The sequence below is a fragment of the Actinomyces bowdenii genome (assembly GCF_017592395.1).
Classification (GTDB): domain Bacteria; phylum Actinomycetota; class Actinomycetes; order Actinomycetales; family Actinomycetaceae; genus Actinomyces; species Actinomyces bowdenii.
The window spans coordinates 1-56,780 of sequence record NZ_JAGFOU010000019.1 but is presented as its reverse complement, the minus strand read 5'-3'; the positions used below and the strand labels follow the sequence as shown (position 1 = coordinate 56,780).

Here is a 56,780-nt window from a genome sequence, read left to right as displayed (position 1 = left end):
TGATCTTCGTGGTCATCGGCCTGGCACTCTTCATCCCGAGCCTCGCCCTGGCCGTGCGCCGCCTCCACGACACCGGCAAGTCCGGACTCTTCCTCCTGCTGTCCTTCATCCCCTTCGGCAGCATCGTCCTCCTGGTGTTCTGGTGCATGCCCTCGCGCCCGGATCTCTACCGGCCCGAGTGGAGCTGATCTGATCCGCGGACTCCGCTCATCCTGGGCCATGGGGGCGGGCAGCACGCGACCAGTGCGCGCTGCCCGCCCCGGTCCTTCTCCCACCCATGTCCCCGCCTCCCACCGGAACGGAGCCCCTCATGACCTCGCCCTACGCCGACTACGAGCCCAGTGCGCCCCCGGGGCACCCGCAGCTCTACCCCTCGCCGAGCCCCGCCGGGACCTACGGTGGGACCGGCCATGCCGCCGGCACCGGGCCGGGTCCTTTCGCCCACCCGGGTTATCCGGGCGGCTACCCGGCCATGGGGCCTTCCCCGTACCCGTACCCGGGCAGCTATTACCCCGTCGGCATGATCCCCCTTCCCCCGGATTCCGCCCCGATGCCGGGAGTCGGCCCGGTGGAGGCTGTCAAGCGCTTCTTCCGCCGCTACGCACAGTTCCGCGGCTACGCCTCACCCTCGGAGTTCTGGTGGGCCTACGGCTTCCTGATGCTCGCCACCTTGGCCATCTACATGCTGGGCGGTGTTCTCACCGGCATTCTGACGGTGCTCGCGAGTGATCCGCAGTCCGAGCAGTCCGCAGCGGAAGTGGGGTTGGCCATTTTCACCATTGCCCTCTGCGTCTTCATGCTGGTGATCTTCATCCCGTATCTAGCCGTGGCCGTGCGCCGCCTCCACGACACCGGCAAGTCCGGGCTCTTCCTCCTCCTGGCTTTCGTCCCCTTCGGCAGCATTGTCATTCTCGTGCTGCTGTGCATGCCCTCCCGTCCGGATCTCTACCGGCCCGAGTGGAGCTGAGCAGCGAGAGCAGGCTGACATGCCGGAGGGCCGGGCAGTTCCAAGAACTGCCCGGCCCTCCGGACTCATCCGCGGTGTCCGAGGGGGGACTTGAACCCCCACGCCCGTTTAATAAGGCACTAGCACCTCAAGCTAGCGCGTCTACCTATTCCGCCACTCGGACTCTCCTGCGCCCGACGCAGGGGGATCCCCGCTGGGCGACGCAGAGAAACTTAGCACGTCCGTGGCGGGGCCCACCAAGCCGCCCGCCGGTGCTTCCGCTCACACTTGGGCCCCGCCGGGGCCATCACATCGGCTCGACCTCGATGCGCGCCTGCATCGACCAGCTCTGCCCCGGCGCGATGCGCGGCGCGTGCTGACGCACCGCCGCGCTCTCGACGCACACCATGGCGGGGAACTCGTCATTGGCCATGTCCGCCAGCCCGGCGCTGAGCGTGGACCACGGGTTCCACACGATCGTGGAGGGCGCGTGGCGCTTGGAGACGATGATGCGCCGGCCATGCCCGGGGTCGGTGACCTCCACGGTGCCGGCGGAGTCGTAGATGCGGTCCACCGGACCGTTGATGCGCACCGGCCCGTCCTGGACCTGGACGGCAGCCGGGTCCTGGGCCAGGTTGTCGGTGTAGCCGGCGCCCTCCAGACCCGTGATCCGCGTGACCGTGACGTCGTGGAGGGACAGGTAGGTGTGCAGCGCCGCCTCCACGGTGCGCGCCTGGGAGCCGGTGACCCGAACCGACAGAGTCAGCTCCAGACGACGGCCCACCTCCACGCTGTAGAGCAGGCTCAGGCCGTCATGGCTCAGGCTCAGCAGGGCGCGCACCCCCTGGTCGGGGGTGGCCTCCACCGAGCGCAGCGCCCAGGCGGCCGTGCGGGCCCAGCCGTGCTTGACCACCGCCCGGCCGTCGATGCCCGCCCCGAAGTCCGGCAGGCACAGGGGGATGCCCCCGCGGATGGCCGTGGCGCCGTCGAAGACCGCCTGGCGGGAGGTGAACAGGACCTCCCTGCCGCCGCGGGGCGCCCAGGAGGTCACGGTGGCCCCGTGGAGGTGGATCTCCGCCGAGCCGGCGGGAGCATCGATGAGCAGGCGGGGCTGCCCGCCCCGCCCGGGGGTGAGCGCAGCGCAGGGCGGCAGCCTCAGCGCCGGGTCGCATGAAGGTCCACTGATCATGGCCTCACGCTAGTAGGCTGAGGGCCGTTTCGTCAGCGGCATCACGGCCAAGAGAAGAGCACACGTGTCCGAGCACCACGATCCGCCCACCGAGAAGGACGAGAAGAAGGACGAGGAGGAGCCTGCCACCCGGGATGAGCCCGGGGAGCAGGCGGAGGCACGCGCACAGGAGCGGGCGGAGGAGGACGGGGGCAGTCGGTCGGGCGAGCCGGCTCGTGGCGCCGCCCCATCCTCCCGCCCCCTGGCCTGGCCCAGGAGGGTGCATTCGGCCTGGCGCCGCACCCTGGAGCGGGCCGAGGAGCGCCGGCGCGCCACGATGCGCGGCGGCACCGGCCCCGTGACCGCCACCGCGCCAGCGCCCGGCAGGCCCGGGGCCCCGACAGCGCCACCGGGGCCCGCCGCGGGCGCGGAGCAGGACGCCCCCGGCATGCCCTCGGTGGTCACCACCCGCTCCACCGCCCTGGACTCCCTGCCCTCCTGGCTGGTGCGCGGGGGCCTGGGGGCATGGCTGGGCCTGGGCATCATCATCATGATCGCCCTGGTCGTCCTCGCCACCTCCATGATCATCCCCGTGTTCATCGGGGTGTTCATGGCCCTGGTCCTGACCTCCATCCTCCAGCCCCTGGTCAGCCTCTTCGCCCGGATCATGCCCCGCTACCCGGCGACCTTCCTGGCACTGCTGACGACGCTGGCCGGCATCGCCGGCCTGCTCACCTACGTCGTGGCCTCGGTGACCAGCCAGTGGAGCTCCCTGGCCACGCAGTTCAGCGACGGCCTGGACACGATCGTGGACTTCGTGGAGCACGGGCCCCTGCCGGTGCACCTGACCCAGCAGGAGCTGACCGCCCAGTTCCAGGCCCTGGTGCGCCAGGGCCAGGACTACGTCCAGTCCAACGCCCCGCACCTGGCCACCGAGATCCTGTCCAATGCCAGTGGCCTGGTGGATGTCTTCGCCGTCCTGGCGCTGGCGATCTTCTCCACGATCTTCTTCCTGGCCTCCGGGGGCAGGATGTGGCGCTGGTTCCTCGACGAGCTGCCCGCACACATGCGCGAATCCGTCCACCGCGCCGCGGGGGCCGGCTGGTACACCTTCGCCGGCTACGCCCGGGGCACGGTCATCGTGGCCCTGACCGACGGGATCATGGCGGGCATCTTCCTGCAGCTGGTGGGCATCCCCCTGGCCGCGCCCCTGGCGGTCCTGGTCTTCATCGGCGCCTTCATCCCGATCGTGGGGGCGCCCGCGGCCATGATCATCGCCATGGTGGTGGCGCTGGCCTCCGACGGCTTCGTCACCATGATCGTGGTGTGCCTGGGCGTGGCCGGGATCGGTCAGATCGAGGGCCATATCCTCCAGCCCCTCATCATGGGCCGCCAGGTCTCCCTGCACCCGGTGGTGGTCATCATCGGCGTGGCCGTGGGCACCTACGCGGCCGGCCTGCTGGGCGCGATCATCGCCGTGCCCATCATCGGCGTGGTGTGGTCGGTCTACTCCGAGCTGCACGTCAGGGACGCCCCCGTGGTCGGGGAGCTGCCCGCCTACTCCTCGCGGGGGTCCTGAGCGGCCGGGCCCCGAGCCGGTGGCCCGGCGCCGCGGCCCGGCCCTCACTGCCAGTCCCGGCTCCGGGTGGGGGCGGCGCCCTCGAGTGCCTCCAGGCGCTCGGCGCGCAGGGCCGTGACGCCGGGTGATGGCTGCTCCGACTGCTCCACGACCCCGCGCACGATGAGGGCGGCGGCACGCCGCCCCACGGCCCGGTACCGCTTCCACATGCCGGCCGAGCACACCACATTGAGCAGCCCCGTCTCATCCTCCAGGTTGAGGAAGATCAGCCCGCTGGCCGTGTGGGGGCGCTGGCGGTGGGTGACCGCGCCCGCCACCCGCACCCGTGCGCCGTCGTCCTGGGCGCGCACCTGCGCGGTGGTGAGGATGCCCGCCCGGCTCAGATCCTCGCGCAGCAGGCCGATGGGGCAGCCCTGGGTGGACACGCCCGTCAGGCGCAGGTCGGCGACCATCCGGGACCAGTCGTCCATCCCGGGCAGCGGCGGCGCGGTCGTGCCGACGGCGGTTCCCGGCAGGGTCGGCTGGCGCCGTCCCCGGGGGCCTCGGTGCCCGCTGCCTCCGTGCCGCCCGCCGCCCCCGTGCTCCTGGGCGAGGGGGCCGGCCGCCCACAGGGCCTCGCGCCGGCCCACCCCCAGGCTCCGCAGCGCGCCGGCGGCCGCCAGGGATTCGAGCTGGGATCGGCTCAGCGGGAGCCTGCGGGCGAGGTCGGCCAGGTCCCGGTAGGGGCCCCGCCCGCGCTCGGCCACGATGGCCCGGGCGGTGTCCTGGCCGATGCCCCTGATGGGGGACAGGCCCAGGCGCACCGCCAGGTCCTCATGGACATCCAGGTGGGTGGGGGCGTGGGGCGAGGAGCGGACCGGCGCCCACTCCTTGTCGCTGCCCGGCCCGGCGTCGCCCGACTCCTGCCTGGCGGGGCGCTGCTCGACCACGGCCTGGGCCTGGGAGGACCCGACGTCGGCGGCCAGGACGCGCACGCCGTGGCGGCGGGCGTCGGCCACCAGGCTCTGGGGCGACCAGAAGCCCATGGGCTGGGCGGCCAGCACCCCGGCGTAGAAGTCCTCGGGCTTGCGGGCCTTGAGCCAGGCCGCGGCGTAGACGAGGTAGGCGAAGGAGAAGGCGTGGGACTCGGGGAAGCCGAAGTCGGCGAAGGCCCGCAGCTTGTCGAAGACCGTCTCGGCGATGTGACGCGGGGCGCCCTGGAGGCGCACCATCCCCTCCACGAAGCGCTCGTGGAGGGCCTCCATGCGCTCGGCGGAGCGCTTGGCCCCCATGGCCTGGCGCAGGGAGTCGGCCTCGGCGGGGCTGAAGCCGGCGGCGTCCACGGCGATCTGCATGAGCTGCTCCTGGAAGAGGGGCACTCCCAGGGTCTTGGCCAGGGCCGGTTCGAGCGAGTCGTGCAGGTAGGTGATCTCCTCCCGCCCCTGCCGGCGGCGGATGTAGGGGCTGACGGCCTCGCCCTGGATGGGGCCGGGGCGGATGAGGGCCACCTCGACGACGATGTCGTAGAACTCCTGGGGCCGCAGCCGCGGCAGGGTCGCCATCTGGGCGCGCGACTCCACCTGGAAGACCCCCACCGTGTCCGCGGCGCACAGCAGGCGGTAGACGGCCGGATCGTCCTCGGGCAGGGTGTGCAGCCCCCAGGACCTGCCGACCTGGGCGGGGCGCAGTGCGCCCGCGGCCGGCTGACCGGGCGGCCGCGCCCGGCCCCCGGCCGCAGGCGGCTGGTCGGGAACGGTCTGACCGCGACGGGCCAGGCCGTCGAAGGCCAGCCGGAGCGCGGTCAGGGCCCCCAGTCCCAGCAGGTCGAACTTGACCAGGCCGGCGGCGGCGCAGTCGTCCTTGTCCCATTGCAGGACCGAGCGCCCCGGCATGGCCGCCCAGCGCACGGGGCAGACCTCGGTGACGGGGCGGTCGCACAGGACCATCCCCCCGGAGTGGATGCTCAGGTGCCGGGGCAGGCGCAGCAGCCTCTCGGCGATATCGATGACCTGGGCGGGCACCTCCTCGCCCCGGCGCCCCGGCGCGGCCGCCGATCCCGGGCCCGCGGGGGCGCCGTCGTCGGGTCGCAGTGAGGACCAGCGGTCCATCTGCGAGGCCCAGGCGTCCTGGAGGCCGGCGGGGTGGCCCAGGGCTCGGGCGGCGTCGCGCACGGCGGAGCGGGGGCGGTAGGAGATGACATTGGCGACCTGGGCGGCGCAGCGGCGCCCGTAGCGGGAGTAGACGTGCTGGATGACCTCCTCGCGCCGGCAGGCCTCGATGTCCAGGTCGATGTCCGGGTAGCCGGCGCGCCCCGGGGACAGGAAGCGCTCGAAGAGCATGCGGTGGCGCACCGCGTCCACGGCGGTGATGCCCAGGGCGTAGCAGACGGCGGAGTTCGCGGCCGAGCCCCTTCCCTGGCACAGGATGGCGGCCCGCTCGCAGTACTCGACGATGGCGTGGACGATGAGGAAGTAGCCGGGGAAGCCGAGCTGCTCGATGACGTCGAGCTCATGTCCCAGGGCCTCCCAGGCGCGGGGGTCCTGCTCGGGGGTCCCGTAGCGCTGGAGGGCGCCGCGGTGGGTGAGCTCGCGCAGCCAGGTGGCGGGGGTGTGCCCGGGCGGGACCTCGATGGCGGGCAGGTCGGGGGCGATGAGGGACAGGTCGAAGGCGATCTCGGAGCCGATCCGGGCGGCGGTGAGCACGGCGTGCGGGGCGCGCCGGTGGAGGCGGAGCATGTCCTCGGGGCTGCGCAGCCAGCGGCCGATGGCGGGCAGATGGCCCCGTGCCCCGTCCAGGTCGGTGACCAGGCGGGTGGCGGTCAGGACATCGGCCAGGCGGGCGTCCCGGGGGCGGGCGCAGCGCACGGCGCCGGTGGCGACCAGGGGCAGGCGGTGGGCGGCGGCCAGGCGGCTGAGCGCCTCGGTGAGGGCGGCATCGGCGGGGCCTCCGGTGAGGGTGAGCTCGACGGCGAGCCCGGCGCCGGCGCCCTGCTCCCGCGGTTGCGGGGTCCCGAGCCCCTGTGCCCCGGCCGGGGCCACGGGCCGGGCGGCACCGCGGTCCGGTGCGCCGAAGAGCTCGGCCAGGCGCCCCAGGCAGGCGTCGGCTGCCTCCAGGTCCCAGGTCCCAGGGCGGCGGGGGTCGCCCAGGGCTCGGCGCAGGGGGCCGTTGGCGGTGCCGGTGAGGATGAGGCAGGTCCCCTCCAGGGCGGGGGCGAGGTCAGCCGGGTCATGAACGGGCTCCTGGCCGTGGCCCGCACGGAGGTTGTGCTCGGAGATGGCGGAGACCAGGCGGCGGTATCCGTGCGGGCTGCGCGCCAGGACGGGCAGATGGGAGCCGTCGGCCAGGGTCAGCTCGGTGCCGTGCGCGGTGGGCAGGCCGTGGGCTCGCCCGGCCTGGGCGTGCTTGACGATGCCGGGCATGCCGTTGTGGTCGGTCAGGGCCAGGGCCTCCAGGCCGAGCTCGACGGCGGCGGCGGCCAGGTCCTCGGGCTCGTTGGCGCCGTCGAGGAAGGAGTAGGCGGAGTGGGCGTGGAGCTCGGCGTAGCGGTGGGGACTGGGCATGCGGGGCCTGAGAGGGGTCGGGGCGCCCTCAGAAGGGCGGGGCGGCGTCGAGCAGGGGTGCCAGGCCCAGGAGATGGGCGGCGGGCGGGTAGTCGGCGGTCTCGAAGGCGCCGGCGCGCTGGCCGGGGCCCGGGCCACGGGTCTCCAGGATGGCGACGCGGTCGAGGCCGGCCGTTGCGGTGGGGGCCTGGGCGGGGTGGGTGCTGGCGAGTCCACGCTCGAGGCGCTCCAGGAGTGGGGCGGTGATCTCCTGGCTGAGCGGGGCGGGCACTGCTGCGCCCTGGTGCTGGTGGGAGTGGGGCCCGAGGCGCCGGGGCAGGAGGCGGATCGTTCCGTCGGCCTGCCGGCGGTAGCGGGCGCCGGTGGGGGTGCGCCAGGTCAGGGCGCCCTCGGGTGCGCGGCTCAGCGACCAGCCGGGGGTGTGCTTGAGGCGGTGGTGGGCCTCGCAGAGGGCGGTGAGGTTGTCCATGGAGGTCGTCCCGCCCGCGCTCCAGGGCGTGATGTGGTCGAGGTCGCAGCGCCGGGCGGGGACCTCGCAGCCGGGGTGGGTGCAGGACCGGTCGCGCAGACGGACGCGCTCGGCCAGGTCCTGGGCGGGGCGGTAGCGCCTGCGACCCGCATCCAGTACCGCACCGGTGAGAGGATCGGTGACCAGGCGCCTCCAGGTGCCCCCGGCGGCCAGGGCCCGGGCGACGCGGGCGGGGATCGGTGAGCGGCGCGAGCCGATGACGACCTCGGCGACAGGCGCAGCCACGGGTGCGGCAGCACTGCTCGGGACGCCACTGGTGGCAGTGGGGTCAGCAGTGGGATCAGCATCGGTGCCGGCGCCGGAATGGGCACCGGGATCGGCACCGGCGTCGGGCAGGAGGTGATCGAGGGGGACGGTGACGTCCACGCGGACCTGCAATCCCGGTGGGAGGTGGAGGGCCTGCTCCCCTGAGGGCATCCACCATGGGCTCGTGGAGCTCATGAGGCCGCTCAGTGAGACCAGCAGCCCCTCCAGCGGGACACCGTCGGGCATGGGGAAGCGTCCGGGGGCGGGATGGGCGTCGGGGACCGGGCAGAGGGCATCGGCGAGCGGCATGCCGGCAGCCGCGCCGAGGTGCTCCGGCGCTCCGGCCCGATCCTGCTCCCCTCCCCTGAGGCGCCCCTGCACCCTTGCCTCCTCCCCGGGCGGCGCTGGTCTTTCAGGATGCTTCGCCGTCCCCGGCGGCTCCGGCCTTCCGGGCCGCGCTGGTCCGGCCTGCGGCTCTAGGCCTCCGGGCGCGCAGGCCGCGTTCTGACTGGTGCGCAGCGTGGTGAGCGTCATGGCGGTCAGCGCGTCGGCGCGCAGCTGGGCGGGGGTCCTGCCATCGCCCGCGGCTCGGGCGGAGGCGGCGATGGCATCGAGGGTGGCGTCCAGCAGGAAGGCGTCCAGGGTGGGCATGAGGAGGGTCATCCGGCACACGCCCTCGCCTGCGGGGCGCGGGCGGCTCACGTGCCTGGCGCGCACGTTGCACCGGCGTCGCCGGCTCGCGCCTTCGGGGTCGTGGGCCACCAGGGCACGGTCAAGATCCCGGGCGAGCTGGGCGTGGGTGCGGCGCGGGGCCCGGGGCAGGACCTCATCCTGGATGGCCAGCGCCGTGTGGGCCGCAGCGCCGTCGAGCCGTCCGACGACGAGGGCGGCCTTGGCCCCGTCCAGCAGCCCGGACCGGTGCAGGGCCTCGGTGGGCCCCAGCAGCGGGTTCATCAGCGCCTCCCCGCGCTCAAGGATGCGGGCCGCGCACGTGCGGGAGATGCCCAGGCGGCAGGCGATCTCGCTGGAGGTGGTGAAGCGGCTCTCCTCCGGGGTCACGAAGCGCGGCACCGCCCCCTCCGGCCCCCAGGGCGCCGGGCCGGTGCGGAACTCGGGAGTCTGGGCCAGGCAGGCGGCCGCCATCGACTCGGCCCACGCGGCCCACGATCCCAGGCGGTGGCATGCGGCGACCAGCTCGCTGAGCCCCTCAGCCCCCAGTGCCAGCAGCCCGGTGCCCTGGATCATCTCCGGCGGCAGGACCGCGAGATCCGCGGCCTGCTCCGCGATCCCCGCCTCGGGCTCCAGGCTCACGGCGGCAGGGCCCACAGGAAGGCCCGCAGCAAGGTCGACGACGCCGTCGCAGGAGTCCACGGGACCAGCAGGACTCGCAGCGGGGACGAGCAGTGGCGAGAGGAGCTCCTCGATCAGTGCCGCCAGGGCGGCGCCGGGGGCCATAGCGGCGATCCGCTCGCAGGCCTCCTCCGGCTCATCCCAGCGCTCCAGGAGGCGCACAGTGCGCTCCTCCACCGTATGAAGCGCGGTGGAGGGCCGGGTCAGCACGCCGCTTTCGAACATGTGTACAGTCTACCTCAAGCCCTGCGACACGGAAACCGCTCATCACAAGGCTCGCAAGGCCCTAAGGCACTGCGCCCGGGAGCCCCGACGCCGCGATCCGGCACGGCTGACCAGCGGAGAGGACCCCTGGGATCAAGGGGCGCAGGACCCAGGGGCCCGGGCCCGCGCGCGGCAGGCGCGCGGCCTCAGGGCACGTCAGGGCACGAGGGAGCGGATGAGCATGATCCCGAGCGCCGCCAGGGTCCAGGAGGCCAGCGACCCGACCAGGAACTCCTCGGCCTTCCGCCCGCCCTCGTCCTTGCTGATCTCGGGGAAGCGGATGACCCCCTTGGCCGCGACGATGGCGGCCACCGCCTCATTGGCGCCGGCACCCGCCAGCAGCAGGATGAGGATGCGCTCCAGCGGGCCGATCCACCTGCCCCCGCGCATGGCACCGGCCGCCGACCCGCCCTGCCCCGCAGGGCCCGGAGCGGGAACGGCCCCAGGACCGGGCGCGGGCCCGGGCACCAGGCCTCCCCCGCCGCCCCGCGCGCCCCGGGCCAGGACCAGGAGCGCCGAGACGGCCTCATTGGCGGGGCCCGCCAGGAGCAGCACGACCCCCACCGCGCCCGCCGCAGCAACGAGGCGCCCCGGGGCCGGTTGAGCCAGGATCGCGCAGGCCCCCAGCGCGGCGATCGCCGTCGCCCACCGCGCCAGCGCATGCCAGGGCCCCGAGGCGGGGGGCGCGGCCGCCCACAGGCCCCAGGCGGCCGCGCCCCCCATGAGCGGGGGCCAGGCCCACCAGGGGCCCGCGCCCAGGCCGAGGCCCAGGGCCGCCCCCGCCAGGGGAGCCAGCGCCAGAAGGGCGGCGCGCGCCCAGGCCGAGGCCCGGGGCCGCCCCCGCTCCGCCACCAGGGCGCTCACGGGCGCGGCGCAGGCGGCGATCCCCAGGGCCAGCACGAGCGCCGCCGTCATCGCCGCCCCCCGCCCCGCGCGCCACCGGCACTGCGCGCACTGCCGCCAAGCGCCGCCCCGGGGGCGGCGAGCCCCTCCAGGAGCCGGTGGGATTCCAGGAGGGCGGCGCCGGCGCCCCGGGCCAGATCGGAGACGGCCTGCTGGCTGACCCTCTCCGCACGGGCGATCTCGACCTGCTTCTCACCGAGGACGAGCCCGGCCATCATGCGGCGCTGGCGGGGCTGGAGGCGGGCGATGCCGTGGTCGCGCAGGAGCAGGAGGGAGTTGACGACCGCCTCCCGCTCGCGCAGCCCCCGGTCCTCTCGCCCCTCGGCCCTCTCACTGCCGCGCCTGCCACCGGGAACCCGCGGTGAGCAGCGCAGCCAGGTGCGCGCGTAGCGATCCCCCCGATCCTGGAGGGCGTGCGCGTGCTCGATGGCGTCCCGGGCGGCCCACCACGCCGGCCCGTCCTCAATGGGGGCGCCGGCCGCTCCCCGAGCGCCGTCGACCTCGATGGCATCCCCCTGGCCGATGCCGAAGCGCAGCTCCAGGCCCGGGGGCAGGAGGAGGTGGGCGCGCAGCGTCAGGGCCAGGGCGTCGCCGAGCGCGGAGGCCACCGCCTGGAACTCATCCCCGACACTGGCATAGGGCGGCCGGGGCAGGTCCAGGCCCCGGGCCGCCCGGTCCAGGGCCGCCAGGAAGGCCCGCTGGGCCTCGGCGCGGTCGGGCAGGTGCCGAGAGCCGATGATGTCCGCGATGACCGCATAGGAGGCATCCACCTCTCCACGGTACTGCTTGTACAGCGGCAGTGACAAGCGATACCCCGGAGCCCGCAATCCTCACCCGCCCGCCAGCACTCCCCCGGCGGCGAGGTAGCACTTGCCGCACAGGGACTCGTAGGTGATCTCACCGGCATCGATGGCCACCTGGTCGCCGTCGAAGACATAACCGCCCTCCCCCGCCGACCCCGGGGCCACCACCCTGCGCGCGTTGAAGATGGCCTTGCGCCCGCACCGGCAGATCGTCTTGAGCTCCTCCAGGGAGTGGGCGATCTCCAGCAGGCGCCGCGAGCCGGGGAAGCTCAGGGTGCGGAAGTCGGAGCGGATCCCGTAGGCCAGGACTGGGACGTCGTCGAGGAGCACCAGCTCCATGAGCTGATCCACCTGGGCGGCGGAGAGGAACTGCGCCTCGTCGACCAGCACGCAGTCCAGGACCCGGCGCACAGCCGCCCCCTCCTCAGCGCCCCGCTCCCCCAGGGCGCAGCGGCGCACCAGCCCGCGCAGGTCGTCGCCCTCGGCCACCAGCAGGTCCACCCTGCGGCGCACCCCCAGCCGGGAGACCACCATGTCATCGCCCTTGGTGTCGACCACGGCCTTGATGATGAGCACGCGCTGGTCGCGCTCCTCGTAGTTGTAGGCGGTCTGGAGCAGTCCCGTGGACTTGCCCGAGTTCATGGCGCCGTAGCGGAAGTAGAGCTTGGCCATCAGTCCCTCCCCGGCGCAGGGGCGCCGGCATGTCAGTGCAGCTGGACGATGCGGATGCTACCCGCCAGCGCTGCGCTCGATCCGGCGAGGGCGCTACTGTCCCACCCATGGTCTCCACCCATCACCTGCCCGCCACCTGGCGGACCGCGCGCGCCAGGGCACTGGCCGCACTCGCCATCATCCTCCTGGGGCTCTTCTCCTGGCTGACCCTGAGCGCCGCGCGCGGAGGCGGCCCGGCCCTCTACGACCAGAGCGTCACCGACTGGGCCGTCACCATCAGGACGCCCCCGGCGACGGCGATCATGGAGGGGTTCTCAGCCCTGGGCTCCACCCCGGGCCTGACGATCCTGACCCTGATATGCGTCCCGGCCCTGGCCCGGGCGGGGCGCCGCGCGCAGGCGGTGGGCCTGGCCGCGGCCATGATCGGCTCCTCCCTGCTGACCGTGGCGCTCAAGCTCCTCTTCGCCCGCGAGCGCCCGAGCACCCACACGCTCCTGGGCGACCCGGCGCTGACCCTGTCCTTCCCCTCGGGGCACTCCTTCAACACGGCGGTCTTCGCCGGGGCGCTGGCCGGCTGCGCGCTGCTGGGAGGGGCCGGGCGGCTGGGCGGAGCGCTGGCGGTGGTCGCGGCGGTGGGCACGACGGCGATGGTGGGGGCCTCCCGCGTGTACCTGGGGTACCACTGGCTGACCGATGTCCTGGCGGGCTGGTCCCTGGGTGCGGCCTGGCTGTGCCTGGTGGCCCTGGCGGTCCTGTGGCTCCAGGGGCGCCGTCGCCGGCCCGTGGAGGCGCCGGAGGCGGAGCGGTCGGCGGCTCAGTCGTAGACGGCCTCGATCCACCACCGGCCTGAGCGCACGAGCAGCAGCGGCGGCCCCGGGTCGGCGGTGACCTGGAGGTAGGCGCGGCGGTTGGCGCCGTCGGGGGTCCACCACCCCTCGTCCATGGGCCAGGGGCCCGCCCATGACAGGACCCTCAGCTCGGCGCCGTCCCGGTGGTGCCAGCCGTCCGCCTCGCCCGCCCGCCCGCGGCCGTCCTCGATGCGGATGGTGGAGGGGTCGCCGTCGAGCTGGCCGTGGAGGTCGACGCCCAGCTCGCGCCCGCGCTCGTCGAGCAGGAGAGCGGGGCGGGGGCGGGCCAGGACCACCGAGGGCGAGGGACTGGGCAGGGCGTCGGCCCAGGGGGCGGTCTCAGCGCTCCCGGCCTCTTGCGCGGCCCCGGGGCCGGAGCCGGGCTGCTCGCCCCAGGGGGTCAGGCGCACGCGCGAGCGGGGGTCGCGCCCCGCCACGAGCAGGGGGATCCGGACCGCCCCCGCTCCCAGGAGGGATTCCACGCGGTGGGCGGCGCGGGTGGCGCGGACGGCGGCCTGCTGGTCGGGGGCCTGCCACAGCCCGGCCTGGGAGGCGCCGGCCGCGCTGAGCTCCAGGGCGGTCAGGCTCAGGCGGGTCAGGGGCGCGGCCGGTGGTCGCCCGCTCCTGCCGGCGAGCCATCCGTCGAGCTGCCAGCGCACGCGGTCGGTCAGCTCGACGGCGCTCGGCGTGGTCTCCAGCAGCCACAGGCGGGTCAGCTCGCCGCCGTCCTGGCACCGGGCCTCCACGCGCAGGCGCCCGGCCGCCAGGCCTGCGGCCACGAGGCGGTCGGAGAGGCCCTCGGCCAGGCTGCGGGCGGCGAAGGCGGCGGTGTCGGCGCGCTCCGCGGGCGGGTCGAGGTCGATGCTGGCGCAGATGTCCTTGGCGGGGCGCGGGCTTCGCGGCACCTGGTGGTCGGTTCCCGAGGCCAGGCGGTGGAGGCGGGCTCCGGCGGGGCCGAAGCGGGCCGCGACCTCCTTGAGGGGCAGGGCGGCGAGGTCCCCCAGGGTGCGCAGGCCGAGCCTGGCCAGGATCTCCAGGAGGCCGATGGCCTCCTGGCGCAGGCGGCGCGTGGTCAGGCAGGCCAGGGCGGCGCTCAGGGGCCGGGGGGCCAGGAACCCGGGGGTGGCCCCGGGCGGGATGATCGTGCCCTGGCGGGCGGCCAGGACGGCTCCGGCCAGGGAGTCGGCGATGCCCACCTGGCACTCGACGTCGGCGTCCCGGGCCAGGGACTCGACCAGGCGGGCGGCCAGCTCCCCCTCGCCCCCCGCCCACCTGGCCGGGCCGCGAGCGCCCGAGACCGCCAGGCCGGGGCGGGCCACCAGGGGTGCGGGCAGGTGGGCGTCCAGGGCCTCCATGACGGCCTCGAAGCTGCGGGCCTCGCGCTGGGGCTGGGTGGGCATGACGGTGAGCCCGGGGCACAGGGACCGGGCGGTGCGCAGGGGCATCCCCGCTGCCAGGCCGGCGGCGCGGGCCGGGGCGGAGGCCGCCAGGACCTCATGCCCGCTGACGACGGCCACGGGCTCCAGGGCGGGGTCGGGCAGGAGGCGGTCCTGGCGGGATGCGGCGGTGCGGCGCTGGGCGCGGGCCTCCAGGGTCAGGGCGACGACGGGCCAGTCGGGCACCCAGATGGCCACGAGCCTGGGCGGTGGGGCGGGCCGGGGCCGCGGGGGCGGCGGTGCGCTGGTCATCCGGCCCCCTCCAGGCCCTGCGGCTCGGCGGGGGCCTCGGTCAACTCGGCCGGATCGGCGGGGGCCCGCGCGAGGGCGGCCCGGGTCAGGCCCTCGTCGTCGAGGACCAGGGTGCTGGAGCCCCGGCCGGGCCGGGGGTCGGCCAGCGACCAGGCCAGGCGGCGCAGGTGGCCGGCCGTCATCTCCCGGGCGGAGGGGGGCGGGCAGTGCGGGCGCAGGGGCACGACGCGGGCCGCGTCCGGGCGGTCCCCCTCCGGGTCGATGCGGGACGCCTCCAGGGTGAGGGCCTCCTCCCAGGGGGCGTCGGTGAGGATGGTGGCGCGGCGCTCGCGGGCGCGCGCGGCCAGGTGCCTGCGGTGGCGGGGGCGCAGGGCGGTGGCGGCCCGCCGGTCGATGAGCAGGCCGCCGACGCCGTCGAGCAGGGCGGTGGCGGCGGCCAGGATGGCAGCGGGCTCCAGGCCGGCGGTGGGGGCGATCAGGACCCGGGACAGGTCGATCCCCAGCTCGTGGGCCGCGCACCAGCCCAGGTCCTCCCCGCCGAGCACCGCGCACCAGCCGTGGGCCCCCTGGTGCATGGCGAGCGCGGCCAGCAGGAGGGTGGTGGATCCGCTGATGCTGACGGCGCCCGCGCCCCTGGCGCGCAGCCGGCTCCAGGGATCCCGGCAGGACTCGGGGTCGCGGGAGGGGGCGCGCAGGGCGCGCTGGACCTCCAGGGCGCCGCCTGAGGACAGCCCCACCCGCTCCTCGGCCAGGGCCAGGGCCCTCCTGGCCGCGCTCAGGCGCGCGCCCTGCGGCGCAGGCGCCTGTGCGGCGGCCTGCGGGCGCTGCGGCACCGCCAGCGCCTGCCCCGCGGCTCGCTCCACCGCCGGCACCTCCCCTCTCGGCTCAGCCCATCCCGCCATCGGACAGACGATCGAACGTGTGTTCGATCCAGGGTATGAGGATACCGCCTCCCTGCGACGCCCACGGCGCGCCTCGGAGCCCACCTCGGCCCGCCTCGGCCCGCCTCGGCCCGCCTCGCCCATGGTCCCGCACCTCACCGCCGCTCCCGGTGACGCGCGAGCATCAGGGCGTCTAGAGTGGAGAGCCACTCCGAAGCACCGCGACCCTCTGGAGGAACACCTCATGGCAACCGACCAGGCCGCTGATCTGTCACGCCCGCGCCCGCCCGCCCCCTACGACTTCCTGCCCGCCGCCCCCTCCTTCACCCTCACCTCCCCCGACATCGCCGAGGGCCGGCCCATCGCGGACGCCTTCACGGGCGTCCACGACAACATCTCCCCCGCGCTGGAGTGGTCGGGCTTCCCCGACCGGACGCGGTCCTTCGTCGTCTCCTGCTTCGACCCCGATGCGCCCACCCCCTCGGGGTGGTGGCACTGGATGATCGTGGACCTGGACGCCTCGGTCACCTCCCTGCCCCAGGGGGCGGGGGCCAGCGACCTCCAGCTCGACGGCGCCGCCTTCCACCTGGCCGGCGACAGCGGCGACCACGCCTGGTTCGGCCCCTACCCGCCGGCGGGCGACGGCGATCACCGCTACATCTTCGCCGTGCACGCCCTGGACGTGGACACCCTGGGCATCGATGATGAGACCAGCCCCGCGGCCGCCGCCTTCGCCCTGGTCTCCCACTGCATCGGCCGGGCCCTGCTCACCGCCACCTACTCCCTGCCCGGCGAGCCCGGCGCCCCCGCCTTCCTCAAGGAGGGCAAGTGACCCCACAGCCCGGCGAGGCCCCCGCGATCCGCTCGGGACGCCGCCGCCGCGGCAGCGAGGCCTTCACCCCGGCCTTCGGCTTCTCCGCGGCCAGCACCTTCGGGCGCCACCAGCGCCGCCCCGTCGCCCTGGTGACCGGGGCGACCTCGGGGATCGGGCTGGCCGTGGCCCGCGACCTGGCCCGCGACCACAACATCATCCTCATGGCCCGCACGGGCAAGGATCTTGAGGAGCTGGCGGCGGCCCTGGAGGAGGAGTCGCGGGCGGCGGTCCTGGTCTGCCCGGTGGACCTGACCAATGACACTGCCGTGACCAGGATGATGGGGCGCCTCCAGCTCGACAGCCTCGACGTCGTGGTGCACTGCGCGGGCGTGGAGGCCACGGGCGCCGTGGACAGGCTCACCCCGGCGCGCTGGCGCGCCGTGCTGGACCTGGACCTGGTGGCGGTGGCCCACCTGACCAGCCTGCTGCTGCCGGCGCTGCGCGAGGCCCGGGGGCTCGCGGTCTTCGTCAACTCCGGCGCGGGCCTGCGCTCCAGCCCCGGCAACGCCCTGTACAGCGCGGCCAAGGCGGGGCTCAAGGCCCTGGCCGACACCCTGCGCGAGGAGGAGCGGGGCAAGGTGCGGGTGACCTCCATCTACCCCGGGCGGGTGGACACCCCCATGCAGGAGCGCCTCCACGCCCTCAAGGCCGCACGGCTGCGCAGCGAGGGCCGCACGGCCCCCGCCTACCGCGCCGCGGACCACATGGCGCCGCAGTCGGTGGCCTCGGCGGTGCGCCTGGCGGTGAGCACCTCCATGGACGCCGTCGTGGAGGACCTGGCCATCCGCCCCTCCGGGATGCTCTGAGGCCGCCGGCGCCCTGCGGCGCCTGCCGGCACGGGGCCTGCCGGCGGCCGCTGCTACCGCCCGCCGGGGAAGCCCAGGGTCCGCCAGGCCTCGTACAGGCCGATGGCCGCGGAGTTGGCCAGGTTCAGGGAGCGGTTGCCCTCCACCATGGGGATGCGCACCCGCGCGCTGATGCGCGCATCGGCCAGGATCCCCTCGGGCAGTCCGGTGGGCTCGGGTCCGAAGAGGAGGGCGTCGTCGGCGCGCCAGTCCACCTGGGTGTAGAGGGTGGGGGTATGGGCGGTGAAGGCCAGGATCCGCCCGGGCACCGCCTCCAGGCACTCCTCCCAGGTGGCGTGCACCCGGGTGCGGGCCAGGTCGTGGTAGTCCAGGCCGGCGCGCCGCAGCTTGGCGTCCTCCATGTCGAACAGGGGGTCCACCAGGTGGAGCATGGCCCCGGTGTTGGCGCTCAGGCGGATCGCGGCCCCCGTGTTGCCGGGGATGCGCGGCTCGAAGAAGATCAGGTGCAGCACGGCGCCCATTGTGGCACCGCCGTGGTGCTGCCCCGCAGGCGGGGCGGGGCGCCGTGCTGCTGCGGGCTCAGCCCAGGGAGTCCAGGACGATGTTAAGTCCCTCGCTCATGGTGGGGTGGGTGATGACGGCGTCGCGAAGCTGGCGCCAGGTCAGGCCCCCCAGCATGGCCATCTGGACGCTGGTGACGACCTCGCTGGCCCCGGGCCCGATGATGGCGGCGCCCAGGATGAGGTCGGTGCGCGCATCGACGATGACCTTGTAGAAGCCGCCGGTCTCGCCCCGGGTCTTGGCGCGCGGGACGGCGGCGGTGGGGGTCTTGGCCACGCGCACCTCGTGGCCGGCGGCCCTGGCCTCCTCCTCGCCCAGGCCGACGCGGCCCAGCTCGGGGGTGGTGAAGACCGCCCAGGGGATGAGGCGCCCGGCGGTGGAGGCCTCCTTGCCGGCCAGGATGTCGCGCAGGACGCGGAAGTCGTTCCAGGAGGCGTGGGTGAACTGGGGGGTGCCCGCGACGTCGCCGGCGGCGTAGACGCCCTCGGCGGTGGTGCGCAGGTGGTCATCGACCACGACGAAGCCGCGCTCGTCGACCTCGACGCCGGTGGCCCCCAGGTCCAGGGACCCGGTCACGGGCCGGCGCCCCAGGGCCACGAGCAGGTGGGAGCCGCGGGCCTGGCGGCCGTCCTCGGCGGTCACCACGACGCCCCCCTCCCCGCCGTCCTGCGCGCTGACCCGCGAGGCCCGGGCACCGGTGAGGATCGTGGCCCCCAGGGCCTCCAGATCGGCGGCGACCCGGGCGGCGACGTCGGGGTCCTCTCGGTCCAGGATGTGCTCCCCGGCGTGGACGATGGTCACCGGCACGCCCAGCAGGCCCATGAGGGAGGCCATCTCCACCCCAATGACTCCCCCGCCCAGGACCACGAGGCTGGTGGGCAGCTCGGGCAGGGTGAGCAGGTCCTCACTGGTCCAGTAGGGCACATCGGCCAGCCCCTCGATCGGGGGCACGGCGGGGGTGGTGCCGGTGTTGATGAGCACGGTGGTCCCGCGCACCCGGCGGGTGGAGCCGTCGGCCAGGGCGATCTCCACGGTGCGCTCGGCGATGAAGCGGGCCGTGCCCAGGACGAAGTCCATGCCCGAGCCCGGGTAGAGGGTGTCGCGGTGGGCGGCGACCATGCCGCCCACGACGGCCTCCTTGCGCCCCCGCAGGGCGGCCAGGTCGATGCGGGCCCGCGCCAGGGCCCCGGCTGCGCCGTCGGCGGCGGGCAGCTCGACGCCGTGGGCGGCCGCGCCCTGGACCCCGTGCAGGACGCGGGCCGAGGAGATGAGGGTCTTGGTGGGGATGCAGGCCACGTTGATGCAGGTGCCGCCGATCTTGTCCCGCTCGACCATGACGACGCGGTCACCGGCCTTGGCCCGCAGCATGGCCAGGGACTTGCCGGCCTTGCCCCCTCCGACCACGAGGAGGTCGACCTCCTCGACGCCGTCCCCGCCCTCCCGCGGGGCCCGGTGGGGCGCGCCGGAGCCGGTGCTGGCCCCGCTCCGCCCCTGGTCCTGCGCCTCTCTCAGCCCGGTGGGGCCAATCCGGCTGGGCTGGCTGGCCTGCTCGACCTGATCCGCCATTGCTGTCCTTCCCTTGATGTCCTGAGCGCGCCTCATGAGCGGGCCCGGCCTGCGCCGGCCGGGCCACACAGGTGGGAACAGCGCGGGCGGGGCGCTTCCTTCCTGTGGGGCCGGATGGGAGCGGGCGATTCTGCTCACACTGGCATGCCCGGTGCCCGCTCCCCTGCCCCCGCGCCGGGCCCGGGAGGGGGCTCAGCCGCGGGCCAGGGAGCGCAGCACGTACTGCAGGATGCCGCCGTGGCGGAAGTAGTCCGCCTCACCGGGGGTGTCGATGCGCACCACGGCGTCGAAGGTCACCTCGCCGCCGTCCTGGCGGCGGGCCGTGACCGCCACCGTCCTGGGCGTCACCCCCTCGTTGAGCGCCGTCAGGCCGTGGATCGAGAAGGTCTCGGTGCCATCCAGGCCCAGGCTCGCCGCCGACTCCCCCTCGGGGAACTGCAGGGGCACCACGCCCATGCCGATGAGGTTGGAGCGGTGGATGCGCTCGAAGGACTCAGTGATGACCGCCTTGACCCCCAGCAGGGCCGTGCCCTTGGCCGCCCAGTCGCGCGAGGAGCCCGAGCCGTACTCCTTGCCGCCCAGGACCACCAGGGGCACGCCCGCGGCCTGGTAGGCCTGGGAGGCGTCGAAGATCGACTCCTGCTCGCCGGTGAGGAAGTTGCGGGTGTAGCCGCCCTCGACGCCGTCGAGCAGCTGGTTGCGCAGCCGGATGTTGGCGAAGGTGCCGCGGATCATCACCTCGTGGTTGCCGCGGCGCGAGCCGTAGGAGTTGAAGTCGGCCCGCGCCACCCCGTGCTCGGCCAGGTAGCGCCCCGCCGGGGAGTCGGGCTTGATGGCACCGGCCGGGGAAATGTGGTCGGTGGTCACCGAGTCGCCCAGGAGCGCGAGCACCCGGGCGCCCTCGATGTCGCTGACCGGGGTCAGCTCCATGGTCAGCCCCTCGAAGAAGGGGGCCTTGCGCACATAGGTGGAGGACTCGTCCCAGGCGAAGGTCTCGCCCTCAGGGGTCTCCAGGCTGCGCCAGCGCTCATCACCGGCGAAGACGTCGGCGTAGTCGCGCGTGTACATCTCCCGGTCGATGGTGGCGTCGATGGTGGCCTGCACCTCGGCGGGGTCGGGCCAGATATCGGTCAGGAAGACCTCGTTGCCCTCGGGGTCGCGCCCCAGCGGCTCGGTGGCGAAGTCGAAGTCCATGGTCCCGGCCAGGGCGTAGGCGATGACCAGGGGCGGGGAGGCCAGGTAGTTCATCTTGACATCGGGGTTGATGCGCCCCTCGAAGTTGCGGTTGCCCGAGAGCACCGAGACCACCGCCAGGTCGGCCTCGTTGACGGCCTCGGAGACCTCGGCGGGCAGCGGTCCGGAGTTGCCGATGCAGGTGGCGCAGCCGTAGCCCACCACATTGAAGCCCAGCTCGTTGAGGGCGGGCCACAGCCCCGCCTTCTCGTAGTAGTCGGTGACCACCTGGGAGCCGGGAGCCGTGGAGGTCTTGACCCAGGGCTTGGAGCGCAGGCCCCGGGCCACGGCGTTGCGGGCCAGGAGCCCGGCCGCCACCATGACGCTCGGGTTGGAGGTGTTGGTGCACGAGGTGATCGAGGCGATGGCCACATGCCCGTGGTCCAGCTCGGTGGCCGTGCCGTCGGCCAGGGTCACCGCGGTGGGCCTGGAGCGCTCCGAGGCGTAGGAGGGCAGCACCGAGGCGAAGGCCTCCTTGGAGGCACTGAGGTCGATGCGGTCCTGGGGCCGCTTGGGGCCGGCGATGGAGGGCACGACCGTGGACAGGTCCAGCTCCAGGTACTCGGAGTAGACGGCCTCGCGGGAGGGGTCGTGCCACAGGCCCTGGGCCTTGGTGTAGGCCTCCACCAGGGCCACGTCCTCCTCCCCGCGCCCTGTCAGGCGCAGGTAGTCCAGCGTGACCCCGTCGATGGGGAAGATGGCCGCCGTCGAGCCGAACTCGGGGCTCATATTGCCGATGGTGGCGCGGTTGGCCAGCGGCACCTGGGCCACCCCCTCGCCGTAGAACTCCACGAACTTGCCCACCACGCCATGGGCGCGCAGCATCTGGGTGATGGTCAGCACGACGTCGGTGGCGGTGGCGCCGGCGGGGATGGCCCCGGACAGGCGGAAGCCCACCACCTTGGGGATGAGCATGGACACCGGCTGGCCGAGCATGGCGGCCTCGGCCTCGATGCCGCCCACGCCCCAGCCGAGCACGCCCATGCCGTTGACCATGGTGGTGTGGGAGTCGGTGCCCACGCAGGTGTCGGGGTAGGCCTGAGTCACGGCATCGCCGTCGGGGCCGGTGGCCCGGCGGGTGAAGACGGTGCGGGCCAGGTACTCGATGTTGACCTGGTGGACGATGCCGGTGCCCGGGGGCACCACGCGGAAGTTGTCCAGCGCCCCCTGCCCCCAGCGCAGGAACTGGTAGCGCTCGGCGTTGCGCTCGTACTCCAGCTCCTTGTTGCGCTCCAGGGAGCCGGCAAGCCCGAAGGAGTCGATCTGCACCGAGTGGTCGATGACCATCTCGGCGGGGGCCAGCGGGTTGATGACCTCCGGATCACCGCCGAGCTCGGCCACGGCCTCCCTCATGGTGGCCAGGTCCACGATGCAGGGCACCCCGGTGAAGTCCTGCATGACCACGCGGGCCGGGGTGAACTGGATCTCCGTGTCGGGCTCGGCCTGGGGATCCCAGGCGGCCAGGGCGCGCACGTGCTCGGCGGTGACATTGGCGCCGTCCTCCGTGCGCAGGAGGTTCTCCGCCAGCACCTTGAGGCAGTAGGGCAGCCGCTCCAGGCCGGGGACCGCATCGAGGCGGAAGATCTCGTAGGCGCGCCCGCCCACATCGAGCAGGTCGCGCGAGGCGAAGGTGTTGATACTGGCCACCGGGTTGCTCCTGTTCAGTCACGCTGGTCCGCATCCTCCCCGTCCGCGCGGGGGGCTCCACGGCGGAGGCTACCCAAGGCCGCGTCATCCGCCGTCAATGATTGCCCGGGCCTGCCTGCCACCACGGAGCGGCCGCCCATTTACGTCACGGCCTCCGCGCGCAACCCGCCAGAGCCGCGCACCCGGGCCGCGCACCCGGCGCATCCGCCTGTGGCGCGGGTGACGATCCCGCCTCTCGCGGGGCCGGACGGGGAGGCCGGGGGGGCTGGAGAACTGCCGCGCGGCGGCCGCAGGGCCCCGCCAGCCCGGTATCGATCCGATGACAACCGCGGGCCCACGCCGGCGAAGCAATCCGGGGAATCGCGGTATCGCACCTGACCCGGCCCAGCGCGCCTGCTCCCACCGGATACAGCACGGTAACCATTAGCGTCATTGGTTATTTCCGGCGAGAGCGCTTCATAGAATTCCTTCAAACCACCCCTTGACCAGGGCAGTGCTTGCACATCTATCCCTGCCTATTCTCAGATGGAGGCGCTGATGCCGATTCAGCTTCCCCTACCTCGCCGCAAATACGCGGCTGCCGTCCTCGCCGCTGTGCTGCTCATGCTCGGAGGCCTCGTGGCCCTCCTGACCCCCGCCGCACACGCCGACCAGAACACCGGGGTCAAGGTGACCTTCGAGCCCCTGATCCTGGCCGACAAGGACGGTCAGGAGTTCCCGGGCGAGCCGGCGCACCAGGAGGACCCCGTGCGCATGAGGTTCGCCTGGGACGCCTCCGCGGCCAATCCTCAGCCCGGGGAGTCCTTCTCCATCACCCTGCCCGAGGAGTACCGCTACCGCGAGATCGGCCGCAAGGACGACCTCATCCTGGGCAACGGCACCAAGGTCGGCGACTGCGTGACGACCTCCGACACCCTCACCTGCACCTTCAACACCGCGATCAGCGCAGCCACGGAGCTCAAGGGCTCGGGCAACCAGATGATCGTCGCCCAGAAGGTGACCCAGACCAATAAGACGAGCTTCGACGCCAATGGCACCCAGACCGAGATCTTCCACCCCAACAATGAGCCGATCCTGCCCATCGCGTGGGTGGAGAAGGACCTGGGCAAGTACGCCAACTCCCTCAAGCGCGAGTCCACGTCCCTGACCTGGCACATCCAGTTCAGCGGCACGACCATCGCCAACCACCTCAAGGCCGCGGACGGCACGGTCAGCACCGTGACCTTCACCGACGTCGCCGGCGGGGGCCAGGCCCTCAACCCCGACCTGGGCAGCTGGTACGTGCGCGTCAACCCCGAGAAGTACGGCGGCGGCGCCGACGGCTACTTCGACGTGGCCAAGGCCGATGGCACCGTCATGACCGCCGATCACGGCGCGTTCACCCTCACGCCCACGATCGGCGACGACGGCATGACCGCCTCGGTGACCCTCACCCGCACTGACGGCGCCTTCGAGCCCAACGCCAACTACGAGATCGTCTACCAGTCCCTGGCCGAGGGCGGCAGGATCGTGCCGGGCAAGGTCTACACCAACAGCGCGACGCTCAAGGGCGGCGCCGGCACCACGGTCAACGCCCAGATGAGCTACAAGGACCCCATCTCCTACGACGTCCAGCTCACCCAGGGCTTCGGCTCCTTCGGGATCAAGAAGTACATCACCGGCGCCCACCAGGACCGCGTCACCGACTCCACGAAGGTCACGGTCACGGTCGCCTACGAGCTGCCCAAGGGCACCACCGAGAAGGACTACCCGTCCTGGACCGGCAAGCCGCCGGCCAACCCCTACACCATCGAGATCGCCGCGGGCCAGCAGCAGGCCGCGGACACCCTCTACCAGTTCCCCAAGGGCACCGTCATCACCCTGACCGAGCAGACCAGCCCCGGCGCCCTTCCCGCGCCCCTGGTCTGGGGGACGAGGACCTTCTCGATCAACGGCACCGAGACCCCCGACACCGCCACCCTCACCGTGGGTGAGAGCGTGACCCCCGTGGGCCTGTACAACGAGGTGGTCGAGGAGGTCCCGCCGGTGGTGCCCAGCCCCGAGCCCAGCGCCACGCCGGAGCCCAGCCCCTCGGGCAGTGCCGTGCCGGTCCCCACGCCGAGCGCCATGACGACGGCGCCGGTGCAGACCACCGGCTCGCTGGCCCGCACCGGCGCCAACGCCCTGGTGGCCCTGCTCATCAGCGGTGGTGTCCTGACCACGGGTGCGCTCGCACTGGCACTGGCGGCACGGCGTCGCGCTGAGTGAGCGGTGATCCCGCCGGTGCGGCTGCCCCCGGTCAGCCGCACCGAGCGAGCCGCGCTGATGGGCCGCCCTGAGCGGGCCAGCAGTCAGGGGCCCCAGTCCTCGAGGAGAGGACTGGGGCCCCTCGCGCACTTCCCGCGCCTGCGCCCTCAGCGGCGCCCCGTGCCGCCCGCGGCCCTCAGCCGCGCTCGAGCACGCTGATGGTCTCGAAGTGGTGGGTGTGGGGGAACATGTCCAAGGCGCTCATGGCGGCCAGGCGGTAGCCCGAGCCCAGCAGGACGGCCAGGTCGCGGGACAGGGCCGCCGGGTCGCAGGCGACCAGCACGATCCGCTCGGGGGCCAGGGCGGCGATGGCGCGGCAGACCTCGCGGCCCGCGCCCTGGCGCGGGGGATCGAGGACGACGACGTCGGGCCCCCGGCCCTCGAAGGCCGTCGCGGCCCGGCCCACCGATCGGGGCGTCACCCGGCCGGTGGCCAGGTGGGCGCGGCTCCAGCCGTGCAGGTTGCGGCGGGCATCGCCCACCGCCCGGCCACTGGCCTCCTGCGACAGGACCAGCCCCGAGGAGCCCACGAGCATCGCCAGGGGCAGGGTGAGAAGGCCGGAGCCGGAGTAGAGCTCCAGGACGCGCCGCCCCGAGCCGGCCTCCGCCAGGTCCGGGGCCGGCCCCGACGGATCAGGGCCGGGCCGCGCCCCCAGGGCCGCGCGCACCACGCGCTCGACCAGCACCTCGGGCGCCTGGTGGTGGACCTGCCAGAAGCCCTCGGCGTGCACCGAGTAGCGCAGCGGCCCCAGGCCCAGGGCGCCGGCCTCGACCACCTCCTCCACGCGGCGCCTGCCGGTGGATCGGGCCGAGGCGGTGAGCACCTGCCCGTCGATGAGCACCAGGGGCTCGCCGGCGCTGGGGGCGATGGCCTCGATGCGGGCACCGGGCCGGTAGTGCTTGCGCCAGCGCGAGCGCTCCAGCAGGCCGATCCCCTGGATGGCGGGGACGGCCAGGGGCAGCCGGTCCAGGGGCAGGACCGTTCCGGAGCGGAAGGCGTGCATGCCGGCGCGGCCATCGGGGCCCACGCTCAGCGACACCCTGGTGCGGGTGGCCGTCCCCGGGGCCCGACGGCGCTCCTGGGCGTGCGCCGCGCCGTCGGCCTCCGAGGGCATGGGCTCGACGGCGATGCTGCCCGAGCCCGCAGCCTCGGGCAGGCCGGCCACGGCCGCATGGACCTCCTGCCCGCCGATGCGGCGCAGGCAGTCGGCCAGCACCCAGCGCTTCCAGGTGCGCTGGGCGGGCAGGGCCACATGGGCCAGCTCCCCGCCGCCCACGCCCCCCGGCCCGGCCTGCGGCCACACCGAGGCCACCCGGTCGGGCGAGGCCTGGAGGACCTCGACGGCGTCGGCCCGCCAGATCTTGGCGCTCCTCTCCGTCATCCGGGCGCGCACCGTCTCCCCCGGCAGGGCGTGGCGCACGAAGACGACACGGCCGGCGGGGTCCTGGGCGGGGCGCGCCACGCAGTGGCCCCCGTGGGCGGGCGGGCCCACGCTCAGGGTCATCTCCTCAGCGCCCGAGGGCGCCCGGGTCTCCGGTGGGGGCTGGGATGTCATGCTCGCTCCTGGGGGGACGGCGGCTGGTGGGCGGGGGTGGGGCTCAGGCGCCGGTCCTCGGCGCGGCGGGCGGCCACATCGGCATCGGCGATGCCCTCGGGCACCGAGCCGCGCACCCCGTGGTGGATGTGGGTCTGGCCGGGGCTGCCCAGGAGCCAGGGCACGGAGGCCACGACGACGCCCGGGGTGAACAGCAGCGCGGCCTTGAGGCGCAGGGCCGTCTGGTTGTGCAGGATCTGCTCCCACCAGTGCCTGACGATGTACTCCGGCAGGAAGACGACGACGAGGTCGCGGGGGGACTCGCGGCGCACGCTGCGCACATAGCTGACCACCGGGCGGATGAGGTCGCGGAAGGGGGAGTCCAGGATGGTCAGGGGCACGGGCAGGTCGGCGTCCTCCCAGTCCCCCAGGAGACGCTCGGCGGCGCCGTCCCCCACATCGACGGTGACGGCCTCGATGGAGGTGGGGTGGGTGGACTGGGCGTAGGTCAGGGCCCGCAGGGTCGGCTGGTGGAGGCGGGAGGCCAGGACGATGGCGTGGACGCGGGCGGGCAGGAGGCGGGCGTCGCGCAGGTCGGCGATGGCCAGCTCCCGGCTCACGCGCCGGTAGTGGCGCCGGATGCGGTTCATCACCAGGTAGAGCAGGCCCATGATGAGCAGGGTGATCCAGGCCCCGTGGGTGAGCTTGGTGGCCAGGACGATGATGAGCACCAGCCCGGTGCCCGCCACCCCCAGGGTGTTGATGGCCCGCGAGCGCCGCATCCGCCTGCGGGCGGCGGGGTCGGTGGCGGTGGCCAGGCTCCGGTTCCAGTGGCGCACCATCCCGATCTGGGAGAGGGTGAAGGAGATGAAGACCCCCACGATGTAGAGCTGGATGAGCCGGTTGGTGCTGGCCTGGAAGCCGATGATGAAGGCCACGGCGCCCAGCCACAGCACGAGGATGCCGTTGGAGTAGGCCAGGCGGTCGCCCCGTTGGGAGAGCTGGCGGGGCAGGAGCTCGTCGCGGCCCAGCACGGAGGCCAGGACGGGGAAGCCGTTGAAGGCGGTGTTGGCCGCCAGGACGAGGATGAGTCCGGTCACGATGGTGACCAGGTAGAACATGGGGGCGAAGCCGGCGAAGACGGTGGCGGCGATCTGCCCGATGACGGGGTCCTGGTGGTAGTCGGGGCCCACGGGGGCGCCCTGGTGGAGGAGCTGGGTGGAGGGGTCCTCCACGACGCGCACGCCGGTGGCTCCGGCCAGGTGGATGATGCTCATGAGCATGGCGGCGGCGATGGCGCCCAGCAGGAGCAGGGTGGTGGCGGCGTTCTTGGACTTGGGCCGCTGGAAGCTGGGCACCCCGTTGGAGATGGCCTCCACGCCGGTCAGGGCGGCGCAGCCCGAGGAGAAGGCGCGCAGGATGAGGAAGGCCCCGGCCAGGCCGGTCAGCCCCTGGTCCCAGCCGGCGTGGGCCACGATCTCCAGGTCGGCGCTGGGGGCGCGGCCCAGGGTGCCGGTGAGCTCCTGGATGAACCCGGCCACGGCCATGGCGCCGATGGCGGCCATGTACAGGTAGGTGGGGATGGCGAAGGCGCCGCCGGACTCGCGGCTGCCGCGCAGGTTGAGCAGGGCCAGGAGGCTGACGACGCCGACGGCGATCTGGACCTTGTAGGGGGCCAGGGCGGGCAGGGCGGCGGCGAGGTAGCCGGTGCCCGAGGACACCGAGACGGCGACGGTCAGGACGTAGTCGCACAGGAGCGCGGAGGCCACGGCCAGCCCGGCGCGGGGGCCGAGGTTGGTTGAGACGACCTCGTAGTCGCCGCCGCCGGAGGGGTAGGCGTGGACGGTCTGGCGGTAGGAGGCCACGACCAGGGCCAGGACGGCCAGGACGGCCAGGGCGATCCATGGGGAGACGGCGGTGGCGGCCAGGCCCGCGATGGCCAGGGTGATGAGGACCTCGTCGGGGGCGTAGCCGGCGCTGGACAGGGCGTCGGAGGCGAAGACCGGCAGAGCGATCCGCTTGGGCAGGAGGGTCTGCCCGAGCGCCTGGCTGGGCACCGGACGACCGACCAGGAGCCGCTTGAGGCGATCAGCGAAGTCACGCACGGGAGCCGATGGTAGTCCACCTCGGTGGGCGGGCGGGGTCTGGAGTACCGTTGCGCCCGTGCACTTCGTCATCATGGGCTGCGGACGGGTGGGGGCCTCCATGGCCGCCCAGCTGGACCGGATGGGCCATTCGGTGTCCGTCATCGACAGGTCGTCGGACGCGTTCCGCCGGCTTCCCGCGGATTTCACGGGCAGGAAGGTCAAGGGGGTGGGCTTCGACCGCGATGCGCTGGAGCAGGCGGGCATCGATGAGGCCCAGGCCTTCGCGGCGGTGTCCAACGGGGACAACTCGAATATCGTCTCGGCGCGCGTGGCCCGCGAGCTCTACGGGGTGGAGCGGGTGGTGGCCCGCATCTACGATCCGCAGCGCGCCGATGTCTATGAGCGCCTGGGCATCCCCACGGTGGCCACGGTGCGCCACACCGCTGAGCAGATGATGCGCCGGATCCTGCCGCACAGCACCGGGCGGGAGATCTCGGACGCCTCTGGGGAGGTGGCGCTCATCCAGCCGGACTTCTGCCCGCAGTGGGCGGGGATGCCGGTGTCCGCCGTCGAGGAGCGCACGGGCGCGCGCGTGGCGTGGATCTCCCGGAGCGGGGGCGCCCTGGTGCCCCGCTCCACCACGGTCCTGCAGGACCAGGACCGCCTGCACATGGCGGCCCTGTCCACCCGCCTGGTGGCGGTGCAGCGCACCTTGTCCCGTCCGCCCGCCCAGGAGGTGTGAGTCATGAGGATCCTCATCGCCGGAGCCGGCTCCGTGGGCCGCTCGATCGCCCGTGAGCTCATCAGCCACGGCCATGAGGTGGGGCTGGTGGACCGCTCCCCCGAGGCCATGCGCATCGCCTCGGTGCCCGAGGCGGACTGGCAGCTGGCCGATGCCTGCGACCCCGGCGCCCTGGGGGCCGCCGAGGCCGGGCAGTGCGACGTCGTGGTCGCGGCCACGGGCGATGACAAGGCCAACCTGGTGATCTCGCTGCTGTCCAAGACCGAGTACGGGGTGCCGCGCACGGTGGCGCGGGTGAACAACCCGAAGAACGAGTGGCTCTTCGATGAGACCTGGGGGGTGGATGTGGCCGTGTCCACCCCGCGCATCATGACGGCCCTGGTGGAGGAGGCGGTGAGCATCGGCTCCCTGGTCTCGCTGTTCCACTTCCACCAGTCGGGCGCCTTCATGCACGAGCTGACCCTGCCCGACGACTCCCCGGCGATCGGGCGGCGCGTCGGCGAGGTCGAGCTGCCCCCGCACACCGTGCTCTCCGCGATCCTGCGCGACTACCGCCCCATCCGGCCCGACCTCGACGAGCGCTTCGAGCGGGGAGATGAGCTCATCTTCCTCACCGCCCGGGAGGGCGAGGTGACCCTGGGGCAGATCCCGGGCCTGTTCACCGCCCGGCCCGAGGCGGGCGCGGACGGGCGATGAGCCAGGCCAGCCATACGCAGACGGCGTACAGGGGCACCCCCAGGATGAGCCTGGCCGCGCCCAGGGCGCCCAGGGCGGAGGGGCCGGCGAGGTAGAGGGGCACCTCGACGCCCAGGCGCAGGGCGAACATGCCCGCCAGCACGGCGGTGGCCAGGGTGTGGCGGCGCTGCTCGCCGGCGGTGGGCCGCCGGCGCCGGGGGTCGGGGCCGCTGCGGGTGGAGTGCCACAGGCCGATGAGCAGACCCACCAGGGGGCGGCCCACCAGGATCGATCCGGCGGTCACCACCAGCCAGGCGGCGTTGATGAGCAGGCCGGTGGCGTAGAAGTTGGAGGCCTGCCCCGAGCGCCAGGCCCAGGCGGCGCTGATGAGGGCCAGGACCGCCCCGCTGAGGACCTGGGTCAGGGGCTGGCGGGCCAGGAGGCGGGCGGCCAGGGCGACGGCGCTCAGGGCCAGGGAGGCCAGGACCGCCGGCAGCAGGGCGGTGGGCCGCAGGGCCAGGATGGTCACGAAGACCAGGGTGGGGGCCACGGACTCGATGACACCGCGCCAGCCGCCCACGGCGGCGCCGATGTCGAAGCTCTCGGAGTCGATGGCGCCCAGGCCCTCGCGCTTGGTCGGCTCAGGCGTGCTCACTGTCCGGCTCCCAGGATGGTGTAGGTGGGGTTGTAGATGCTCGGGCGGCTGCGGCCCGCCAGGACCATGCCCTCGACGATGAGGTGGACGCCGGGGCGCAGGCCGGCGATGGAGCGCCGTCCCAGCCAGACCAGATCCACCGAGCCGGTGCCGTCGAAGAGCTGGGCGACCAGGACCGGCTTGTGGGACACGGGCCTGTAGGTGATCGCGCGCAGCACCCCCGAGACGCAGGCCCGGCTGCGGGGGGTGATGCTGCAGATGGGGACGGTGCCGCGCCGCTGGGCGGAGCGGGCCTCGTCCTGGGCCCCGATCTGCTCGCGGTCGGCCCTCAGCAGGTCGAGCAGTGCGCGCAGCGCCCCGGCCGGGGGCGCCATGCTCAGCGCACCTCGGCGATGGTGGGGCCCGGGGAGATCGGGTCGATGCCCGGCAGCTCCTCGGCCTCGGGGGCGGGGGCGCTCCCGGGGGCGTGCAGGGGCAGGATCTCGCGCGGCGGGCGGGCCTGCTTGTCGCGCACGACGACGACGCCGCGCAGGACCTCGCGCAGGGCGGAGTCCGCGCCCTGGCCGGCGGCGGGGCCCTGGAGGACTCCGCGGAGGAACCAGCGGGGGCCGTCGATGCCGATGAAGCGCACGGTGCCGGTGGAGGTCGTGCCGTCGGGGGCGCGCATGGGGATGTGGGCGAGGATCTCGGTCCCGTGCTCGCCCTCGACCTCCTCGTAGGCGGCCCGGGCGCCCGAGAGCTCCCGGGCGATGTCGGAGCGCAGCTCCTCCCAGATGCCGGTGCTCCTGGGGGCCGCGAAGGCCCGCAGCTCCAGGGCCGATCCGCCCAGGGCGAGCACCACGGCGGTCACGCTGCCGTCGCGGGCCTGCTCCAGGCGCAGCTGCATGCCATCGACCGCCGGGACCCTGAGCGAGCCCAGGTCCAGCATCCCGGCGTCCTCCTGGTCGCCGGGCAGGTCGTGGGAGTCCCAGGGGCCGTGGCCCCCCGCGCCGCCCCCGGAGCGGCCCGCGCGGGCGCCGCGGGCCGGCGAGGCGCCGTCCGCGGCCTCATCGCCGGTGCTGCCACTGCGTTTGTCGCGGCGCGAGAACAGTCCCATGAAGGTCTCCTGAGGTCGGCTGAAGCGGGGCGCACCGCCCCGGGGCGCCACTCTAGATGATGGCCGCGGCCGATGGCGCCCAGCCCGCGCGGCCGGGGCTCAGCCCGCGCAGTCGGCGCACACCGGCAGCCCGGTGGCGTCGTCGACGTAGGCCAGCTGGCTGCGGTGGTGGACCAGGAAGCACTCCGAGCAGGTGAACTCGTCCTCGAGCTGGGGCACGACGTGCACGCTCAGCTCCTCGCGGGACAGGTCGGCCCCGGGCAGCTCGAAGCCCTCGGCGGCCTCGTTCTCGTCCTCCTCAATGGCCGCGGAGGACTGGTCCTTCTGCCGGGATGTCAGCTCCTCGATGGAATCGGCCTCGGGCTCGTCATCGTTTTTGCGCGGGGCGTCGTAGTCGGTGGCCATGCCTCGTCACTCTCTTCTGTCGACGGCTCTCGGTTGGCTCCCGGAGCCCGGCGGCCGAGGGCCGCCGCGGATCGGTTCCGCCGCAGCGGAGCACCGGCCCGGCTCCGGGGAAGGGCACGCGCACAATAGCACCGGGGCGCGCCGCGTCAAGCAGTTTTGCTCACATGACGGGGGCCGCGCGCCGAGCCGGCCCCCAGGGCGGTCCCGCGGTCTTCACAGGAGGCACACCGGCCCGCCTCCCGCGCCGCGGCGCCCGGGGATGGCAGGCTGAAGCCCGTACCGTGCGGATGGCCGGATGCGGAAGGAGGCTCAACCCATGGTCGAGCTCGAACTACTGGGCGCCAACGGGGATACGGTCGTCATGACGGACGCCGAGGGCGAGCGCTACAGCATCGTCATCGACGATGCCCTGCGCGCGGCGGTGCGCCGTGATCGGGCCGCCGTCTCACCCCAGCTCGGCCCGATGGCCGCGGTCGGGGGCGCGGGGGCCACGGGCTCCGCCCCCTTGCGCCCCCGCCAGCTCCAGGCCCTCATGCGCGCCGGCGCCACGGCGGCCGAGGTCGCCGCGAGCACGGGGATGACGGTCGAGCACGTGCGCCGCTTCGAGGGGCCGGTGCTGGCCGAGCGCCAGTGGGCCGTCTCCCAGGCCCAGGCCTGCCGCATCGGCTGGGAGAAGGACTCCCCGCTGCTGGGCGAGCTGGTGGTCGACCGCCTGGCCACCCGCGGGGTGGACCCCTCCTGCCTGGAGTGGGATGCGCTGCGCGAGGGCCGTGAGCCCTGGCTGATCCTGGTGACCTTCATCCAGGCCGCCGAGGAGAAGCAGGCCCGCTGGACCCTGGACCTGACCTCCCGCGCCGTCCACGCCCTGGACGATGAGGCGCGCTGGCTCACCGAGGCGGCCTCGGCCGGGCGCCACCCCGCCGTCTTCGACCAGGACTCCACCGCCCAGGGGGCGCGCAGCGCCCAGGCCGCCGCGCCCCCGGCCCACTCGGCACCGGCCGTCCCGGCGGGGGGCCCCGCGCCCACGGCCTCGGCGGCCCCCGCCGCCTCGGCCGCCAGCGCCCCGGGCTCGGCCGGCACCCCCGCCCCCCCGCCGCCGGCCTTCCACGAGGCCCCCGCCCTGGAGATCCCGGCGCTGGCGGCTTCGGCCCAGGACAGCACCGATGCGCTCCTGGCCGATCTGGCCTCCAACCGGGGCCGGCGCATGGAGGTCGAGCTGCCCCTCGAGGACGATCAGGCTCCCCCGGCACCGGGCAGCGGTGCCGGCTCCCCCGCCGGGGCTGACGGCCCCGCGGCCCCCACCGGGGCGCAGGAGGCGGTGGGCCAGGAGCCCGACCCGACCACCCAGACCTCGGGCATCCGCGCGCAGGTGTACTCCATGTCCGAGCGCAGGCGCCGCTCCAGCGGCAACCACCCGGCGGGCTCCAGGCTCAGCGGCCAGGAGGGCGGGGCCCACGGCCCCGGGGGGCTGCCGCCCTCGGCGGTGCCCACGGCCTCGGCGGGCATCCCCCGCCAGGGCCCCCCGGCCCCCCAGCGCCCACTGGCGGGGCCCGGCGCCGGGTCGGCCACTGAGCCCGCCACCGAGCCGGTCCCCCAGGTGCCGGCCTCGCGCCGCGGCAGGACGGCGCCCGGCCAGGAGCCCCTGCCGCAGATGCCGGCGGCCCCCACGCCCAAGCCCAAGCGGCGCTCCGCCCGGCGCACGATGCCCTCCTGGGACGACATCGTCTTCGGGGCCAAGCCCGAGTAGCACCCCGAGCGGCGCTCGGGCGGGGCCCCTGACGCGGCCCCGCCCGTGGGACCGCGCCCTTTGGGCACCGCTCAGGTGCGGGTGATCAGAAGGGGCACCAGGGTCTCATCGCGGGTCAGGGAGCCGTGCACGCCGGGCATGGCCATGGCCGCCGCGGAGTGGGCGCGCGGGTCGAGCGCCACCCACCTGCCCGCCATGGCCACCACCACGTCGCCCACGACGCCCCGGGCACGCTCGCTCAGGGGCCCCAGGTGGGCGGCCGCCTCCCGGCGCGTGCCCACCCAGGCGGCCCGCTCCCCCAGCTCCTCGCGCCAGCGGTGGGCGACCTGCTGGGCCAGGGACTCATCGCCGTCGGCCACATGCAGGTGGGTGAAGCGGGGCTCGCCGGCCACCGCCACCACGTCGCGGGCCAGGGCGGGGACGGCGGGGATGGTGAGGCGGTGCCGGTCATCGGTATCCACCATGCCGTGGTCGGCGGTCAGGATGATGCGCGTGCCGGAGGGGACCCGGCGGCGCAGCTCGGCCATCGCCGCATCGAGCCGCTCGAGCTGGGCGAGCCACTCCTGGCTGCGCCAGCCGTGGGAGTGGCCGGTGTGGTCGAGCTCGCCGACGTAGAGGTAGACCAGGGGCGTCCCCCGGCGCAGGGCCCGCGCCGCCAGGCCCGGGCGGGCCTCAAGGCGGTCGGCCCCCAGGTGCTCGGCGCCGCGCAGGCCCGCCACGGTCAGGCCCGAGCCGGCGAAGCGGGCCGGGCCGATGCTCACCGCTGCGGGGGCCGGGGCCCCGCCCCGGGTGCGCAGGCGCTCGAAGACGGTGGGCACCGGCTGCCAGGCGCCCGGGTCGATGTCGCTGCCCTGCCAGGAGATGAGGCTGAGCAGCTGGTCGGGGTGCGGGCGGGAGCCCGCGGGCAGGACGGGCCCCACCTGGGGGCTCAGGACGCTGTAGCCCACCATGCCGGTGGCCCCGGGCAGGGCCGTGGTGCCCAGCATGGTCAGGGCCGCCGCGGTGGTCGAGGGGGCGCAGGTGCTCACAGCGGCGCCCTGCACCGCCCCATCGGCCCGGGTCTGGGCCAGCCAGGAGCGCAGGGTGGCGGCATGCCCCATGCGCTGGGCCAGCAGCTCCATGCCCAGGCCGTCGACCAGGACCAGGACGGTGCCGGCGCTCTCCCCCATCCCCCAGGCCCGGGCCAGGGCCCGCGCCTGGTCATCGCTGAGGGCCGCCGGGGTCCCGGCCTCGGACAGCGACAGGCCCGCGCCCACGGCCGCGGCCGCCAGGACGCCGCGCAGGCCCGGCCCGTCGGGGTCCGCTCCGCCCCGACGGCGCCGGGGCGGGGAGGCCGCCGGGGACGGGGCGCTCATCGGCGGCCGGCCGGCTGCGCGGTGGCCCGGGACAGGGCCCGGGCGAAGGCCTGGGCGCGCTCCAGGGCGGCGTCGCCCTCGACCCCGGCGGCCACGCGCAGGGCGACGTCGTCGGGCATGGAGACCCCGGACACGCCGTGGTCGGCCTGGCACTCGGGGTCGGGGCAGGAGGTGGGCTCCAGGTCGATGCGGCGCACCGCGCCCCAGGACACGGCGATGGTCATCTCGGTGAGGGTCCCCCCGCCGTCGGCGGGCTCGCGCACCCCGCGGGTCAGGGCCACCGACCCGATCCGGCTCAGGGGCACGGCCTCGGAGGTGGCCAGGGCCCCGGGGCGCCCGTCCTCGCGGGGGGCGTCGTCGACGTGGACGATGATGAGGCGGCTGGGGGTCAGCGCCAGGACGGTCAGGTGCCGGTGGACGGCCTCGGCGAAGGTCGTCTCGGCCTGGACCAGGCTGATCTCCACCTCCTCGCCCGCGGCACTGAGCGCCAGGGTGTCCAGGACGAGATCGGGGTAGTAGCCGGCGCGCTCAACATCCCGGGCCAGCTCGGCCCCGGCATGGGAGGCGCACAGGGCCTGCCTCTCCAGCCGTTCCATCGCAGTCATGCCCGCATTGTGCCACTGCCGGCGGCGGGCCCGTCACCGGGGGCCGCCGCCCGGCGGCCGATCGGGGTGTCGGTGGTTTGCTTCACGGGCGCAAGACCGGAGAATGCGCCCATGCCGAAGTCCGCCTCCACCCAGGCCCCTCCCGCCGACGGCGAGATCGTCGATCTCAGCCTCTCGGCGGAGATGCGCTCGAGCTTCCTGGAGTACGCCTACTCCGTCATCTACTCCCGGGCCCTGCCCGACGCCCGTGACGGGCTCAAGCCCGTCCAGCGCCGCATCCTGTTCCAGATGGACCGGATGGGCCTGCGCCCCGACCGCCCGCACGTGAAGTGCTCGCGCGTCGTGGGCGATGTCATGGGCCGCCTCCACCCGCACGGGGATGTGGCCATCTACGAGGCCCTGGTGCGCATGGCCCAGCCCTTCACCATGCGCCTGCCCCTGGTCGACGGCCACGGCAACTTCGGCTCCCTGGACGACGGCCCCGCGGCCGCCCGCTACACCGAGGCGCGCCTGGCGCCCCCGGCACTGGCGCTGACCGCCGACATCGATGAGGACACCGTCGACTTCTCACCCAACTACGACTACACCCTCACCGAGCCCGAGGTGCTGCCCGCGGCCCTGCCCAACCTCCTGGTCAACGGGGCCTCGGGCATCGCCGTGGGCATGGCCACCAACATGCCGCCCCACAACCTCCACGAGGTGGTGGCCGCCGCCCGCCACCTGCTGGCCCACCCCGAGGCGGGCCTGGAGGAGCTCATGGGCTTCATCCCCGGGCCGGACCTGCCCGCCGGCGGCATGATCGTGGGCCTGGAGGGCATCCGGGAGGCCTACCGCACGGGGCGGGGCAAGTTCCTCACCCGCGCCACCGCCCACATCGAGTCCATCGGGCCGCGCCGCAAGGGCATCGTCTTCACCGAGCTGCCCTACATGGTGGGGCCCGAGAAGGTCATCGCGCGGGTCAAGGAGGCGGTGACCTCCAAGAAGCTCCAGGGGATCACCGAGGTCAACGACCTCACCGACCGCAAGAACGGCACCCGCCTGGTGGTGGGCATCAAGAACGGCTACAACCCCGAGGCCGTCCTGGCGCAGCTCTACCGCTACACGCCCCTGGAGGACTCCTTCGGCATCAACAACGTGTGCCTGGTGGACGGCCAGCCGCGCACCCTGGGGCTGCGCGAGCTGCTGGAGGTCTTCGTGCGCCACCGCCTGGAGGTGGTCACGCGCCGCACCCGATTCCGCCTGGGCCGGCGCCGCGAGCGCGCCCACCTGGTGGAGGGCCTGCTCATCGCCATCCTGGACATCGATGAGGTCATCGCCCTCATCCGCTCCTCGCAGGACGCCGCCGACGCCCGCGCCCGCCTCCAGCAGGTCTTCGACCTGACCGAGCCCCAGGCCTCCTACATCCTGGAGCTCCAGCTGCGGCGCCTGACGAAGTTCTCGGTCATCGAGCTGGAGAAGGAGCGCGAGGAGCTGGCCCGCGAGATCGAGGCCCTGGAGGCGATCCTGGCCGATGAGGTGCTGCTGCGCCGGGTGGTCTCGCGCGAGCTGGAGGCGGTGGCCGAGCAGTTCGGCACGCCGCGGCGCACCGTGCTGCTGGAGGCCCCGGGCGCCGGGGGCCAGCAGGCCCAGGGGGCCGGGGCGGCCGGGCCCGGGGCCGCCGGCGGGTCGGCGGCCCGGGCCCTGGCGGCCAGCGCCTCGCAGGACGCCCCGCTGACGATCCCCGATGGCCCCTGCCGGGTGCTGCTGTCGGCCACGGGCCGGGTGGCGCGCGTCCAGGGGCGCGATCCCGTCCTGCGCACCGGCGGGCGCCAGAGCCATGACGCCCTGGCCGCCCAGGTGCCCGCGAGCGTGCGCGGCACGGTGGGGGCCCTGACCAGTGCCGGGCGCCTGGTGCTCCTCGAGGTGGTCTCCATCGCGGAGATCCCCCGCACCGAGGGGGCCCCGTCCCTGGCGGGGGGCGGGCCGGTGGATGAGCTGCTCGACCTGGCCCCCGGCGAGGCGGTGGTGGGGCTGGCCCCGGTGGGCCCGGCCCGGGGGGAGCCGATCCTGCTGGTCACGGCGGCGGGTGTGGTCAAGCGGGTCAAGCCCGGTGACGAGCCGCGCAACGCCGAGGCCTGGGAGGTGATCTCCCTGGCGCAGGGCGACCGGGTGGTCCACGGGGGCACCGCCGGGGATGGTGACGTGCTGGCGCTGGTCAGCTCCGATGCCCAGCTGCTGCGCTTCCAGGCGGCCAAGGTCCGCCCCCAGGGCCGGGGGGCGGGCGGCATGGCGGGCATCTCGCTGCGCGAGGGCGCCCGGGTCATCGCCGCCGCGGCGGTGCCCGAGGAGCTGGTGGCCGAGGCGGTGGTGGTCAGCGTGGCCGGGGCGCGCGGCGCCCTGCCGGGCACCGGTGGGGGCAGTGCCAAGGTCACGCCCCTGGACCGCTACCCGGTCAAGGGGCGGGCCACGGGGGGCGTGCGCACGCACCGCTTCCTGCGCGGCGAGGACGAGCTGGTGTCGGCCTGGGTGGGGGTGGCCCCGGCCCGGGCGGTGGGCCCCGACGGCGGGGCCGTGCCCCTGCCCGAGCCCGATGAGCGCCGCGACGGCTCGGGAGCCCCGCTGGCGGGCCCCCTGGGGGGGATCGGATGATGGCCGATCTGCTCATCCGGCAGGCGCGCATCGTCCCCTTCCGCTCCCGCGCCCGCCTGGCCGCCCTGCGCATGAGCGGCGCCGCCCCGCAGCGCGAGCCGCTGCCCGGGCCCATTCCCGAGCCGGTCGATGTGCTCGTGCGCGACGGCGTCGTGGCGCGGGTGGGGGCGGGCCCGGGCCCCGGTGGGACCGGGAGCGCCGGGCAGGCCGGTGAGCCCAGGGTCCTGGATGCCGGGGGCGCCTTCCTCATCCCCGGGCTGTGGGACGCCCACGCCCACCTGGATCTGGAGGCCGCCCGCCAGGCGCGCCTGGACACCGCGGCCACCTCCAGCGCCGAGCAGGCCCTGGAGATCGTGGCGCGCGCCGCCCGCGAGCTGCGCGAGGGCGGCCGGGGCGCGGCCGGGCCGGCGAGCATCCAGGGCTTCGGGCACCGCCTGGCCAACTGGCCGCGCACGCCCACCGTGGCCGAGCTCGACGCCGTCACCGGGGAGATCCCCACCGTGCTCATCTCCGGGGATGTGCACTCGGGCTGGCTGAACTCCGCGGCGCTGCGCGCCCTGGGGCTGGCGGGGGCCGGCCCTGACGGGCCCGGCGGCCCCATCACCGAGGACGCCTGGTTCGCCCTGCTGGACCGCCTCGATGAGATCCCCGGCAGCCGCGAGCTGCGCGAGTCGGGCTACCGGGCGGTCCTGGAGCGCATGGTGGCCCTGGGGGTGACCGGCGTGGTGGACATGAGCTGGGCCGAGGGCCCCCGGGACTGGCCGCGGCGCCTGGCGGCCATGAGCGCCGAGGGGCGCGCGCCGGCGGTCCTGCCCCGCATCCGCACCGCCGTCTACCGCGAGCGGCTCCAGCAGTGGATCGACGCCGGGCTGCGCACCGGCGCGCCGCTGCCGGGCTCGCCCCGGGCCGCCGATGGCACCGCCCTGGTGGTCCAGGGGCCGCTCAAGGTCATCGCCGACGGCTCCATGGGCACCGCCAGCGCCCACATGTGCGACCCCTACCCGGCCGCCCTGGGACTGGAGAGCCCCTGCGGGGTGGCCAATATCGGCCGCCAGGAACTGGCCCGCCTCATGGCGCGCGCCCACCGGGAGGGCTACGAGGTGGCCATCCACGCCATCGGGGATGCGGCGATGAACGATGTGGCGGCCGCCTTCGCCGCCTCGGGGGCCCGGGGGCGGGTCGAGCACGCCCAGCTGCTGCCCTGCGATGCGCTGGCCTGGCCCGACGGCGCGCTGCGGCGCCTGGTGTCCTGCGGCGTCGAGCTGTCCATCCAGCCCGCGCACCTCATCGACGACTGGGCGGCCGTGGGGCGGGTGTGGCCGGGGCTGGAGGGGCGCAGCTACGCCTTCGCCGACATGATGGCGGCCGGGGCCCTGCTCCACCTGGGCTCCGATGCCCCCGTGGCGCCCCTGGACCCCTGGCTGGCCATGTCGGCGGCCGTGGGCCGGCGCACCCCCGAGGGCGGCACCTGGTCCCCCGACCAGCGCCTGTCGGCCGAGGAGGCCCTGGCCGCCTCGGTCGGCGGCGCCCCCAGCGTGCGCCGCGGGTCCCGCGCCGACCTGGTGCTCCTGGAGCGCGACCCGCTGGGGCTGGAGGCCCGGGAGCTGGCCGGCCTGCGCCCGGCGGCCACCATCGTGGCCGGGGCTGTGGCGTGGGGGCAGTGAGGGCGACGGCATGAGGGTCGTCATCGCCCCCGACTCCTTCAAGGAGTCCATGTCCGCGCCCCGGGCGGCCGCCGCCATGGCCCGGGGCGTGCGCGCCGCCGTGCCCCGGGCCCGGGTCATCGAGGTGCCCATGTCCGACGGCGGGGAGGGCTTCACCCGGGCGGTCGCCGCCTCCCTGGGCGCGAGGCTCCGCCGGGTGGAGACCATCGACGCGCTGGGGCGGCCCACGGCCGGGCTGATGGCGGTGGCGGGCACCACGGCGGTCATGGAGATGGCCACCTGCTGCGGGCTGGAGCTCATCGAGCCCCGTGAGCGCGACATCCTGGGCTCCGACACCCGCGGGGTGGGCCGCCTCATCCGGGCGGCGCTGGATGCGGGGGCGCGCCGCATCCTGCTGGGCATCGGGGGCTCGGCAACCAATGACGGCGGGGCGGGCATGCTCGCCGAGCTGGGCGTGCGCCTCCTGGGCCCCGGCGGCCGGCGGATCGATCCGGCCCCGCGCGGCCTGGCGTCCCTGGAGCGCGTCGATGCCTCGGGGCTGGATGCCCGGCTGGCCTCGGTGAGCATCGAGGTGGCCTGCGATGTGGACAACCCCCTGCTGGGGCCCCGGGGCGCCAGCGCCGTCTTCGGGCCCCAGAAGGGGGCCGGCCCCGAGCAGGTGGCCCGCCTCGATGAGGTGCTGGCCGCCTGGGCGCGCCTGACCGGCCACGCGGATCTGGCCCAGCGCGCGGGGGCCGGCGCGGCCGGGGGCCTGGGCTTCGCCCTCATGGCGCTGCTCGGCGCGCGCCTGGTGCCCGGCGTGGAGCTCGTGGCCCGCGCCGTGGGCCTGGAGGGCCTCATCGCCGGGGCCGACCTGGTCCTCACCGGGGAGGGATCGGTCGATGCCCAGACCCTGGCGGGCAAGACCCCCGCGGGGGTGGCCCGGATCGCCTCGGCCCGGGGCGTGCCCACGGTCGTCCTGGCCGGGCGGGTGGGGGCCGATGCGGACGCCCTGCTGGAGGCCGGCTGCCTGGCCGTGGTCTCGATCAGCCAGGGAGATGCCACCAGCCCGGCCCATGCCCTGGAGATCGCCGAGCCCAGCGCCGAGCGCGCCGCGGCCAGCATCATGCGCCTGTGGGCCCACCGCGCGCCCTGCTGACAGGCTCCCAGGGCAGGAGGGCTTAGACGTCGAGCACGTAGAGGATGGTGCCGCGGGTGGGCTCATAGCCCAGGGACTCGTAGAGCTCCGAGGCCCCATCGGGGTTGTCGGTGTCCACGCCGGCGGCCGCATAGTCCATGCCCTCGGCGGCGTAGGCGCGCATGGCCGCGCACAGCAGCGCCGAGCCCACCTTGCGGCTGCGGTAGTCGCTGAGCACGCCCAGCATGTCGCTGTAGCCCTCGCGCCACCCCAGGGCCTCCCAGTCCTGCTCGTAGCGGCTCGAGCGCAGGTAGCCGGCCACGCGGGCGCGGTCGCTGGAGCGGTCCATGACCACGAAGCTCCAGTGCGGCACCACGAAGGCGCCCCCGGCCGCCCACTCCTCGGCACCGACCGCATGGGCCCCCCAGTCATCGCCGACCGCCTGGTTGTGGGCGCGGCGCACCAGCTCATCGACCTGCGGGGTCCAGGGCTCCACGGTCAAGAAGCGGTCCAGCTCGATGTCGGGGATCTCCTGGGCCAGGGAGCGGCGCACCTCCCGGTACCAGCGGCGGGGCTCGAAGCCCAGGCGGCGCAGGTGCTCCTGCATGCGCTCGTCGTCCTCCAGCACCGTGGTCACCACATGGGCCGCGGCGTGCTGCTCGCCGGCCACCCGGCGCCCGCCGGCGCGCTCGGCCCCCACCAGGTGGCGGGCCCGCTCGGTCTGCCAGTGCAGCAGGGCCCGCCCGATGCCCTGCTTGCGGCTGGCCGGATCGACCACCCCGGTCATGGAGGCGTAGATCTCCCCGGCGGGCCGCAGGCGCACCAGGCCGAAGGCGCGCATGACGCCCTCGGCATCGCGCCCGGCCACCCCCGAGTAGGTCGGGTCGATGAAGTACTCGGAGGTCTCCTGCTCGGTGGTGCGGTAGGGCGGGTTGTCCACGGCCTCGGCGCGGGCGATGAGCGCGGCCAGCTCGGCGTTGTCCTCCGGTCCCAGGGGCATCCAGGACAGGCTCCGGGGAAGGGCGGAGCGCGGGCCGGGCCGCAGCATGGCCCAGGGTGAGTGCCCCCCGCCGCGGGGGTATCCGTAGACCGGTGCCATGGGCGCCTCCTCCAGTACTCGGCGTCAGTACTTCGCGGGGCTGCCGGCCTCCGGGCGCCCTGAGCCCCGCCCCCGTGATCGCGCCCCGTGAGGAGACTACCCCAGGGCGCGGGCCGCCAGGCCCCTGCGGGGCTCAGGCGTCGATGCGCTCCCGGTCGATGTCGGAGGCGCCCTCGATGATGAAGTCGCGCCGGGGCTCGACGGCGGAGCCCATGAGCAGCTCGAAGACGGACTCGGCCTCCACCAGCTCGGCCTCATCGCCCAGGGTGATGCGCCGCAGGGTGCGGTGCTCGGGCTCCATGGTGGTCTCGGCCAGCTGGTGGGCGTCCATCTCCCCCAGGCCCTTGTAGCGCTGGGGCTCCTTGAAGCTGCGGCCCTGGCGCTCCAGGCGGCGCAGGGTGGAGACCAGCTCCTCATCGGAGTAGGTGTAGAGGACCTCCTTCTTGCGCCGGCCCTGGCCCGCCACCTCGATGCGGTGCAGGGGCGGGACGGCGGCGAAGACGCGCCCGGCCTCGATCATGGGCCGCATGTAGCGGAAGAAGAGGGTCAGCAGCAGGGTGCGGATGTGGGCGCCGTCGACGTCGGCGTCGGTCATGAGGATGACCTTGCCGTAGCGGGCCGAGGCCAGGTCGAAGGTGCGCCCCGAGCCCGCGCCCACCACCTGGATGATGGCCGAGCACTCGGCGTTGCGCAGCATGTCGGCCTGGGAGGCCTTCTGGACGTTGAGGATCTTGCCGCGGATGGGCAGCAGGGCCTGGAACTCGGAGTTGCGGGCGTTCTTGGCCGTGCCCAGGGCCGAGTCCCCCTCGACGATGAACAGCTCGGAGGCCGCGACGTCATCACTGCGGCAGTCGGCGAGCTTGGCCGGCAGGGTCGAGCTCTCCAGGGCGGTCTTGCGCCGGGTGATCTCCTTGTGCATGCGGGCGCTGATGCGCGCCCGCATCTCCCCCACGATCTTGTCCAGCAGGGCCCGGGACTGGGTCTTGAGGTCCCGCTTGGAGGAGGTCAGCAGGGCGGTCAGCTCCTTGTCCACCACCCTGGCCACGATCTGGCGCACGGGGGCGGTGCCCAGCACCTCCTTGGTCTGGCCCTCGAACTGGGGCTCGGGCACGCGCACGGTGATGACCGCGGTCAGGCCGGCCAGGATGTCGTCCTTCTCGATGCGCCCGTCACGGCTGGTGACCTTCAGGGCCCGGGAGTTGGACTCGATCTGCTTGCGCAGCACCCGGGTCAGGGCCTGCTCGAAGCCGAGCAGGTGGGTGCCCCCCATGGGGGTGGCGATGATGTTGACGAAGGAGCGCTCGGTGGTCTCATAGCCGATGCCCCAGCGCAGGGCGATGTCCACGGTGCAGGTGCGCTCGACCTCCACGGGGCGCAGGTGCCCGCTGGCGTCGAGCTGCTGGACGGTCTCGGTGTAGGTGCCCGAGCCGGTCAGGCGGAAGGTGTCGGTCACCGGGGCGTCGGTGGCCAGGAAGTCCGCGAAGTCGGCGGTGCCCCCGAGGGCCTGGAAGACCTCGACGCCCTGGCCGCCGGTGTCGAACAGGTCGCCGCTCTCGGTGGGGTTCTTGGCCGAGGCCCGCAGGGAGGGCTCGGCCACGGCGTCGTCGGTGGCGCCCGCGTCGGCGGCGGGCGTGGTCGAGGCGGCCAGGGCCTCGGCGTCGGGGCGCTGGTCATCGAGGCTGAGCCTGAGGCCGGGGACCAGGAAGCTGGTCTGGCGCAGGCGGGCGCGCAGGGCCCCGGCGTCGTACTCGGCGGGGCGCGGGAAGATCTGGGGGTCGGCCCAGTAGCGCACGCGGGTGCCGGTCACCCCGCGCTTGACCCTGCCGACCACGCGCAGCTCGGAGGCCCGGGTGAAGCCGGTGAAGGGCGAGTCGGGGCCCCGGCCCGCCGAGTCGTCGAAGGTGCCCGGCTCCCCGCGGTGGAAGCTCATGGCGTAGGTCTTGCCGCCCCGGTCGACCTCCACGTCCATGCGGGCGGCCAGGGCGTTGACCACCGAGGCGCCCACGCCGTGCAGGCCCCCGGCGGCCCCGTAGGAGCCGCCGCCGAACTTCCCGCCGGCGTGGAGCTTGGTGTAGACCAGCTCGACCCCGCTCAGGCCCGAGGAGGGCTCGATGTCCACCGGCACGCCGCGGCCGTTGTCGCGCACCTCGATGGAGCCGTCGGTGTGGACGGTCAGCGAGATCTCGTCGCCGTGGCCCTCCAGGGCCTCATCGACGGCGTTGTCGAGGATCTCCCACACGCAGTGCATGAGGCCCCGCTGGTCGGTGGAGCCGATGTACATGCCCGGGCGCTTGCGCACCGCCTCCAGCCCCTCCAGGACGGAGAGGTGGCGGGCGGAGTAGTCTCCTCGGCTGGTGGTCGTCTCGGAAGGGGGCACGGCCGGACTGTAGCCGATGCGCGCGCCGGCGGGCCGCCCCGCCGCGCCCGGGCGGGCAGGGCGGCCCCCTGCTGCGCCGTCGGCGAAACGGGATGCGCCGCAGGCGGAAACCCCGCCTTCCGGATCCTCACGGCGCGGGCCCCGTGATGGAATGCCGGGCATGAGCACCACCAGCACCTCCCAGGCTCGCCAGGGCGCTGAGACCGCCGTCGAGCAGACCGACGCCCCCGCCGCCGACCAGGCCCAGCAGCGCCCCCTGACCACGGCGGACCGCTGCGACGTGTGCCAGGCCCAGGCCTATGTGCGGGCGGTCATGCTCACCGGGGAGCTCTTCTTCTGCGCCCACCACGCCCGGCAGCACGGCGAGAGGCTGCGCGAGGTCGCCCTGCTCTTCCAGGACGAGTCCTCCCGATTGGCCAGCGGCGAGTGATGCCGAGCGCCTCGATCCCCTCAGCGCCCCGGCCCGCCCGCTCCCCGCGCCTGGGCGCCGCCATCGCCCTCGGCGCGGCGCTCGCCCTGGCCGTGGCGGGCTGCTCGGGGGCCTCGACCGGCGCCCCCTCGCCCTCCGGCGCCCCCGGCCCCGGGGCCGGGGCCTCCGCCCAGGCGGTGAGCCTCATCGATGTGCGCACCCCCGAGGAGTACGCCGAGGGCCACCTGGAGGGCGCGATCAACATCGATATCGCCGCCGAGGACTTCACCTCCCGGATCCAGGGGCTCGACCCCGGCGCCTCCTACCAGGTCTACTGCCGCTCGGGGAGCCGCTCCGCCCGGGCCGTCGCCGCGATGCGCGAGGCCGGCCTGACTCAGGTCACCGATCTGGGCGGCATCCAGGAGGCGGCGAGCACCACCGGGCTGGCCACCGTCACCGAGCAGTAGGCCCCGCAGGCCCGAGGGCACGACGAGGGTCCCGGCAGGCACCGGGACGGCGCCTGCCGGGACCCTGCGGCTCCGTGCCGGTCCCGTCAGTCCAGGTAGTCGCGCAGGACCTGGCTGCGCGAGGGGTGGCGCAGCTTGGACATGGTCTTGGACTCTATCTGCCTGATGCGCTCACGGGTGACCCCGTAGACCTTGCCGATCTCGTCCAGGGTCTTGGGCTGGCCGTCGGTCAGGCCGAAGCGCATGGAGACCACCCCGGCCTCGCGCTCGGAGAGGGTGTCGAGCACGGCGTGCAGCTGCTCCTGCAGGAGGGTGAAGCTCACCGCGTCGGCGGGCACCACGGCCTCGGAGTCCTCGATGAGGTCGCCGAACTCGCTGTCCCCGTCCTCGCCCAGGGGGGTGTGCAGGGAGATCGGCTCGCGCCCGTACTTCTGGACCTCGACGACCTTCTCCGGGGTCATGTCCAGCTCCACGGCCAGCTCCTCGGGGGTGGGCTCGCGGCCCAGGTCCTGGAGCATCTGGCGCTGGACGCGGGCGAGCTTGTTGATGACCTCCACCATGTGCACCGGGATGCGGATGGTGCGGGCCTGGTCGGCCATGGCCCGGGTGATGGCCTGGCGGATCCACCAGGTGGCGTAGGTGGAGAACTTGAAGCCCTTGGTGTAGTCGAACTTCTCCACGGCGCGGATGAGGCCCAGGTTGCCCTCCTGGATGAGGTCCAGGAAGAGCATGCCCCGGCCGGTGTAGCGCTTGGCCAGGGAGACCACCAGGCGCAGGTTGGCCTCCAGGAGGTGGTTCTTGGCGCGCTGGCCGTCCTGGGCCACCCAGTGCAGCTCGCGCCGCAGCTTGGCGGGCAGGTCGTTGCCCTCCTCGGCCAGGAGGTGCTCGGCGTAGAGCCCGGCCTCGATGCGCTTGGCCAGCTCCACCTCCTGCTCGGCGTTGAGCAGCGCCACCTTGCCGATCTGCTTGAGGTAGTCCTTGACCGGGTCGGCGGTGGCGCCCGCGGTGACCACGCGCTGGGCGGGCTCATCGCCCTCATCGGTGTCCGAGACGGTGAAGGAGCCGTCCTTGTCGCCGGACTTCGAGCGCTTGCCCGCCTTCTTGGCGGCCGCCCGCTCGGCCTCCTCGCGGCGCATGCGCTCCAGCTCGCCGGTGAGGGCCGCGATGGAGGGCTGCATCTTGATGCCCTTGATGACCCAGCCGCGGAAGATGTAGCCGTTCTGGGCCAGGTAGTCGCGCGCCACCATGGGCTCGGAGCCGGCCACGATGAAGCGGGGCACGGGCCCGTGCCCGTAGGGGGCCAGGGTGATGGGCTCCTCGATGGTCCCGTGCCCGGCGATCTCCAGGTCCTCCACGACGGTGCGCGAGCGGATGAACAGCGTGGCGCCCGGGGCCAGGCGCACCCCCTTGAGGGAGGCCACCGTGTTGAAGGGGCGGCGCTTGGTGCCGTCGCCGTCCTCCTCCAGGGTCACATCGAGGTAGTAGTCGCGCAGCTCGGGAGCGGGGCCCTCGTCCTGGGCGCCCGGGGCGGCATGCTCCTCGTCCTCCTCGTCCTCCTCATCCTCGGGGTCATCGAGGTCGTCCTCGTCCTGCGCGTCCTCGTCCTCAGGGTCCTCCTCGAAGTCCTCGTCCTCCTTGTCGTCATCCTCCTCGTCGAGGTCGAAGTCCTCGTCCTCAACGGTGTCATCGACGTCGGAGAGCTCGGCGCGCTCGCGTGTCATTGTGGAAGAAGCCACGGAGTTCCTTTCGCGTGGGCGTGCGGGTGGGTTGCGGGTGGTGGGCGGGCCGCGGCGCGCGGGCATGGGCCGCACCACGGGCTGAAGCAGACAACCCCCCGAGTGTAGCGTTTATTCCCATGGGCCCGGACCGCCGCGAGCCCCCTAGGCTAGCGCCATGAGCGATGCCAGCGACATCAAGGGCGCTCGGGAGCCGGGCCTGACGGCTGCACTGGCGGCCTTCCGCGCCGCCGTGGAGTCCCGCCTCGATGAGGTCATCGAGGACCACCGCCGGGCCTGGCAGGACCTGGGCCGGGCCAGCACCCATATGCTCGACACCGCGGCCCTGGCCCTGCGCGGCGGCAAGCGCATGCGGGCGCTCCTGGGCGGGGTGGGCATGAGCCTGCCCCCCGGGCCCCCCGATCCGGCCGCCCGCCTGGCCGGCTCCCGGGCCCCCCACCTGGGCGCGGCCCTCGAGCTCTACCAGGCCAGCGCCCTGGTGCACGACGACGTCATGGACGGGGCCCTGACGCGGCGCGGGCTGCCGGCGGCGCACCGGGCCTTCGCCTCGGCCCACGCCGAGGGCGGCTGGCGCGGCCGGGCCGAGGACTTCGGGGCCAGCGGGGCCATCCTGCTGGGGGACCTGCTGCTGTCGCTGGCCTGCCAGGAGATGAGCGCCCTGAGCCCGCCGGCCCCGGCGCAGGCCGGCTTCCCGCGGGCCGGGGAGGCGCTGCGGGCGCGGGCCGCCTTCGACGCCATGACCGCGGAGGTCGCCCTGGGCCAGTTCCTGGACGTGCGCAGCGAGGTCACCCCCCTGCCCCTGGGCCAGGACCCCGGCCGGGCCGCGGAGCAGATGCACCGCGATGCCCTGGCCGTCATCCGCCACAAGTCCGCCCGCTACTCCGTCCAGCACCCCCTGCTCATCGGGGCGCTCCTGGCCGGGATGGACCCCGCCGGCCGGGCCGCGGAGCTGCTGGGGGCCTTCGGCGAGGAGATCGGCATCGCCTTCCAGCTGCGCGACGACGACCTGGGCGTCTTCGGGGACCCCCGGCGCACCGGCAAGCCCGCGGGGGACGACCTGCGGGAGGGCAAGCGCACCGTCCTGCTGGCACTGGCCTGGGGGCGCGCCGATGACGAGGGGCGCGCCCTGCTGGGCGAGGTCCTGGCCAACCGGGAGGCGGGCCAGGACCGGATCACGGCCGCCGCGCGGTTGATCGAGGACTGCGGCGCCCGGGGCGCCCACGAGGAGGCCATCGCCGCCCACCGCAGGGCGGGGGCGCGGGCCCTGGAGGAGCTGGGGGCCCTGGCCGGCGGGCAGGGCCTGGAGCCCGCGGCCCTGGAGGAGCTGGACCGCCTGGCGGTCGCGCTCACCGAGCGCGAGGCCTGAGCCCGCGGGGCCGGGGGCACGGCGGTGGCGTGCGCGCCGCGCGGTTGACCGTAGAATCAGTCCCGTGGTCACGGATCCCCTCATCGGTCGTCTCATCGACTCCCGCTACGAGATCGTCGACCGTGTTGCCCGCGGTGGCATGGCCACCGTCTACCGCGCCCACGACCGCCGCCTGGACCGCCGGGTGGCGCTCAAGCTCATGCACGCCCACCTGGCCGACTCCCCCGACTTCGTCTCGCGCTTCCGCCGCGAGGCGCGCGCCGCCGCCCGCCTGTCCAACCCCGGGGTCGTGGCGGTCTACGACCAGGGCAGCCTGGAGGGCGTGGCCTACCTGGTCATGGAGTACGTCGAGGGGCCCACCCTGCGCGACCTCATCGCCGCCGGACCGCTGTCGGTCAAGGAGGCTCTCGGCCTGGTGGCCCAGGTGCTGCGCCCCCTGGGGGCGGCCCACCGCGCCGGCCTGGTGCACCGGGACATCAAGCCCGAGAACGTCCTGCTGCCCTCGGACGGCTCGGTGGCCAAGGTCGCGGACTTCGGGCTGGCGCGCGCCGTGACGGAGGTGGCCCAGACCACGACGGGCAATGTGCTGGGCACGGTGGCCTACCTGGCTCCCGAGCTCATCACCTCAGGGGCCTCCACCTCCCGCGCGGATGTCTTCTCCACCGGCATCGTCCTGTACGAGCTGCTCACCGGCGAGCAGCCCTTCACCGCCGACTCCCCCATCCAGATCGCCTTCCGCAACGTCCATGAGGACGTGCCCCTGCCCTCGGCCCTGGTCCCCGAGATGCCGGCCGACGTCGATGAGCTGGTGGCGATGATGACGCGGCGCTCCCCCGAGGACCGCCCCGAGGACGCCGATGCGGCCCTGGCCCTGCTGCGCAGCGTCGTGGAGGAGCTCAGCGCCTCGGAGCTGGCGGTGCGCCGCGGGGGCGGGACCGGCTCGGTGCGCACCCAGATGGCCATGTCGGCCAATGCCCGGGCGGCGCGCGCCGCCATCGCCGACAGCCCCCAGGACGGGCAGGACCCCCAGGAGCCCCCGCATGCGGGCATGCGCACGATCTCCCTGCCGATCGGCTCGATCGGTCCGCATCCCGAGCAGCGCACGCGCCGCCTGCTGCTCAGGCCCGGGGCCCAGGATGCCCAGCGCACCCACGAGATCACCGTCAGCCCGGTGCGCTCGGCCGCCTCGGCGGCCACCGCCGGCCCAGCGGGCTCCGAGGCCGGCCCCCGCCCGGAGCGCTCCTCGAAGGCCGCCGGCTCAGCGGCCTCCCCGCTGCGGTCCAGGCGCGCCGTCGTCGTCGGGGCGGCCCTGGCCATCACGGCCACCAGTGCCTCGGCCGCATGGTTCTTCAGCGCCGGCCCGGGCCGGCGCATCCCCGTGCCCGATATCGTGGGCATGGGCCAGGATGAGGCCAGGTCGGCCGTTGAGGCCCAGGGGCTGGTGTGGTCCCCTCCCACGCGCGACTACTCCGACACGGTCCCGGCGGGCAGCGTCATCTCCTGCGAGCCGGGGGTCGGCCGGCGCGTGGCTCCCGGCCGGGCGGTGACCGCCGTGGTCTCCCGCGGGGTGAGGACCACGCAGGTGCCCGACCTGGCGGGCAAGACCCAGGAGGAGGCGCGCACCGCCCTGGAGGCCCAGGACCTGGCCCTGGGGGAGGTCACCCAGGACTACTCCGCCGACGTCGCCGCCGGGGCGGTCATCTCCTCCGACCCGGCGGCGGGCACGACCGTCAACCACTCCACCTCGGTCTCGGTGGTCATCTCCCAGGGCAAGCGGCCCACCACCGTGCCCGACGTGGCCTCCATGAGCAAGAAGGAGGCCAAGGAGGCCCTGGAGAGGGCGGGGCTGCGCCTGGGCGGGACCTCGGAGGCCCACTCCGATGAGGTCAGCAAGGGCAAGGTGATCTCCTCCTTCCCCGCCGCGGGCGCCTCGGCCTCCTACGGCGACTCGGTGGACCTGGTCCTCTCCAAGGGGCCCGAGCAGGTGGCGGTGCCCGATGTCACGGGGATGAGCGAGGACGATGCCACCGAGGCCCTGGAGGATGCGGGGCTCAGGGTCGATGTCAGGAAGCGCCTGGGCGGCGCCTTCGACTCGGTCCGCTCCACGGACCCGGCCCCGGGCACGCGGGTCAAGCCCGGCTCCACGGTCACCATCTACGTGTGGTGAGCACGCGGTGGGCCGGCCCGGCCTCAGCGCAGGAGCTCGGCGACCTCGAAGGCCATCTCCAGGGACTGCTGGTGGTTGAGCCTCGGGTCCACGAGGGTCTCGTAGCGCCTGGCCAGGGCGGCCTCGTCGATGTGCTCGCCGCCGCCCAGGCACTCGGTGACGTCGTCGCCGGTGAGCTCGACGTGGATGCCGCCGGGGACGGTGCCCATCTCCCGGTGGACCTCGAAGAAGCCGCGGACCTCCTCCATGATCGTGTCGAAGCGGCGGGTCTTGTAGCCGTTGTCCGAGGTGATGGTGTTGCCGTGCATCGGGTCGGTGATCCACGTCACTGGGCGCCCGTCGCCGCGCACCGCCTCGATGAGGGGCGGCAGCGCCTGGCGGATGCGCTCGGCGCCCATGCGGGTGATGAGGCTGAGCCGCCCGGGCTCCCCGGCCGGGTTGAGGTGGTCGATGAGATCGATGAGCTCCTGGGGCGTGGTGCTCGGGCCGATCTTGACGCCCACCGGGTTGTGGATGCCCTCGAGCAGGGCCACGTGGGCGTCCTCCGCCCCCCGGGTCCGCTCCCCCACCCACAGCAGGTGGGCGGAGGTTCCGTACAGGCGCCCGGTGCGCGAGTCCTGGCGGATCATGGCGTCCTCGTACTCCAGCAGGAGGGCCTCGTGGGCGGCGTAGAAGTCGACCTGGCGCAGCGCCTCGAAGTCGACGCCGGCGGCCTCCATGAAGCGCATGGCCCGGTCGATCTCCCCGGCGAAGGACTCGAAGCGCTTGTAGGCGGGGTTGGCGGTGAAGCCGCGGTTCCAGGAGTGGACCTCGCGCAGGTCGGCGTAGCCGCCCATGGTGAAGGCGCGCACGAGGTTGAGGGTGGTGCCGCTGCGAAGGTAGGCCTCGAGCATGCGGGCCGGGTCGGGGGTGCGGGCCTGAGCGGTGAAGGCGTGGCCGTTGACCGAGTCCCCCCGGTAGGAGGGCAGGGTCAGGCCCTCACGGGTCTCGGTCTCGACGCTGCGGGGCTTGGCGTACTGCCCGGCCATGCGCCCGATCTTGACCACCGGGGTGGAGGCCGCGTAGGTCAGGACCGCGGCCATCTGGAGTATGGTCTGGACCTTGAGGCGGATGGAGGTCGCCGATCCGGCCTCGAAGGACTCCGCGCAGTCCCCTCCCATGAGGACGAAGGCCCGGCCCTGAGCGGCTGCGGCCATCTGGGCGCGCAGGGCGTCGACCTCGCCGGCGAAGACCAGCGGCGGGCGGGAGCGCAGGTCGGCACCCACGGCCGCCAGCGCCTCGGCGTCGGGGTAGGCGGGCTGCTGGAGGGCGGGCCTGTCCCGCCAGGCCGGGATGGCGTTGCCAGGGGCGTCGAGCTCGTTCATCACAGTCGCCAGCATAGGCGAGGGCGCCTCCCCGCCCCGCCCGGCGGCCACCAGGTGGGCGCCGGGCGCGGCCCGGCCCGCTCAGGACTCGGCTGCGGCCGGTGCCGGGATGTCGAGCAGCCTGCTGGTCAGCTCCAGCAGCAGGGCCCGCTCCTCAGCGGTGAGCACCGCCAGGAAGTCGTCCTCGGCAGCGGCGATGGCCCGCTGGCCCTCGGCGATGACATGGTGCCCCTCGTCGTTGATGACCACGACGTGCTTGCGCCGATCAGCGGTGCTGCGCTGGCGCGAGGCGAGTCCATCGGCCTCGAGGTCGTCGATGAGCCCGACCATGACATTGGGGTCGATGCCCAGCAGGGCGCTCAGCTCCTTCTGGGACAGCGAGGGCGCTGCGGCCACAGTGGAGAGCACGTTGAAGTGGCGGGGGCGCACCCCCACGCTCTCCAGGGCGCTGGCGGCACGATCGAGGGCCACCTCGCCCAGCTTGATCAACCGGTATCCCAGACCTGCCGACAGGGGCGACCCCAGGCTCACTGCCACGACATCCTCCACAGGGCTTGAGCGCCCCGACCCGCCCGGAGCACGTCTCGATGGTACTACCGTGCCAGAGATATCAGATAAACAGATCCCGGTTGGCATATCGTATTGTTAGTACATTATTGCGGGCTTGGGCAAGACGAGGAGTCCCGCGCCACCGCCCGCTGCGACCGATGGGACCGCCCCGCTGCCGCGGGCCACTGGGGCGGCCTGCGGCAGCGGGGCGGGGGTGAGGGCGCTCGGGGCTCATGGCCCGGCGGCCCAGTGGCCCTTCAGCTCAGTGCTCGGCGCTGGTCTCAGCGGGCTCGACGCTCTGGCCGAGCTCGCTCATGAGCTCGGTGAACCAGGGCTGGGTGATGTCGAAGGGCTTGGCACCGGCGATGCGCGGGAAGGCGATGGCGACCAGCTCGTCGTCGTTCTCCTCGTCCTGGCCGATGACGCCGGACTCGCCGCGCAGGGCGCACTCGACGGCCAGGTCGCACATCCGCTTGATGAGGGCCAGGTCCTCGGCGTTGGCGCGCGCGGCGCGCGAGTAGTAGCCGGACTTCTGGACCATGACCTTCTCGGCCCCGATGAGCTCGGCGAACTGCTTGGCGAACCACTGGCCGGGGTTGATGGTGTCGAGCTTGACGTGGCCGAAGGGGTCGCGCTGGACCTCCTGGCCGGCGGCCTCCATCTCGGCGATGATCTCGGGCACGCCCGCGCCCTCGGACAGGAAGATGTTGACGTTGCCCTGCTCGTCCATGATGGCCTTGAGGCGCTCGGCCTCGGCGGCGATGTCGAGCTTGGCCTCGGGCACGAAGACGGCGTGGACGTCCCAGCGCTCCTTGGTCAGCCCCAGGGAGGGCGCCCACTTCCTGGTCTTGAGCAGGTCGTGGTAGCGGCGGGCGGTCTCGGCGGTGAGGTAGCCGCAGTTGCGGCCCATGCACTCGTGGACGATGAGCATGCGGGGGTTGGAGCGGTGCTCGCCGATGATGTTGAGGGCGAAGCCGGCCCCTTCCTCGGCGGCGGTCCAGGCGCCCAGGGACTGGCGGATGGGCACGACGTCGTTGTCGATGGTCTTGGGCAGGCCCACGACGGTGAGCTCGTAGTCGTTGTCGTGCAGGTAGGCGGCCAGGTCGGCGGCGGTGGTGTTGGTGTCGTCACCGCCGATGGTGTGCAGGACGTCGACGCCGTCCTTGCGCAGCTGCTCGGCGGCGAACTCCAGGGGGTTGACGCCCTCGGCGACCAGGCCGCGCTCGACGAGGTTCTTGGCGTTGGTGAGCTTGACGCGGGAGTTGCCGATGGGCGAGCCGCCGTACTCGCGCAGGATCCCGGCGTTCTTGCGGGCCTCCTCGTCGATGACGATGTAGTTGCCGGTGAGCAGGCCGTGGTAGCCGTACTGGTAGGCGATGATCTCGACCTCGGGGGCGACCTCGGTGTAGCGCTCGATGAGGTCGCCGACAGCGGCGGACAGACAGGGGGCGAAACCGCCCGCGGTGAGCAGGGCGACGCGACGGATCGACATCAGTGGCCTTTCGTATGAGGTGAGCCTGACGGGTTCATCCTAGCGGGGCCGGGCCCGCCGTGGGCGCGGCCCGGGGGCCGGGGCGGGTCAGGCCGGGGCGGGCGGGGCGGGTGGGGCGGGCGCCCTCAAGAAGGACGTCATTTCGCGGGTTGGACGTCACTTCGCGACTTCGACGCACCCTACAGGTGTCGCCTTTTCCGCGAAGTGACGCCCTTGTCGCGAAGTGACGCCCAACTGCGCACCACCGGCCCCACCGGTCCAGGCGGGGTCCATCAGACGAGGCTCAGGCGAGGCCGACCGCCAGCCATGCGGCCGCGATGAGGTAGGTGGCGGCATAGCCGCAGTGCATGGGCAGGTTGCGGCGCACGAAGCGCTGCACCACCTCCTCGGGCACATCCGGGGGCCCGCCCTCGGCCAGGTGCTCGTCACGGGCGAAGCCGGAGGCGACATGGACGGTGTACCACAGGGGCATGGCCACCACAGCGGCGATCTGCCCGCCCAGGGGGCGGCCCGAGTCGAGCAGGAGGTTGGCGGCCAGGGATGCTGCGGCGAGGAGCACCTGCCCCAGGACCCAGGCGGCGTAGGTCGTGCTGACCGGCACGTCCTTGTGGAAGGGCAGGAGGACGGCCTGCAGCTCGCGGCGGCGGCCGGTGCGCAGGGCGTGGCTGAAGAGGGCCCCGATGGTGATGACGTAGGAGATCATGAACCCGGCGAGCACCGAGGTGTAGATGAGGGTCGCGGCGTGGAGGAGCCCGGGAAGCGTGATGCCGTGATGCATGCCACTAGTGTCGCGTCAGTTGGCCATCGGATCAACGGCGGCGCCTCGGGCTCCGCGAGACCGCCCGAGCGCGGCATGCCTGCAGCGCGCCGGCCGGCGCGCACGGCCCCGAAAGGGCACCGATCTGCGCACCACCGTGCGAATGCGGACTGCGATCACGTCTGGACGACGAGGACGATCATCCAGGGATCGACCGTGGGGATCACCAGGATGCGCAATCTGGCAGCTCACCTTGATGACAAGGTCAATGATCACCTGTTGTGGCGCGCGCTGACCGCCCGCGCTCCCAGCCCGCTCACCGGTCTCGATCTCGAGTTGCACCCCTCGAGTGGCAGCGAACGGCAAGTCTGACAGTGACGGCCCCGAAAGGATACGGGAGATCAGGCTCGCCTCACCGACAAGAGGCCCTCATGACCCACCGCCCAGGGCGATAGGTGCCACCCGCACGCAGCGTCGAGAGTCATCCGGATAGATACCCCCATCTTGCCGGGCCACCGCAATCACCCCTTGAGAAGCAGCACCGAGGCCGGGAGCACCCCGATCATCGGACGAGAGCAGGGATATCAGGAATCAGGGACTCAGTGAGTCTACACCCCCATGTCCTGACATGACGCGAAGACCCTCGCAACCCACCCCCGATCTGCGGCATGAAATGGGGAAGCCAACCCCTTGACAAAACCACAGAAGAACCCCAGGGAATTCATATCGATCACCATTTATCACAACCATAGGAATTCGTCAAGGGAACTATTCTCCTGGCCTTCTTCAGAACCTTCGAATAACGTCATCACCATCGGAAGAGGGCGAGCGGAAAGGAACGACATCATCCATCCATGATCAATCGCAGCGTTGACATCACCCATCGCACCATCAACCCGCACCTTCAGAGAGGAAGACTGTCATGACCACCATATCCCTTCGCCGCGCCGCCAGCGGCGCCTCCATCCTGGCCCTGGCCATCGGAGCCCTCGCCCTACCCACCACAGCGCAAGCCACAGAACGCGACGGAGTATGCGACAGCGGCGAAGTCTGCTTCTACCACAACAGCAACCAGCAGGGCTCCGTCTCCGACTTCACCGGCTCCATCCCCAACTACGGAGACTCCCAACCCAACTGCTACGAGTTCAAAGGCCCGGGGAAGGGCAAGGGCAACTGCCTCAAGAACGACGCCGCATCCGTCAAGAACAACACCGACCAACCCGTCACCGTCTACTACAACTCCAACTACAAGGGAGCCAGCCAGACCATCCCCGCAGGAGCCTCCGTCAACCTCGACCCCGCCCTGAAGAACAACAACGCCTCCCACCAGATCGGCACCGACACCACCAACACACCGGTGACCGGGGACTGGGCCAGTCCTGCCCCATCATCGGCACGGATCACTGCCGGATACCCCTCTTACCCCAGCGGTCGCCGCCACACCGGAGTCGACATGGCTGGATTCACGAATGCGACTTCAGCCTGCACGGGGACCGTGAAGAGCATCAAGATCAACAAGAAGCACGCCAACGAGAACACGGGAATCAAGGGAACGACCAACTATCTGTGGATCGACTGCGGCGATGGCATCGAGATGGGATACGCCCACTTCTACGCCAAGGACCTGCCGGACAGCATCCACGAGGGAGCCACCGTCCAGGCAGGGCAGACGCTCTTCCCCATCGGGAATCAGGGTAACTCCACCGGAACTCACCTCCACTTCGAGGTCAAGGTCAACGGCGAGCGGACGCACCCCTTGGACTTCCTGCGCTCCAAGGGGGTGACCGACCTGCCCCAGTGAGCCTCCGACCATCAGTTCACCCATCGCACCATCAACCCGCACCTTCAGAGAGGAAGACTGTCATGACCACCATATCCCTTCGCCGCGCCGCCAGCGGCGCCTCCATCCTGGCCCTGGCCATCGGAGCCCTCGCCCTACCCACCACAGCGCAAGCCACAGAACGCGACGGAGTATGCGACAGCGGCGAAGTCTGCTTCTACCACAACAGCAACCAGCAGGGCTCCGTCTCCGACTTCACCGGCTCCATCCCCAACTACGGAGACTCCCAACCCAACTGCTACGAGTTCAAAGGCCCGGGGAAGGGCAAGGGCAACTGCCTCAAGAACGACGCCGCATCCGTCAAGAACAACACCGACCAACCCGTCACCGTCTACTACAACTCCAACTACAAGGGAGCCAGCCAGACCATCCCCGCAGGAGCCTCCGTCAACCTCGACCCCGCCCTGAAGAACAACAACGCCTCCCACCAGATCGGCACCGACACCACCAACACACCG

At 73.8% G+C, this 56,780-nt stretch carries 46 protein-coding genes and 1 tRNA gene (1 of these 47 running past the window's edge); 20 read left to right on the top strand and 27 right to left on the bottom strand.

Features of this window, described 5'->3' with window-relative positions:
* Together J5X07_RS09330 and J5X07_RS09325 are read left to right on the top strand one after the other, a co-directional pair.
* On the top strand, positions 1-188 hold the 3' portion of the coding sequence (locus J5X07_RS09330) for a DUF805 domain-containing protein (protein ID WP_208479610.1). Its footprint begins 403 nt before the window's first position; 188 of the gene's 591 nt are visible here — the last part of the coding sequence; the start codon falls outside the window, past its left edge; its stop codon occupies positions 186-188.
* A 122-nt stretch (positions 189-310) separates the two neighbouring features.
* A complete protein-coding gene (locus tag J5X07_RS09325) occupies positions 311-967 on the top strand; it encodes a DUF805 domain-containing protein (RefSeq protein ID WP_243896665.1) in 657 nt (218 codons plus the stop codon).
* 75 nt (positions 968-1,042) lie between these two features.
* Here J5X07_RS09325 and J5X07_RS09320 read toward each other — a convergent pair.
* Both J5X07_RS09320 and J5X07_RS09315 read right to left on the bottom strand, forming a co-directional pair.
* Positions 1,043-1,130: transfer RNA gene (locus J5X07_RS09320), tRNA-Leu, on the bottom strand.
* A gap of 123 nt (positions 1,131-1,253) precedes the next feature.
* Positions 1,254-2,135, bottom strand: a complete 882-nt coding sequence (locus tag J5X07_RS09315; protein ID WP_124933910.1) for a D-hexose-6-phosphate mutarotase — start codon at positions 2,133-2,135, stop codon at positions 1,254-1,256.
* Positions 2,136-2,451: 316 nt separating this feature from the next.
* Between J5X07_RS09315 and J5X07_RS09310 the strand changes: the two genes are divergently transcribed.
* Positions 2,452-3,693 carry an AI-2E family transporter gene (locus J5X07_RS09310; RefSeq protein WP_424924119.1) on the top strand — a complete coding sequence of 414 codons (1,242 nt, stop codon included), beginning with the start codon at positions 2,452-2,454 and terminating at the stop codon, positions 3,691-3,693.
* A 44-nt stretch (positions 3,694-3,737) separates the two neighbouring features.
* On the opposite strand, the gene J5X07_RS09305 is transcribed toward J5X07_RS09310, so the two are convergent.
* From J5X07_RS09305 to J5X07_RS09285, 5 genes are all read right to left on the bottom strand, one after another.
* Complete coding sequence (locus J5X07_RS09305; RefSeq protein WP_208479608.1) at positions 3,738-7,232, bottom strand: error-prone DNA polymerase; 3,495 nt, start codon at positions 7,230-7,232, stop codon at positions 3,738-3,740.
* 28 nt (positions 7,233-7,260) lie between these two features.
* Entirely contained in the window at positions 7,261-9,582 is a 2,322-nt protein-coding gene (locus tag J5X07_RS09300) for an HNH endonuclease signature motif containing protein (RefSeq protein WP_208479607.1), read from the bottom strand.
* 195 nt (positions 9,583-9,777) lie between these two features.
* Positions 9,778-10,536, bottom strand: a complete 759-nt coding sequence (locus J5X07_RS09295; RefSeq protein WP_208479603.1) for a beta-carotene 15,15'-monooxygenase — start codon at positions 10,534-10,536, stop codon at positions 9,778-9,780.
* A complete protein-coding gene (locus J5X07_RS09290) occupies positions 10,533-11,294 on the bottom strand; it encodes a SatD family protein (protein WP_208479601.1) in 762 nt (253 codons plus the stop codon). Before J5X07_RS09290 ends, J5X07_RS09295 begins: the two co-directional genes overlap by 4 nt.
* A gap of 60 nt (positions 11,295-11,354) precedes the next feature.
* A complete protein-coding gene (locus J5X07_RS09285; RefSeq protein WP_124933916.1) occupies positions 11,355-11,999 on the bottom strand; it encodes a thymidine kinase in 645 nt (214 codons plus the stop codon).
* A gap of 107 nt (positions 12,000-12,106) precedes the next feature.
* Here J5X07_RS09285 and J5X07_RS09280 point away from each other — a divergent pair, with 107 nt between their 5' ends.
* Complete coding sequence (locus J5X07_RS09280; protein ID WP_243896664.1) at positions 12,107-12,823, top strand: phosphatase PAP2 family protein; 717 nt, start codon at positions 12,107-12,109, stop codon at positions 12,821-12,823.
* Here the strand turns inward: J5X07_RS09280 and J5X07_RS09275 are convergent.
* Together J5X07_RS09275 and J5X07_RS09270 are read right to left on the bottom strand one after the other, a co-directional pair.
* Positions 12,814-14,535, bottom strand: a complete 1,722-nt coding sequence (locus J5X07_RS09275; RefSeq protein ID WP_208479600.1) for a Y-family DNA polymerase — start codon at positions 14,533-14,535, stop codon at positions 12,814-12,816. The genes J5X07_RS09280 and J5X07_RS09275 overlap by 10 nt on opposite strands.
* On the bottom strand, positions 14,532-15,398 hold the full coding sequence (locus tag J5X07_RS09270; protein ID WP_341769445.1) for a hypothetical protein: 867 nt from the start codon (positions 15,396-15,398) through the stop codon (positions 14,532-14,534). Before J5X07_RS09270 ends, J5X07_RS09275 begins: the two co-directional genes overlap by 4 nt.
* Positions 15,399-15,660: 262 nt before the next feature.
* Here J5X07_RS09270 and J5X07_RS09265 point away from each other — a divergent pair, with 262 nt between their 5' ends.
* Both J5X07_RS09265 and J5X07_RS09260 read left to right on the top strand, forming a co-directional pair.
* The gene (locus tag J5X07_RS09265) at positions 15,661-16,248 is read left to right on the top strand and encodes a YbhB/YbcL family Raf kinase inhibitor-like protein (RefSeq protein WP_124933918.1); all 588 of its coding nucleotides are present in this window, start codon (positions 15,661-15,663) and stop codon (positions 16,246-16,248) included.
* Positions 16,245-17,096: an SDR family oxidoreductase gene (locus J5X07_RS09260; RefSeq protein ID WP_124933919.1), complete on the top strand. Its 852-nt coding sequence runs from the start codon at positions 16,245-16,247 to the stop codon at positions 17,094-17,096. The genes J5X07_RS09265 and J5X07_RS09260 overlap by 4 nt, the downstream gene beginning before the upstream one ends.
* A gap of 53 nt (positions 17,097-17,149) precedes the next feature.
* Here the strand turns inward: J5X07_RS09260 and J5X07_RS09255 are convergent, their stop codons facing one another.
* The 3 genes from J5X07_RS09255 to acnA all read right to left on the bottom strand — a co-directional run bounded on the left by J5X07_RS09255 (position 17,150) and on the right by acnA (position 22,103).
* A complete protein-coding gene (locus J5X07_RS09255) occupies positions 17,150-17,608 on the bottom strand; it encodes a tRNA (cytidine(34)-2'-O)-methyltransferase (RefSeq protein ID WP_208479598.1) in 459 nt (152 codons plus the stop codon).
* A 67-nt stretch (positions 17,609-17,675) separates the two neighbouring features.
* Positions 17,676-19,223 (bottom strand): dihydrolipoyl dehydrogenase family protein, encoded by a 1,548-nt coding sequence (locus J5X07_RS09250; protein WP_208479596.1) that lies wholly within the window; start codon positions 19,221-19,223, stop codon positions 17,676-17,678.
* A 192-nt stretch (positions 19,224-19,415) separates the two neighbouring features.
* Complete coding sequence (acnA, locus tag J5X07_RS09245) at positions 19,416-22,103, bottom strand: aconitate hydratase AcnA (RefSeq protein ID WP_208479595.1); 2,688 nt, start codon at positions 22,101-22,103, stop codon at positions 19,416-19,418.
* Between the two features lie 537 nt (positions 22,104-22,640).
* On the opposite strand from acnA, the gene J5X07_RS09240 reads away from it, so the two are divergent.
* Complete coding sequence (locus tag J5X07_RS09240; protein ID WP_208479594.1) at positions 22,641-24,350, top strand: DUF7926 domain-containing protein; 1,710 nt, start codon at positions 22,641-22,643, stop codon at positions 24,348-24,350.
* Positions 24,351-24,525: 175 nt separating this feature from the next.
* On the opposite strand, the gene J5X07_RS09235 is transcribed toward J5X07_RS09240, so the two are convergent.
* Both J5X07_RS09235 and J5X07_RS09230 read right to left on the bottom strand, forming a co-directional pair.
* Positions 24,526-25,944, bottom strand: coding sequence for a class I SAM-dependent RNA methyltransferase (locus J5X07_RS09235; RefSeq protein ID WP_208479592.1), 1,419 nt, complete (start codon positions 25,942-25,944; stop codon positions 24,526-24,528).
* Entirely contained in the window at positions 25,941-28,028 is a 2,088-nt protein-coding gene (locus J5X07_RS09230; protein WP_208479590.1) for an APC family permease, read from the bottom strand. The genes J5X07_RS09235 and J5X07_RS09230 overlap by 4 nt, the downstream gene beginning before the upstream one ends.
* A 58-nt stretch (positions 28,029-28,086) precedes the next feature.
* On the opposite strand from J5X07_RS09230, the gene J5X07_RS09225 reads away from it, so the two are divergent.
* Positions 28,087-28,752: a potassium channel family protein gene (locus tag J5X07_RS09225; RefSeq protein ID WP_208479589.1), complete on the top strand. Its 666-nt coding sequence runs from the start codon at positions 28,087-28,089 to the stop codon at positions 28,750-28,752.
* 3 nt (positions 28,753-28,755) lie between these two features.
* The gene (locus tag J5X07_RS09220; protein ID WP_208479588.1) at positions 28,756-29,448 is read left to right on the top strand and encodes a potassium channel family protein; all 693 of its coding nucleotides are present in this window, start codon (positions 28,756-28,758) and stop codon (positions 29,446-29,448) included.
* Here J5X07_RS09220 and J5X07_RS09215 read toward each other — a convergent pair.
* The 4 genes from J5X07_RS09215 to J5X07_RS09200 form a co-directional block, all read right to left on the bottom strand.
* Positions 29,411-30,082, bottom strand: a complete 672-nt coding sequence (locus J5X07_RS09215) for a DUF3159 domain-containing protein (RefSeq protein ID WP_341769444.1) — start codon at positions 30,080-30,082, stop codon at positions 29,411-29,413. The genes J5X07_RS09220 and J5X07_RS09215 overlap by 38 nt on opposite strands.
* On the bottom strand, positions 30,079-30,456 hold the full coding sequence (locus J5X07_RS09210; protein ID WP_124933928.1) for an OB-fold nucleic acid binding domain-containing protein: 378 nt from the start codon (positions 30,454-30,456) through the stop codon (positions 30,079-30,081). Before J5X07_RS09210 ends, J5X07_RS09215 begins: the two co-directional genes overlap by 4 nt.
* Before the next feature lie 2 nt (positions 30,457-30,458).
* A complete protein-coding gene (locus J5X07_RS09205) occupies positions 30,459-31,178 on the bottom strand; it encodes a DUF3710 domain-containing protein (RefSeq protein ID WP_124933929.1) in 720 nt (239 codons plus the stop codon).
* Between the two features lie 99 nt (positions 31,179-31,277).
* Complete coding sequence (locus tag J5X07_RS09200) at positions 31,278-31,583, bottom strand: DUF4193 domain-containing protein (RefSeq protein WP_124933930.1); 306 nt, start codon at positions 31,581-31,583, stop codon at positions 31,278-31,280.
* A 316-nt stretch (positions 31,584-31,899) separates the two neighbouring features.
* On the opposite strand from J5X07_RS09200, the gene sepH reads away from it, so the two are divergent.
* A complete protein-coding gene (gene sepH, locus J5X07_RS09195; protein WP_208479587.1) occupies positions 31,900-33,330 on the top strand; it encodes a septation protein SepH in 1,431 nt (476 codons plus the stop codon).
* A gap of 71 nt (positions 33,331-33,401) precedes the next feature.
* On the opposite strand, the gene J5X07_RS09190 is transcribed toward sepH, so the two are convergent.
* A complete protein-coding gene (locus J5X07_RS09190) occupies positions 33,402-34,685 on the bottom strand; it encodes an alkaline phosphatase family protein (protein ID WP_208479586.1) in 1,284 nt (427 codons plus the stop codon).
* A complete protein-coding gene (locus J5X07_RS09185) occupies positions 34,682-35,290 on the bottom strand; it encodes a DUF5998 family protein (RefSeq protein WP_221620788.1) in 609 nt (202 codons plus the stop codon). The genes J5X07_RS09190 and J5X07_RS09185 overlap by 4 nt, the downstream gene beginning before the upstream one ends.
* Positions 35,291-35,401: 111 nt before the next feature.
* Between J5X07_RS09185 and J5X07_RS09180 the strand changes: the two genes are divergently transcribed.
* The 3 genes from J5X07_RS09180 to J5X07_RS09170 are packed head-to-tail and all read left to right on the top strand — an operon-like array spanning position 35,402 to position 40,720.
* Positions 35,402-37,918 (top strand): DNA gyrase/topoisomerase IV subunit A, encoded by a 2,517-nt coding sequence (locus J5X07_RS09180; RefSeq protein ID WP_208479584.1) that lies wholly within the window; start codon positions 35,402-35,404, stop codon positions 37,916-37,918.
* Positions 37,918-39,582: an amidohydrolase gene (locus tag J5X07_RS09175; RefSeq protein ID WP_208479582.1), complete on the top strand. Its 1,665-nt coding sequence runs from the start codon at positions 37,918-37,920 to the stop codon at positions 39,580-39,582. Before J5X07_RS09180 ends, J5X07_RS09175 begins: the two co-directional genes overlap by 1 nt.
* Positions 39,583-39,592: 10 nt before the next feature.
* The gene (locus J5X07_RS09170; RefSeq protein WP_208479581.1) at positions 39,593-40,720 is read left to right on the top strand and encodes a glycerate kinase; all 1,128 of its coding nucleotides are present in this window, start codon (positions 39,593-39,595) and stop codon (positions 40,718-40,720) included.
* Positions 40,721-40,742: 22 nt separating this feature from the next.
* On the opposite strand, the gene J5X07_RS09165 is transcribed toward J5X07_RS09170, so the two are convergent.
* Both J5X07_RS09165 and J5X07_RS09160 read right to left on the bottom strand, forming a co-directional pair.
* Positions 40,743-41,798 (bottom strand): GNAT family N-acetyltransferase, encoded by a 1,056-nt coding sequence (locus J5X07_RS09165; RefSeq protein ID WP_208479579.1) that lies wholly within the window; start codon positions 41,796-41,798, stop codon positions 40,743-40,745.
* Positions 41,799-41,931: 133 nt separating this feature from the next.
* Positions 41,932-44,175 carry a DNA gyrase/topoisomerase IV subunit B gene (locus tag J5X07_RS09160; protein WP_185732036.1) on the bottom strand — a complete coding sequence of 748 codons (2,244 nt, stop codon included), beginning with the start codon at positions 44,173-44,175 and terminating at the stop codon, positions 41,932-41,934.
* 151 nt (positions 44,176-44,326) lie between these two features.
* Here J5X07_RS09160 and J5X07_RS09155 point away from each other — a divergent pair, with 151 nt between their 5' ends.
* The gene (locus tag J5X07_RS09155) at positions 44,327-44,605 is read left to right on the top strand and encodes a DUF7455 domain-containing protein (RefSeq protein ID WP_185732037.1); all 279 of its coding nucleotides are present in this window, start codon (positions 44,327-44,329) and stop codon (positions 44,603-44,605) included.
* Entirely contained in the window at positions 44,605-45,051 is a 447-nt protein-coding gene (locus J5X07_RS09150; RefSeq protein WP_208479577.1) for a rhodanese-like domain-containing protein, read from the top strand. Before J5X07_RS09155 ends, J5X07_RS09150 begins: the two co-directional genes overlap by 1 nt.
* 86 nt (positions 45,052-45,137) lie before the next feature.
* Here the strand turns inward: J5X07_RS09150 and J5X07_RS09145 are convergent, their stop codons facing one another.
* Entirely contained in the window at positions 45,138-46,787 is a 1,650-nt protein-coding gene (locus tag J5X07_RS09145) for an RNA polymerase sigma factor (RefSeq protein WP_208479576.1), read from the bottom strand.
* A 157-nt stretch (positions 46,788-46,944) separates the two neighbouring features.
* On the opposite strand from J5X07_RS09145, the gene J5X07_RS09140 reads away from it, so the two are divergent.
* Together J5X07_RS09140 and pknB are read left to right on the top strand one after the other, a co-directional pair.
* Positions 46,945-48,153 (top strand): polyprenyl synthetase family protein, encoded by a 1,209-nt coding sequence (locus J5X07_RS09140; RefSeq protein ID WP_208479574.1) that lies wholly within the window; start codon positions 46,945-46,947, stop codon positions 48,151-48,153.
* Between the two features lie 64 nt (positions 48,154-48,217).
* Positions 48,218-50,320: a Stk1 family PASTA domain-containing Ser/Thr kinase gene (gene pknB, locus J5X07_RS09135; protein ID WP_208479573.1), complete on the top strand. Its 2,103-nt coding sequence runs from the start codon at positions 48,218-48,220 to the stop codon at positions 50,318-50,320.
* A gap of 23 nt (positions 50,321-50,343) precedes the next feature.
* Here the strand turns inward: pknB and J5X07_RS09130 are convergent, their stop codons facing one another.
* The 4 genes from J5X07_RS09130 to J5X07_RS09115 form a co-directional block, all read right to left on the bottom strand.
* Positions 50,344-51,684, bottom strand: coding sequence for a class II 3-deoxy-7-phosphoheptulonate synthase (locus tag J5X07_RS09130; RefSeq protein WP_424924118.1), 1,341 nt, complete (start codon positions 51,682-51,684; stop codon positions 50,344-50,346).
* A gap of 81 nt (positions 51,685-51,765) precedes the next feature.
* A complete protein-coding gene (locus J5X07_RS09125; protein ID WP_208479572.1) occupies positions 51,766-52,215 on the bottom strand; it encodes a MarR family winged helix-turn-helix transcriptional regulator in 450 nt (149 codons plus the stop codon).
* Positions 52,216-52,495: 280 nt separating this feature from the next.
* On the bottom strand, positions 52,496-53,725 hold the full coding sequence (locus J5X07_RS09120) for a pyrophosphate--fructose-6-phosphate 1-phosphotransferase (protein ID WP_124933943.1): 1,230 nt from the start codon (positions 53,723-53,725) through the stop codon (positions 52,496-52,498).
* Positions 53,726-54,008: 283 nt separating this feature from the next.
* Positions 54,009-54,503, bottom strand: coding sequence for a hypothetical protein (locus J5X07_RS09115; protein ID WP_243896661.1), 495 nt, complete (start codon positions 54,501-54,503; stop codon positions 54,009-54,011).
* 195 nt (positions 54,504-54,698) lie between these two features.
* On the opposite strand from J5X07_RS09115, the gene J5X07_RS09110 reads away from it, so the two are divergent.
* From J5X07_RS09110 to J5X07_RS09100, 3 genes are all read left to right on the top strand, one after another.
* Positions 54,699-54,854 (top strand): hypothetical protein, encoded by a 156-nt coding sequence (locus J5X07_RS09110; RefSeq protein ID WP_208479570.1) that lies wholly within the window; start codon positions 54,699-54,701, stop codon positions 54,852-54,854.
* A gap of 550 nt (positions 54,855-55,404) precedes the next feature.
* On the top strand, positions 55,405-56,283 hold the full coding sequence (locus tag J5X07_RS09105) for a peptidase inhibitor family I36 protein (protein WP_208479569.1): 879 nt from the start codon (positions 55,405-55,407) through the stop codon (positions 56,281-56,283).
* 62 nt (positions 56,284-56,345) lie between these two features.
* Positions 56,346-56,780, top strand: a 435-nt coding sequence (locus tag J5X07_RS09100) for a peptidase inhibitor family I36 protein (protein ID WP_208479568.1), incomplete at its 3' end; no start/stop codon positions are given.

Excerpts from the sequence above, each read along its gene's own strand:
- J5X07_RS09105 (WP_208479569.1), top strand. The coding sequence starts at position 55,405 with ATGACCACCATATCCCTTCGCCGCGCCGCCAGCGGCGCCTCCATCCTG.
- J5X07_RS09265 (WP_124933918.1), top strand. The coding sequence starts at position 15,661 with ATGGCAACCGACCAGGCCGCTGATCTGTCACGCCCGCGCCCGCCCGCC.
- J5X07_RS09130 (WP_424924118.1), bottom strand. The coding sequence starts at position 51,684 with ATGAACGAGCTCGACGCCCCTGGCAACGCCATCCCGGCCTGGCGGGAC.
- J5X07_RS09310 (WP_424924119.1), top strand. The coding sequence starts at position 2,452 with ATGCGCGGCGGCACCGGCCCCGTGACCGCCACCGCGCCAGCGCCCGGC.
- J5X07_RS09190 (WP_208479586.1), bottom strand. The coding sequence starts at position 34,685 with ATGAGCGCCCCGTCCCCGGCGGCCTCCCCGCCCCGGCGCCGTCGGGGC.
- J5X07_RS09115 (WP_243896661.1), bottom strand. The coding sequence starts at position 54,503 with ATGCATCACGGCATCACGCTTCCCGGGCTCCTCCACGCCGCGACCCTC.
- J5X07_RS09180 (WP_208479584.1), top strand. The coding sequence starts at position 35,402 with ATGCCGAAGTCCGCCTCCACCCAGGCCCCTCCCGCCGACGGCGAGATC.
- J5X07_RS09205 (WP_124933929.1), bottom strand. The coding sequence starts at position 31,178 with ATGGGACTGTTCTCGCGCCGCGACAAACGCAGTGGCAGCACCGGCGAT.
- J5X07_RS09155 (WP_185732037.1), top strand. The coding sequence starts at position 44,327 with ATGCCGGGCATGAGCACCACCAGCACCTCCCAGGCTCGCCAGGGCGCT.
- J5X07_RS09235 (WP_208479592.1), bottom strand. The coding sequence starts at position 25,944 with ATGACATCCCAGCCCCCACCGGAGACCCGGGCGCCCTCGGGCGCTGAG.
- J5X07_RS09295 (WP_208479603.1), bottom strand. The coding sequence starts at position 10,536 with ATGACGGCGGCGCTCGTGCTGGCCCTGGGGATCGCCGCCTGCGCCGCG.
- J5X07_RS09315 (WP_124933910.1), bottom strand. The coding sequence starts at position 2,135 with ATGATCAGTGGACCTTCATGCGACCCGGCGCTGAGGCTGCCGCCCTGC.
- J5X07_RS09170 (WP_208479581.1), top strand. The coding sequence starts at position 39,593 with ATGAGGGTCGTCATCGCCCCCGACTCCTTCAAGGAGTCCATGTCCGCG.
- J5X07_RS09150 (WP_208479577.1), top strand. The coding sequence starts at position 44,605 with ATGCCGAGCGCCTCGATCCCCTCAGCGCCCCGGCCCGCCCGCTCCCCG.
- J5X07_RS09140 (WP_208479574.1), top strand. The coding sequence starts at position 46,945 with ATGAGCGATGCCAGCGACATCAAGGGCGCTCGGGAGCCGGGCCTGACG.
- J5X07_RS09220 (WP_208479588.1), top strand. The coding sequence starts at position 28,756 with ATGAGGATCCTCATCGCCGGAGCCGGCTCCGTGGGCCGCTCGATCGCC.
- J5X07_RS09240 (WP_208479594.1), top strand. The coding sequence starts at position 22,641 with ATGCCGATTCAGCTTCCCCTACCTCGCCGCAAATACGCGGCTGCCGTC.
- J5X07_RS09120 (WP_124933943.1), bottom strand. The coding sequence starts at position 53,725 with ATGTCGATCCGTCGCGTCGCCCTGCTCACCGCGGGCGGTTTCGCCCCC.
- J5X07_RS09305 (WP_208479608.1), bottom strand. The coding sequence starts at position 7,232 with ATGCCCAGTCCCCACCGCTACGCCGAGCTCCACGCCCACTCCGCCTAC.
- J5X07_RS09300 (WP_208479607.1), bottom strand. The coding sequence starts at position 9,582 with ATGTTCGAAAGCGGCGTGCTGACCCGGCCCTCCACCGCGCTTCATACG.
- J5X07_RS09250 (WP_208479596.1), bottom strand. The coding sequence starts at position 19,223 with ATGGCGGATCAGGTCGAGCAGGCCAGCCAGCCCAGCCGGATTGGCCCC.
- sepH (WP_208479587.1), top strand. The coding sequence starts at position 31,900 with ATGGTCGAGCTCGAACTACTGGGCGCCAACGGGGATACGGTCGTCATG.
- J5X07_RS09275 (WP_208479600.1), bottom strand. The coding sequence starts at position 14,535 with ATGACCAGCGCACCGCCGCCCCCGCGGCCCCGGCCCGCCCCACCGCCC.
- J5X07_RS09325 (WP_243896665.1), top strand. The coding sequence starts at position 311 with ATGACCTCGCCCTACGCCGACTACGAGCCCAGTGCGCCCCCGGGGCAC.
- J5X07_RS09200 (WP_124933930.1), bottom strand. The coding sequence starts at position 31,583 with ATGGCCACCGACTACGACGCCCCGCGCAAAAACGATGACGAGCCCGAG.
- J5X07_RS09185 (WP_221620788.1), bottom strand. The coding sequence starts at position 35,290 with ATGACTGCGATGGAACGGCTGGAGAGGCAGGCCCTGTGCGCCTCCCAT.
- J5X07_RS09210 (WP_124933928.1), bottom strand. The coding sequence starts at position 30,456 with ATGGCGCCCCCGGCCGGGGCGCTGCGCGCACTGCTCGACCTGCTGAGG.
- J5X07_RS09165 (WP_208479579.1), bottom strand. The coding sequence starts at position 41,798 with ATGGCACCGGTCTACGGATACCCCCGCGGCGGGGGGCACTCACCCTGG.
- J5X07_RS09280 (WP_243896664.1), top strand. The coding sequence starts at position 12,107 with ATGGTCTCCACCCATCACCTGCCCGCCACCTGGCGGACCGCGCGCGCC.
- J5X07_RS09285 (WP_124933916.1), bottom strand. The coding sequence starts at position 11,999 with ATGGCCAAGCTCTACTTCCGCTACGGCGCCATGAACTCGGGCAAGTCC.
- J5X07_RS09175 (WP_208479582.1), top strand. The coding sequence starts at position 37,918 with ATGGCCGATCTGCTCATCCGGCAGGCGCGCATCGTCCCCTTCCGCTCC.